Below are 57671 nucleotides of genomic sequence, written 5' to 3'. Positions count from 1 at the left end.
AGATCGCCGCAGCAGGTCCGTGACCGGGCATTCTCGTCAGCTTGGATCGGCGCCCGCCTATGCTGTGGAAGGGTCGTCAGCTCAAGCGGCCCCTCCGACAAGTTTCTGCGTCCGATGCAGGTACGTGTAGTCAGAGACACCCCTACTGATGTCCCGCCGCAACCGTGTCGTTGCGACGTTGACCGCTCCGCCGGAGAGAGCCATCAGAGGTACGTTCAGTATGTTCAGGTCTGGTTGCGCGGCGGCTCCGAAGCCGGCAGCAAGGGCGACAAAAGCCGCGACCGGACGGGCTACCCAACTCCACTTCGTGCTGCGTGCCGCAGCATCCAGTTCCGCTGTCGCTTCGGTCAGTTCTCGCTCCACCAAACGAAAGGCGTCCTGTGGGTGACGGTCAGCTTGCTTCAGCTGATGCAGGAGGTCGTCGATGGCAAGCATCAGTCTTTGTCGCTCGGCGTCGTATCTCGTCCTGAAGCGCACGAGATCACCGATCATCACATCATCTCGTGGTACCGGCAGGAGCGGACCCACATTGACCTGCCAGCACGCCGTCACGTCGTAGCCGGATGCCGTGTCTGTGCCAAGGAGGTGCGCCGCTTTTATGTCGGTGTGCGGGCGTAGCCCTTCAGGGCCGCTGCAGCCCGACTCAGCGTTGATGCCGGCAGCGATACGCCCCGCGATGAGGCTGACGACGACGTTGAGCAGCGCCGGCGCGGCGACCAGCCGCGAACGGCTGCCAGGATGCCGGTACACCAGCCTCCGCTGGAGCAACTCCTTCACGACACTCTTGTGCAGCTTGTCCACATGGAGAGTGCTGAACTCACCAGGCGGCGGTTCAGCTGGCGGAATCAGGGCATCCAGCGGCACTTGCTTCAGCGCATGATCGAGTTCCATCTCGATCTCGTACAGCTCGAAGGGCCCGAACGCCCGGTGAGCCTCGAGCGGCCGGTAGAGGCCAGCGTCCTGGACCTCCTTCATCCGCGCACTTAGCCGGTCCTCCCATCCTGGCGCTACGACCGTAGCGAGGTCGTCCCAATACAAGATCGCTTGCTGGAGAACGGGCGGCGGCGCGTTCGCGAACGGGTAGTAGAGCATCCCAGCCATGCCAACCTCCACCGGGGAGAACTCACGGCGATTGATGTCAAGAAATCTAGCGCCTACCGCGTAGGAATGGTTCAACGCATGTCGGCGTGTACAAGAGCATGACGGCCCGCAGCGGTCGCCGCTCATCGCTACCGCTGCCAGATCGTGGACCAGGTGCCACCAGCAACACCTACGGCACGCAGCTAACAGCGCCCCTCCAGACCTTCTGGACCGCATACATAGCGACCCAGAGCGCCGACGTGCATCCCCCAGCAGGTGAGATGGGCGGCCAGGAGGGCGAAGCAGAGGCCGAGGCTTGAACCCTAATCCGAGACGTGACGGAGAAGTCGGCCAAGACGGACGTACCGGTGCGCTTGCCTGGCCTCCATCCCTCGGCAACTCTCGACGTCTCACACGCGTTCTCGCTGTCGGCTGTGCCGAATCTGTGCCCGATGATCTTGACTCGGTGCCCGGCATCCGGATAGGGACCCACCCGCGCGTCGCCTAAGCACACTCGGTTTAGGAAGGCGGCAGCGGCAGTCTCACCACTGTGGCCGTTACCTGCGCGCCTGGGATGCCTTCCGGTTCTCCGCGTCAAGATCATTGCACGCACTTTGCACGAGGCGCTGCGGACGCCCGAGGACGGCCGGAGGCCGCCCGCAGGGCGAGCCGCAAGCGCGCCTGCCCTGCATTGCAAAGATCAAGACTTCTGTCGGCCAGCGTCGGTGATTGCCGCTGGCCTGCTCGCCGTGTCGTCGACCGTCGGCCCCGGACCGTGTCCGTCGGCCGGCTTGGCTGTACGGATGGCTGTACAAGCCAGCCCCTCGTTCGAGTACGGGTACGCAGTGTTATCGGTTGTCCTCAGGAGTTGCCTCGTGCTGCCGACCGTGGCTCCCTTGGTTGTTCCTACGGTGCTTGTCGGCCTTCGGTAGCGCTTTCGCTGCCTTCTTGCTGCTCCCCGCAGCGTCAGTAGCGTGCTGAAGGTTGGCTGCGATCGTCCGGGTCTGTGGATCGTCGTCGCAGAGGACCCGCCGACTGTCGGCCAGCACCTGCTCCAACAGGGTGATCGCCTCACCGACCCGCCCCACCGCCCGGTAGGCGTAGGCCAGGTTGTTGCCCGAGGCCAGGGTGCTCGGGTGGTCGTCGCCGAGGACCCGCCGGTAGTCGGCCAGCGCCTGCTCGAACAGGGTAATCGCCATACGACCCGCCCGCCCGACTGGGTGTCGGGTTTCGGTCTGATCGTCGCGCCGGAGGCACAGCTCTAACCCGCACCCCTCCCTCACCCCACCACCCCTCACACCACCCCAACCCCTTCCCCACCCCCGGACCTGAGCGACCGTGCGGAACCGTTCGGCAACTTCGCCCCGCCGTGGTTGGCCTGCCGGATCTCGTGCTGGTTCGGGATCGTCGGCACCGGGTGGAACGGCGTCCGCCTGGCCCTGATCGTCCTTCGAGACTCGTCACCGAGTCACTTCACCGACCCAGGTGTGACGCGCGGGCCGGGGCGTGGGGTTCGGGCCGGCTGATTTTTCCGCCCCGGCGCCCTTGCGCCGGGGCGGCGGCTCCGCAAGAGCCGTTTGCCGCGCCCCGGCCCGCGCCGCGCGGAACGCGCTTGATCTAGTACAGGCAAATTCGGCAAGAGGTCACGGTCACGTCTGGGTCGGCATGGCCGGCAGGGCACAGCACCGGCCCCGGCCGTCGCGTTCCTGATCCGCCCCCGGGAAGGGCTCTGGCTCGCCTACGTGGCTGACTTCGGCTGCCTGTCCGTTCCGCACGTCGCCGCCCTGTCGCCTGCTCTTGGTCGCTCCGCGGCTTCCTCGGTCACGTCCTGGTCCTCAATGGCAGAGGTCCGCGCGGACGTGCACACCACGGCGGCAGCTCCACGGCTCAGTCCCGCCATTCGCCGTCGTCTTTGCGCAGCTCCCACCGCCACTGTTACGCGGTCCCGACCAGTTAGCTTGTCCCTTCGCACCAGGTACCCTGCACCGGCTCCACCACCGTCGCCCGCTCATCGCCCTGGTCCTCAACAGCGACCCTGCGGGCTCGATCTTCGACGGCGGTCGACATGACCGGCTCATCTAGTCGCGGTAGCTGCGCCACTGCTCCCGCAGCTGGTCATGCCACGGCTCAGCCAGCACCCGCGATAGGGCCATCTCCGCCACCGGCGCTGACTTCAACAGCCCACGATGCCCCGGGCAGCAACGAGGCCGGCGCATACGATCGCCGCTAGCACGAGAAGCGCCCACGGCTACCGTCCGCCGGCCTACGCCGCTCACTGACTCGATGCGGCCGCCAACGGTATATCTTCTCTCCCGGGATCACGCTAGACAATACGCCGAAGACGCTCTGCGCTAGCAGATGGTACTGTGCTACCCGTGTGGAATCAGGCCCTAACGCTATCGCGCGAAACCTTCGGCGACCCTTTCGTGGCTTATGCGCTTAACGTAGAAGAAAAAGATCTGGCCGCCTTGGAAGTATCAGCCGAGAGGGCGGATGTAATTCGCATCTTGGAGCATCATGCAATGCGTCCGGTCAACCCGAGATCACACAACGATCCTAGTTCTTGGCTGTGGGAAAAAGTTCCGCCGATACTTCAATCTTTATCTAGCCTGCGGCACCAATGCGGCGGAACGCCTCCGCCTTTTGAATCTGAAGACGAGGTCGAGGCATTACTGCTTGAGGCCGTATATCATGTGTGGCCAGCCCTTCTACTCCCCCCACCAGAAAAGGATTCGTCTTCCCTGCGCGCAGGAATGCAATTCGCGATCCTGGGGATGCCAATAAATGCCGCCCTGGGTCTCGCAATAGTCCGCGACACTGATTTTCGTAAAATATTTACTGACGACGCTCGATTCGAAGCGCTGGACCTTTTAGAGGAAAGCAAGAAGCTCCGCGTCCACACCAATCTATGGTGGAGGTCGGGGCAAGGCGGGACAACCTGGGTGGAAGCCATCGCCAGCCATCTCGTCTTGCATGGAGTCACCATGGCTGGTATCCATGATCAAAGAACTTTCGCAGACGCCGCACGTTATGCTTCAGCCGGTTTGCAGATCGCGCGGAGGCTTGCAGGAGGAAGGCAAGCAACGGTGCCACTGATGGCGACAATCTCGAACATAGATTTGGGGGATGACGTTGATGAGATTGATACCGCCTGGGGTAAGCTGTTCCGTCCGACTCCGATGAGTCGGGCGCTGCTGCGAGAAGTCGGACTCTGGCACAATGGAAGCCCTCGCGAAACTACAGCAGTACTGGCGTCCGAGGCGTTCGATAAGTTGGTTTGCCTTCAGCACAGGTGGCCAGACGTAGAATTTGAAGATGACCACAAGTGGTGGAAGTCGTACTCGGACGAGACGAACAAGGCTTGGACAGAAGCCGAGTCCATGCTGGACAAACTACGTTTTTCCCTCCTCCTGTCGTCTAGCCCGGATAGCCTGATAGCCGCAGTGGCAGAATCAGCCAGCTATCTCAACCCTCTGGCCAGGTCGGATGCGAGGCACCTGAACTACTTTGTGCAGGTCTTCGCCGGCCGTACGGTCATCACCTCATCCATTGCTGAGACAGTCCAACAATGGTCGTATCGAGTCAAGGATGAGCACCCGAGGTCTCTCGAAACCGGCATGCGACGGCTACTTTCAGCTGCCACGTTTCGCCTAGATCCAATGGACGGGTTTATCGATGCCGTAATGTGCTGGGAAAACCTTTTTGGCGAGGCGCAAGAAACCTCTTTTAAAGTTTGCGGGGCGCTCGCGAAGCTACTTGAGCCAAACGATCGACTTCGCCGAGAGGCCCTGTATGGCGAGCTGAAAAAACTCTATGACACCAGAAGCAAGATTGTGCATGGCTCACCCAGGGAGCCAACCCGACAATCTGCGGCAGAGCATCGAGATAGAGCTGTTGTAATCGCCTTGACGGCCTTGCGCGCAGCATACGAATATCCCGGACTAATTAAGCTTGGCGACTCGTCCGAACGATACAAGCAAGTTCTACTAGAATTTCCGCATTAATGGGTACGAGCTTCAGTCGACATGATCGGCTCATCTCGTCGCGGTAGCTGCGCCACTGCTCCCGCAGCTGGTCATGCCACGGCTCAGCCAGCACCCGCGATAGGGCCATCTCCGCCACCGGCGCTGACTTCAACAGCCCACGATGCCCCGGGCAGCAACGAGGCCGGCGCATACGATCGCCGCTAGCACGAGAAGCGCCCACGGCTACCGTCCGCCGGCCTACGCCGCTCACTGACTCGATGCGGCCACCAACGTGCAATTCCTCCCGATGGTCACCTATGCACCATACAGAGTGGCGAGAGGAGATCAGGCCTCCTTAACCTGCACCAAGGCTTGAGCTACCTGCCGCATCGACGTGACGACCACGTCGGCGCCTGCCGCCTCGAATTCCGCTTCCTTCGCTGGCTTGTTTGCGTACCCGATCACGCGGACACCTGCGGCCTTCGCTCCCTCAACGTCGGACAACGAGTCACCGACCAGCACGCATAGCGCCGGGGCAGTCCTCAGCGACGCTGCTGCGTCCAGGATAGGCGCAGGGTTCGGCTTCATCCGCGAGGGCTCGGCGTATGCCCGGCCAACAACCCGGGCGACATGGGTGGTCAGCCGATGGTCTCTTAGTTAGCTCTCTACGGCCTGCGGGGAGTTGTTGCTGACGACCGCGATCGGCAAGTCGATCTGTCGTGCGGCCACGATGACCTCTCGACCGTACGCAGTCGGCTCCGCGGTCGATACCGCCTTCACTTCTGCCGCGATTAGAGCGTCTTCGGCCACCCGCACCAACTCGTGGCTCGCTGAGTGGCACGCGGTTTGCGGTTCCGTTCGAGGCGGTCTTCCCGCGCGGTGCGGTGTTCATGCCGGACTCGATCGCGGAGGCGCAGGACTTCGATGAGAAGACGCGGATGCGGACTCCGTCGAAGGACAGGCTGACGGGTCAGCGGGTGTGACAGTGCCGGGTGATGGACATGAACCCGGAGTTGGGTGCCCGATCGCGTGAGGTGTCGATCAAGATCCTCGCGGATCACCAGCCGGTGCCGCCGGTGGGTCCGTTCCAGGCGGTGGAGTTCGAAACCTGACGCTGACGCCGTAGCGGAGGTCACCACCGAGCGGGAAGCCATCGCCCACGTCGCAAAAATGGCGCCGGGCGGGCTGCGCTTCCACGACCTACGGCACTCATACGCCACAGAGCTGGTATCGCGCGGTGTCCCGGTCAACGACGTCCAGGCCGTGATGGGCCACGAGAAGCCGTCGACCACGTTGAACCTCTACACCCACCGATCAGACGGGAGGGATCAACGCATCCGGGAGGCGTTCGCTGACGATCCGCTGACGCCCAACGACGACTGACGATGGAATCAGTAAGAGCCACCCTCTCGCGAGGGTGGCTCTTACTGATTATTTCGATGGTGGGCGATGCTGGTATCGAACCAGCGACCTCTTCGGTGTGAACGTGGATGGGCCTCACCGTTGGGTGCCGTCGGACACCCTTCGATGGCGCTGACCGTGGCCGCTTTGCTGTCCCGTGTCGCCTGCTGCTGGCGGTTGCCGCTGCTTTCGCTGCCTCCTGGCTGCCTCACCTCTCCCCGGACTAGCCTGACCGGGCTCGTCCGATCCCGGTCCAACCCGACTAGCCGTTTCATGCACGTCTTCTTGCGGGACGTCGCCGCATGAAAGCATGAAACCGAGTAGTGCCAACAGAATGAAATAGCCGACGAGAAACGCGTTGGTGACCGTCGGCGACGGCAGAAATTCGGGGGACCTTACAGTTATATCCCCAGATACAATTGCCACGATCACGCTAACAACCAATACAGTGATTGGCGCCGCCACCTGGAACTGCGGGGAGTACTTCCGCCAGGCAGCTCTCTGAGCAATTGGAGTCAACGAGACCGCCAGGACGGCCGCCAGCGCAGCGGTAAGAATGAGGCCCATTCCAGACAATGACGGCTCACAAGGGCCGACCTTCGCTGCACGGGCCGCCACGACGTCCGATGTCCCGTTGACGACGTAGTTATAAGCAAGAGCAGGGACGGCGACCACTGTGACGAAACGCGCAGTCGCAACCACGGCTCGATCAACAGCCGAGCGCTGCATCAGCAGCGTTACACCTTGAAACAGCATGATTACGGCCAAGCCGAAAACGACCCCGTTCACAATCGATGCTGTTGCAGCCCTAGGCCTTGCGTCGATGTCGGTCTCACCGGCTAGTACCGAATAGATCAGCGTTGTGATCACAAGCGCAACGAAGGCAGCGAATAACGCAAGAAGTTCGCCGCCCGCTCTGCGCTTGCGGCCTTCGCGCCGGGTACGTTTAGCGGGCCTTAGAAGGAATACCATCGCCGTAAAAGCGAAGCCTGCCAGGACACCGCTCATTTGCGAATAGTAGCCCGATATGACAGCAATGTTGATCAGGGATGGGCAATCAACGCTGGGCATAGCGACACCTCGACTAGTTCATGGCACCGAGCCAGGTTGAGAGGAGGCTAGCGTTGATCGGCGCAAGCCGAAGCCGCTGACCCAAGCATCTGTCGGAAGTCGGACTCTCGTCGCCAGCGGCTTCATGCCGGGGCTGTCGAACGTACTTGCTCTCTGGCGGGTTGGCCCGGCAAGAGAGGGACGCGTCACTTGGCGTTGTACTGATCCCGCTGACCAGCAGAGGCAATCAAAGCGGGCATCACACCGCCGGGCCTGCTACGTCAAGCGGCCTTCACGCACGTTCGGACGCTGGCAGGTCGAGTGGTGGTCTGCCCGACTTGCCAGCGGGTCGCCGGCTGGCGGGATGGCCCGCGCAACCACCCCCGGAGGTGGGGCTGACCGCTTGTCTGTTCAGTAGTAGGTCTCGCTAGGCCGTCGTCAGGTGTATACGGTGCATCGGTGCATGACCCATCCGTGCTGGACGGTCTGGTGAAGATGACCGGCGTGCAGATGCTGTGGTTCGCCGACTACTACGACGGACCGTTGGATGGTCTCGCGCTGCTCGACGGCAGGGAGTACTGGTTCATCGCCGTTGCGGATGAGCACGGCTGTCCCGTTGACCAGCGACGGCGCTGCTACGTACTTCACGCGATCTCAGAGGAGCAGGCACGGGCGGAGTGGGCGGAGCACCGCGACTTTGTTGCGGTGGTTAGTGGGCCTGGGTGCGTACACACACCCGCTTGCCCCCGCGGCCTCGGTGATGCCGACGCGGCTGCTGCCTGGCACAGCGATCATCCTTGGGAGCTACGGCCCGACCATGCCAGTGGGCCAGCGGTCGGGTGGTTCCGCGGGTAGACCGTCGAGGCAGGCGAAGACTGTGCACTGGCGTTCTCCCGCTCATCGGTCGAGCCGTCGCGGTTTCATCAACCCTTACCGGCATGACTAGTCCGGGTAGGAGTCGTTGATGACCAACTCTCGGGTCTCGATGATGCCGGGCCAGTAAGGGGAGACCGGGTCGGTGCCCCGGCGCAGCCAGAGGGTCGTACCGTCGGTGGCCGTCGCGGTCTCGATGACGTGCTCGGCGTCCGCCTCGATGCGGCCGGTCTCGACTGGGCCCAAACTGAGCCTCTCCGCCTCGGTGCGCAGGTCGGCGCGGGCAGGGTAGAGCAGAGCGGCACGGCCCGGGTCCACGCTGACGGCGGCCGGCTCGACGCGGGCCAGCCACGGCCCCAGCGCAAGCACGCTCGCGGCGATCCCCGCCCCCGGAACGGTGACGAAGAGCCGGGCGACGACGTCAGCTTCGGCCGGCCCGATGTCCAGGGTGCGGTCGGGCGTGAGGCCGGAGCCGTTGGTCGCGCCCTCCCAGCCCAGGTCCTGGTCGGCCCGATCGATCACCAGGCGGGTGGCGGGCGGCCCGGACGGGGGTACGACGGTCTCGGCGTAGCGGACGTTGCGCGAGTAGCTGAAGTCCTGATCGCGCCAGCCGAAGCGGTGCAGCAGCGGCTGCGCCAGGGCGTGCATGGCGCGTTCCTCGTTCCCGGCGACCCGGTAGCCCGACAGCAGCAAATCCGCGCGGTCGACGTCGACGTCGATCCCGTCGGCACCGAGCTCGTCGGCGAGCGAAGCGTAACGGCGCAGGGTGTCGGTGGCGGTCGCGGTGCCGCGTTCCAGCCTGAGCATCGCCCTCATTCTGAACGGCGGCTTGTTCTTCGCCACTCGCCTCACCACCAATCCGCGGGACGCACCGTCACGCGGGGCACCGTAACCAGCGGCTACGAAGTGAACAACGGATTTGGGTCGGGTCGGCTGGGCACCTGCGCCGACGTCACGGTCGAGAATCGTGGGAGGTGTCGAGTCCACGTGCCCGCTCGCCGGACAGGTGGCGGCCGCCGGTCGGCGTCCGGCGGCCGCCCCACGCCCGGTCAGCTGGCGTACACCTCCAGTGCCGCCAGTTGCCCGGCCGGCCAGCCGGTGTTACCGGTCACGGTGATCCGCACGTAGCGGGCCTGCGCGGCGCTGAACGTCAACGACACCGAGTTGCCTGTCGAAGGATCGAAGGTGCGCGCGCTTGAACCGACCAGCGTGCCGAAGCTGCCCCCATCCGTGCTGCCCGTCACGGCGAGAGTCTGCATGCGGCTCCCCCACGCCGACGACGGCGGCAGCTTCAGCACCACCCGCCCGACCGTGCGCGTCGCGCCCAGGTCGACCTGGACCCACTGGGGGAACGCGTTGTTGGCGCTCTCCCAGTAGCTGTTCGCGTCGCCGTCGACCACGTTGCCCGAGCCGTAGCTCTGGACGTGGCTGCTCTCGCTGGTGGATCGCCCCCGGGCGAGGTCGGCGTTGGCCGGGGCGTCGGTGGTGACGGTGACCGCGTTCGAGGCCGCCGAGGTGTTGCCGGCGGCGTCGCGTGCGGTGACGGTGAAGGTGTACGAGGTGGATGCGGCAAGGCCGCTCACGGTCGCCGTGGTGCCCGTGACCGTGCTGACCACCGTGCCGCCCTGGCGCACCTGGTAGCCGGTCACGCCGTTGTCGTCGGTCGACGCCGTCCAGGCCAGGGACACGCTGCTCGCCGTCCGGCCGGTCACCGTGAGGCCGCTCGGGGCGGTCGGCGGGTTGTCCGTGGTGCCGCTGGCGGCGTACACCTCGACCTGGGAGAGCTGGCCCGCCGCCCAGCCGGTGTTGCCGGCGATGCTCAGCCGGACGTAGCGGGCCGTGGTGGTCGTCAGCGTGCGGGTGACGGCGTTGCCGGTCGCCGGGTCGAAGGTGAACGCGGAGGCCGCGGCGATGGTCGAGAAGGAGCTGCCGTCGACGCTGCCCAGCACCGTGATGGTCTGGGTACGCGCGCCCCAGCTGGCGGGCAGCCGCACCACGAGCCGGCTGACCTGCTGGCTGGCGCCGAGGTCGACCTGCCACCAGTGCGGGAACGCGCCGCCGCCGCTCTCCCAATAGCTGCCGGCGTCGGAGTCCACCGCGTTCGCGGCCACGAACGGGCCGTTCTGGCTGCTGGCCGAGGTGGACCGGCCGGCCGCGAGGTCGCCGCTGGTCGGGGGCGGGGTGCCGACCATGGGCGGGGTGGGGCGTGTCGCGGTGAGGGCGAGCTGCCCCTTGAGCATCCGGCCGCCGTCGGCGGTGATGCGCAGGTAGTAGTCGGAGGAGCAGGCGACGCCGTCCTCGTCCAGGGCGCGGATGTTCGCGCCGGCCGGGGTGGTGGCCTGGGTCTCGGACGTCTTGGCGATCTGGTTGCCCTCGTTGTACTCGTCGAACATGGACACGTAGAGGCCCTGGGAGCCGAGCCGGACCATGTTGTAGATGTGCCGCCAGTAGAAGTCGCCGTGCTTGCGGTGCCCGCCGGCGAGGTCGCCGGGCATGACGCAGGGCAGGTAGTCGATGCCGCGCGCCGCGCAGTCGGCCATGTCGCCGACGTTGACGTTGTTGTAGTACGAGTCGAGTTCCTCCACTGTCCTGGCCCGGTAGACCATCCACGGCGAGATCGCGTGGAACGCGTGGTAGACGTCGAGGAAGCCGGGGCGGGAGTCCTCGATGCCCTGCCGCCACCAGGTGGGTACGCCACCGATGACGTAGCAGCCCTGCGCCTTGAACCAGTTGACGACCTCCAGGCACGGCCCGGGGGCGAAGGGCCGGCTGGGCTCGCTGAAGCCGAAGCCCCAGATGCAGACGACCGGCTTGCCGTTCTGCCGGGCGTACGCGCTCGAGGCGGTGTGCGCGGACATCTTCGTCGTCCAGTCGGTCTTGATGTCCGTCTGCATGGTCAGCCAGTCGGTGACGTCGTACATGATGTAGAACTTGCGGCCGTAGCGCTCGGCCGCCGCGCGGACCTTCTGCGTCATGGCGTCGCGGGTCGGCCCCTCGTCGCCGGTCGGGTTGAACCGTTGCAGCGCGGCCGTGTCGCAGCCGTACTCCTGCATCCAGCGGACGTGGGTGTCCACGGTCTGCTGGTCGTAGGAGGAGAAGAGGGTGGCCGGCGAGCCGTTGCCGAGGTTGGGGTACGCGGTGGGATAGCTGCGCGTGTACTCGCGCATGTCCGGCCAGGACACGATTGTGGTGTTGGACGGCGACGGCGGCTGGAAGCGGTCGCGGCTCCAGTGCCACCAGCCGCCGATGGGCGCGGAGTCGCCGGGAGCGCTGAACCAGCCCTGGTAGCCGACCGTCACCTTGCCGACCACGTCGCCCGGAGGGCTCGCGGCGGCGGCCGGGGTCGCCAGTGTGGAGAGTAGTTCGGTGGTGGAGGTGGCGGCGAGGGCGGACCCGGCCAGCACGGACGTGACGAACCTGCGGCGGGAGACCGCCATGAGGACCACTCCTTCGGGACGGAAGGCATTGACGGTCATCGTGGCAGGAGCGGTCGCCGCACCGCAAGAGTGCGACTGAGCCGTGGAATTTTGGACCAGGAAGCCGAAAGTACGTCTGCGGGGCACTTTTGATTACACCAATTATCACAACAATGCCATTCACGCCCCTTATTGGACATAGCGTCGGTCTGGCCTTCTCGACCGTCGGGAAGGGTTACCGACCAAAGGCGACAATGTTGAGATTTTCCCAGCGACTTTCAGCTACTGGAGCAGTCGCGGCAGCGGCCGCGGGAGTGCTGGTCCTGTCCGGAGGCGCTCCGGCTTACGCGGCACCGGGTGATGCAAGCGCCCGGGGAGCCGTGGTGGACCTGTCTGCGTCAGTGTTCGGCAATCCGGTCATCAGCGCCGGAGCCGTCATCGGCACCGCGACGGCCCCGGCCGGCGGTGGCACGGACGACGACATCGGCCTGGTGTTCACCATCCCGGGCGCGCTGGGGATCACCACCGCCGGCAGCGTCGTGGTGGTCGGCGCCATTCGCGGCGACACAGCCTCCTCCGCCAGCGCCTCAACCTTCCAACTCGCACTCGGCGTGCTCGGCATCCCGGTGATCAACTCCGACGCGATCTTGGCGAGCGTGACCTGCCCGCAGGTCGGCGCCCAGACAGCGGACACCACGTTGGCCGGCTTGGAGTTGTTCGGCAAGCCGGTCAATCTGCTGCCGAACACTCCCGGCGTCACCGCCAGCCACGCCGTCACGGTCCCCGGCCTGACCGGCGCCAGACTGAACGTCACGCTCACCAACGTCGAGACGACAACGGCCGACGGAGCCACGGCCATCGCCGTCCAGGCAACCCTGCGGCTCACCGGCAGCATCGTGGGCGGCCCTCTGCTGGACATCCCCGTCGGGTCCGTCATCCTGGCCGAGGCCCGCTGCGAACGCCCGCTGCAGCCCACACCCACGCCGACCGCCACGCCGACACAGCCCACACCGTCACCGACCCAGCCGACCGCGGCCCCGACCGGTGACCCCACACAGCCCCCGCCAGCCCTCACGGCCAGCCCGACCCTGCCCGTCACCGGTGACAGCGCCGGCGACCTGTGGTGGCTCCTCGGCACCGGCCTCGTCCTGGTCATCGCCGGCACATCGGCACGGCTGATCTCCCGCCGGAACCGCGCGTCATTCGACGCTTGACACGCCATTTGAGCTGAACCCGCGTGGAGCGGGTCCGGGCGGTGAGCCCTGACCCGCTCCACACGGTGCACCGGTACCACGGCGGGGGCCGGAGCCGTAGGCCGGTTCCGGCCCCCGCCAATACGCCCGAGACCGCTACGGAGTCGGGTACTGCGCGATGTAGACCGGCACGCCGACCTTCGTCGTGTCGGCCGCGTCGCCGACGCCGTTGACGACGTGGTCGATCGTGCCAGCGCTGAGGTTGACGGTCATGATGTGGTGCAGCCGGACACCCGGCCGGTTCGGCGCCTCGAAGCCGTTCTCGGTGTGGATCGACGGGTTGTTCTGGTTGAACACGTACACCCCGCCGCCGTAGAGGTCGTGGTGGCGTACCCGGTCGCCGACCTTGTAGCCGGCATAGCCCTCGACCGGGCCGTTCATCCAGTCGGCCTGCGTCGGCGGGTCGTACGGCAGCTCGTTCTGGTAGAGGATCGTGGTGCCGTGCTCGCCGTTCCAGACGGTGTTGTAGCGCTGGAAGTGCTCGACGAACAGGCCGGTGGCCGTCACGTGGTCGCCGTTGATGACAGCGCCGTAGCGGCCGGTGTTGGTGCGCCAGCGGTCGGTGTCACCGTTGACGCCCTCGGTGAAGCCCTCGACGCCGTGGTCGCCGCGCCACACCCAGGTGTGGTCGATGAGCACGTTGTCGCTGTTGACCTCCAGGGCGGTGTTCGTGCGGCCGATGTGCGGGCCGCCGACCCGGAAGTAGACGTCGGACAGCGTGGTCGGGTTGGCCGGGCTGCTGGCGTCGTGCCCGTGCTGCCGGCCCACCCGCAGCAGGACCGGCGACTCGACGGTGCCGGCGTCGATCGTGACGCCCGCGACGATGACACCGGGGACGTTCGCCACGTCCAGCGGGACGGCGCCGTTCACCGCCGTGAGGGTGGCGTGGCCGATGCCGAGCACCACCGTGTTGGCGCGTCGGATCTCGATGCTCCGGGCGATGTCGTAGACGCCCGGGGTGAGCAGCAGGTGCTTGCCTCGCGCGAGCTGGCTGTTGATCACGCGAACCGGGTCGGACGGCTTCGCGATGAAGAAGTCGTCGATCCCGATGGTCCGCCCGGGGGTCATCCCGTTCGCCCACGAGACGCCCCGGCTGTCGCGCTGCGCCGCCGGCACCCGCACGTTGTAGCGGCCCTTGCCGTCGACGTACAGGTACGGCTTCTCCCGGCTCACCGGCGTGGTGTCGAGGGTGGTGTACGGCGGGTCCGGGAACGTGGCGTCGTCCGGTGCGCCCTCGACGCCCGCGAAGACCTGGTTCCACACGGCGTTGGACCACCCGGCGACCTCGCTGTTGCGGGTGAGCCACTGCTGTTGGGAGCCGTTGGTGGTGGCCGGCAGCCGTGAGTCGGCGATGAAGCCGCCGCTGGCGTACTGCGGGCCGGCCGTGCAGTAGTCCATCAGGGACAGCCCACCGCCGGTGATGTTCAGCCGGCGCATCGAGACCGCCTGGGACACCGCCCAGAAGTTCGCCGTCGACCGGCAGCCGTCCTGGCCGGCGGCGTTGACGGTGAGCGAGAGGTTGGACAGGGTGCGCCAGAAGTTCACAAGCGCGAGGCAGTTGCCGGTGCCGCCGTCGGCCAGGCAGCGGTTGTAGACCTCGATCTTGCCGTTGACGGCGACGTCGGTGGGCGACGCGCCCAGGCCGGCGACCTCCGTGTAGTAGCCGACCTTGGCCTGCAACGGCTGTTCGGCCGTGCCGTACGCGCCCGGCTTGAACAGGTAGGCGTGCCGCTCGGTGCCCATCTCGTTGTCGACCTGGCGGGCGTGCGCGGCGTCGAGGGTCTGCTGGATCTCGCTGACCGGCATGGTCGGGTCGAAGATCGTCACGTTCGGCCCGAAGTCGGGCGCGCTGTGCGTGGGGCGGCCGGCGCTGGCCGCGGTGCTGGTCATGGTGACGGCGGCGGTCACCAGCAGGGCAAGGATGAGGGTACGTCGGGACGGGCTCGTCATGTGGTTCGTCCTATCCGCTGACGGGACGGTGCTCCCGGTAGCTGGGTGGTGAGAGCGCTCTCTGAAACCCGTTTCTACCCGGTGAACGCCCCGTACGCCATGCCCCAACCGTGGACGATGTCCACGGTGGAGGCGAGAATGAGCCGTGACGCGGGGAGGCGCCCATGCGGATCGACTCGTTGCCCAGGGTGGACGAACACGCCATTGTGATCGCCGCCGAACCGCACGAGGTCTGGCCCCACCTCCTCCACGTGGTGCAGGAGACGTTCGACGGGACAGCCGTGAGCGCGTACGCCCGTCTGGTGCGCGCCGCCGACCCCGTCGCGTCCGGGCCACGGCCCCTCGCCGAGGGCTCGACCCTCCCCGGCTTCCACGTGACCACCGCGCACCCCGCCCGGGAGCTGACGCTGAGGGGCAGCCACCGGTTCTCGACGTACGCGCTGAGTTTCCGCCTCGAACCGGTCGAGCCGGGACGGACCCGCCTGCGAGCGGAGACGCGAGCGGCCTTCCCCGGCCTGGCCGGCGGCCTCTACCGGCAGCTGCTACTCCGGTCCGGCGGCCACGTGCTCGGCGTACGCCGAATGCTGGCAAGAGTCCGCCGCCCTCTAGACGAGTAAGTCCTCACTCACGACGGGGCTGGGGCTGCGGCGAGGGGCGCCGGTCATCCGCTGTGGCCGACTGTCGTGTCGATGTGCTGTTGAGCGGTATTCCTCAGAGGTATGAATATGACTCTGAGGAATACCGCTCACCACCGCATCCGCCCTCACGGAGGTGACCGAGGGTCACCGCCGGCCGCCGGCTGCGCCCACCGCCGCGTCGCGTACCCCCAGGGGGTGCGGCGCGTCGGCCACTCTCACCCGCCGGCGGTTCCGACCGCTCGCTGGTACTCGATCGTCGCGGCGACCCGGTCCGCGGTGGCAGCATCCATCTCGCGTTCCGTGATCCACAGGCCCAGATCCAGCCCGGCGGAGAGCGCGCCTGCGGTGATGCGGTCGCCGTCGTCGACCACCCGCTGATCGAGGACGGTGACGCCGTACGCCCGTAACTCCTCGTACGCGTTGCGGTTGGTGGTCGCGCGCCGGCCGGTCAACAGTCCGGCGGCGGCGAGCAGGAGGCTGCCGGTGCACACCGATGCCATCCAGCGCGTCGAGGGGGCCAGCGCGGCCAGCCGGGCAGGCAGCACCCCGTGCTGCGCCTGCGCCCAGGACCCCGCAGCGGCCCGGTTCAGCCATCCACCGCCCGGTACGACGATGCCGTCGGCCTGCCCGAGCACCGTTGGCACGTGCAGGTTCACGCCCCGCATGCTGCGTACCGGTCCCGGCTGCTCGACGGCGACCAGCTCGACGGAGAAGCCCGCCATCGCCAGCACCTCGAAGGGTCCGAACACGTCCAGCTCGTCGAAGCCGTCGAAAACCACGATCTCTATTCGCACCAGGCCAGGATCTCGTCCGGTCGTCCGCCTGACGAGTGGCATTCTTGCCCCTGTGCACAAGCAATCCGCCACGCACCGGGTCGCCGTGCTCGCCCTACCGCCCGTCGTCGCTTTCGACCTGACCATCGCGACGCACGTCTTCGGTCACGAGGGCCAGGGCCGGTACGCGACTGTCGTGTGCTCCCCGGACGGCGGCGCCGTGCCGACCACGACGGCGGGACTCGGCATGACCGTCGACGCTGACCTTGACGCCGTGCGCACCGCGGACACCGTCATCGTGCCCGGTTTCCGGCGCGGACCCGCGCCGGCCCGAGCGCTCGACGCCCTGGTCGCCGCCTACGAACGGGGTGCTCGTGTCGCGTCGATCTGCACCGGCGCGTTCGCGCTCGCCCAAGCCGGGCTGCTCGACGGCCGGCGGGCCACCACCCACTGGGCCCACGCCGAGGCGCTGGCCCGCGAACACCCCGCGGTCACCGTCGACGCGAACGCGCTGTACGTCGACGAGGGACAGGTGTTGACCAGCGCCGGGCTGGCCGCCGGCCTCGACCTGTGCCTCTACCTGGTCGGCCGGGACCACGGCCAGACGGCGGCCATCGAGCGCGCCCGGGTCATGGTCACTCCCCTGCACCGGGCCGGCGGTCAGGCGCAGTTCATTCCCCTCCAACCCACCGATGCCGCTGACCTGACCGTGGTCACCGAATGGGCGACCGCCCACCTGCACCTGCCACTGACGGTCGGGGACCTGGCCCGGCGCGGCCACCAGTCGACCCGTACGCTGCACCGCAACTTCCGGCGGCGCTTCGGCATGAGCCCGCAGGCATGGCTGACGCAGCAACGACTTCGTGCGGCGTGTGGCCTGCTCGAAGACGGCACGGTCACCATCGACGAGGTGGCCCGACGGACCGGGCTGGGCACCGCCACCAATCTGCGCGCCCACTTCCGCCGGGCCTTCGCCGCCACCCCCACCGCCTACCGTCAGGCCTTCCACCCCTGAACCCCGCGCCTCCCGCGATCTTGCACTTTGTGCAGCTGTCACGCGGCTTTCGCGCCTTATATCACCGCAGAAAGTGCAAGATCGCCGTGGGAGGCGCATCGAAGGGCTTGGGCGTGTTGCTGCTATACAAAGCAACCATGACGCGTGATCGGATCATCGCAGGACTGTTGCTGGTAGTCGCACTGCTCAGCCTGGCCGCTTCGAAGGCCGCGCCGTTCCTGGACGACGCCCCGCTGGCGGCACGAACGGCGGTCGTGGTTCTCGGCGTGGCGTGCGGCCTTGGTGGCGTCTGGCTGTGGCTCCGACGCTCCCCCGAACAGCAGTAACCCACCCGCTCATCTGGGTCACCGGGCTGGCACCGGCTCGGCCAGGAACTCGTCGATCATCGGGGCCAGCCAGTCGGCGCGCTGCGGGATCGTGGTGTGGGTGGTGCCCGGCAGGATGGCCAGCCGGCAGGCCGGCAGACCGGTCAGGTCGCCGGGCACCCCGCCGCCGAGCAGCCGGAACATCCGTACCGCGTGCTCGGGCTGGACGATGTCCGAGTCGGCCAGCACGATCATGGCGGGCGCGGCCAGGGCCCGGATCTGCTCGGGCGTCCACCGGGGCAGCTTCGCGTCCAGGACCTTCATCTTGGTGACCAGGGTGGCCCAGCCCGCCGGGTCGGGCGCGGTTCGCAGGTACTCCTCGTGGAACTCCGAGCCGTGCAGATGCTCCGGTTGCAGGTCCTGGATCCCGTCGAGCAGCCCGGGGTGCAGGCCGTCCTCGTCGAAGCTCACCGAGGCGAGGACGAGCCGCCCGACCCGCTCGGCGTGGTCGGTGCCCAGGCGCAGCGCCACCGCCGAGCCCATGCTCCAGCCGAAGACGTCCGCCCGCTCGACACCCAACCGGTCGAGCAGTTCGACCACGTCGGCGGCGAAGTGCTCCACGGTCAGCGGACGGTCGACGTCCGGGGTGTGGCCGTGCGCCTGCAACTCCACGGCGATCACCCGCCGCGACTTCGCCAGGAACGGCAGGATCGTGCCGAACGAGGTGCCGATGCCGGAGAGCGCGCCGTGGATGAGCACCAGCGGCCGGCCCCCGTCACTGCCATGTGTCTCGTGATAGATCTCCATGCCCACACGGTGCGCCGGCGCGCTTACGGTCTGCTTCAGGTCGTCTTACCGGCGCTAAGATGTCCGCCGTGCAGTTCGGGGTGCTCGGGCCGCTCGCCGTCACGACGGACGCCGGCGAGCCGGTGGTGGTGCCCGGCACCAAGGTGCGCGCCCTCCTGGCGGACCTGCTGACCAACCGCAACCAGGTGGTCTCGGCGGACCGCCTGATCGACGACCTGTGGGGGGACGACTCCCCTGCCAACCCGGCCGGCGCGCTCCAGGTGCGGGTGTCGCAGCTGCGCAAGGCGCTCAACGACGCCGAGCCGGGCGCCCGCGACCTGGTCGAGTCCCGGGCTCCCGGCTACCTGCTGCGGGCCGACACGGTCGACGCCGACCGGTTCGCCGAGCTGGCCCGGCACACCGACGTCGATCGGTTGACCGAGGCCCTCGGGCTGTGGCGGGGCGAGGCGTACGCCGACGTGGCCGACGCCGAGTTTGTCCGCGCCGAGGCGACCCGACTCGCCGAGCAGCGCCTCGCCGTGCACGAGCGGCTCGCCGAGGCGCGGGTGGCCCGGGGTGAACACGACCTGGTCGCGGCCGACCTGGTCGAGCTGGTGGCCCGACACCCGCTGCGCGAGGGCCTGCGGGCGGTGCAGCTGCGCGCGCTGTACGCGGCCGGTCGCCAGTCCGAGGCCCTGGACAGCTACGCCGACCTGCGGGACCGGCTCGCCGACGAGCTGGGCCTCGACCCCGGCCCCGAACTGGTCGCCCTGCACCGCAGGATCCTCGAACAGGACGCCGGCCTGAGCGCGCCGCCGAAGGCCGCGATCATCCGCAACAGCCTGCCGGCCCAGCTCGACGAGCTGGTCGGCCGGGCCGAGGCGCTGACCGAGCTGCGGGCCCTGCTGCCCGCGCAGCGCCTGGTCACGCTGATCGGGCCGGGTGGCGTCGGCAAGACCCGGCTGGCCACCGAGACCGCCCGCGGCCAGTCCTTTCCGAACGGCGTTCTGCTGGTCGAGCTGGCGCCGCTGCCGGCCGGCGACCCGGGCGTCGCCGAGCAGGTGCTCGGCGCGCTGGACGCCCGCGAGGCCGCCGGCACCAGCCTGTCGGCCACCGATCGACTCGTCGCGGCGCTGCGGGCGCGACACCTGCTGCTCGTGCTGGACAACTGCGAACACGTCATCGAGCCGGTCGCCGCGCTGGTGGCCCGGCTGCTGCGCGACGCGCCCGGGGTGCACGTGCTGGCCACCAGCCGGGAGTCGCTCGGCCTGACCGGGGAGCTGCTCTGGGAGGTACCCCCGCTGTCGCTGCCCTCGGACAGCGACCCGGACGCGGTGCGGCGCTCGGCGGCGGCCCGGCTGTTCGCCGCCCGTGCCGCCGCCCAGCACCGCGGTTTCCGTCTCGACGAACGCACCGCGCCGGCGGTCGCCCAGCTCTGCCGTCGCCTGGACGGCCTGCCGCTCGCGTTGGAGCTGGCCGCGACCCGCGTCCGCGCGCTGGGTCTGCGGGGTGTGGTGGACCGGCTCGACGACCGGTTCCGGCTGCTCACCACGCAGCAGCGCGACGTGCCGCCGCGACAGCGGACGCTGACCGCGGTGATCGGCTGGAGCTGGGACCTGCTCGACGACGCCGACCGCGCGGTGCTGGCCCGGCTCGCGGTGTTCGGCGACGGCTGCACCCCGGAGGCGGCCGAGTTCGTCTGCCGGACCGACCTCGACACACTGGCTCGCCTGGTGGACCGGTCGCTGGTGGTGCTGGACGACTCCGGCACCAGCCCCCGTTACCGGCTGCTCGAGTCGGTCGCCGCGTTCTGCCTGGACCACCTGCTCGACGCCGACGCCACCCGGGCGCGGCACGCCGCGTACTACTCCGACCTGGCCGAACAGGCCGACCCGCAGCTGCGCGGCCCCGACCAGCAGCGGTGGCTGGCGCTGCTCGACGCGGAGACGGTGAACCTGCGCGCGGCGCTGGTGCACGGCGGCGGGTTGCGGCTGGCCGTCGCGCTGAGCTGGTACTGGTACCTGCGGGGCCGGCTCAGCGAGGCGCGGCGAGCCCTCGCGACGCCTGGCGATCCGACGCAGGAGAGCCGCGCCGCAGCCTGGCGGATCGGTTTCGCGCTGTTGCAGGGCGAGCAGATCCCGGCGGCCGAGGTGCGCGCCGCCCTGGCCGGTGTCACCGACGCCCGAGCCGTCTGGTTCGCGGCGAACGCGGTACTCGAGAGCAGTGACCTGCCGCTGGCGTCGGAGCTGCTGCCCACCGCCGCCACCGATCCGTGGACCGAGGCCGCGGTGCTCAGCTCCCGGGCCATGATCGCGCACGCCGCCGGTGACCTGGCCGCGTTGGAGAGCGCAGCGACGCGCAGCACCGCGCTGTTCGCCGAGGTGGATGACCGGTGGGGCCGCCTCCAGGCGAGCGACTGGGTGGGTGGGCTGGCCGAGATTCGCGGTGAGTACGAGCGCGCGGCGGCCCTGCACCGGGAGGGGCTGCGCTGGGCCGAGGAGCTGGGGCTGTGGCCGCACGTGGCCGGCAAGCTGTCCTGGCTGGCCTGGCTCGCGGTGCAGACCCGCGACTACGCGCAGGCCCGGGAGCTGGCCGAGCGCGCGTACCAGCTGGCGGTGGAGCAGGGCTCGCCGAGCGCGATCGTCTTTGCCGAGCTCGGCCTCGGCTTCGCCGCCCGCCGCGACGGCAAGCTCGACCTGGCCACCACCCACCTCACCCGCCTCGCCGAGCAGGGGCGCAACGAGGCCCAGCCGGCGCTCTACCTGCCGATGGTCCTCGTGGAGCTGGGTTACGCGGTCGAGCAGAGCGGCGAACCCGCCGCCGCGCTGGCCCTGCACGTCGAGGCCTTCGACGTCGCCGAGGCGATGGCCACCGCGCGCGATGTGCTCGGCCCGCTGGAGGGGATGGCGTCGGCGGTGCCTTCGCCCGAGGTCGCGGCCCGGCTGCTCGGCGCCGCGGCCGCCGCCCGGCAGGCCGGCGGCATTCCGGCCGCGCCGGCGGAGCGCGACGACACCGACCGGGTGACCGAGCGGGTGCTCGCCGTGCTCGGCCGGGAACGGTTCGACGCGCTGGTCGCCGAGGGCGCGAAGCTGAGCCCGGGCGAGGCCCGGGCCCAGCTCTGACCGCCGCTCAGCCGCTCAGCTCGCCGCTCAGCTCGCCGACTTCGGCCGGTACGAGGCGACGATCACGCCGCTCTTGTGCACCCGGGTGTCGATCAGCTCGAACGTCGCCTTCACGTCGGTGAGCGGCGTGCTCAGGCTGGCGCCGCCCTCCAGCACCGGGTGGATCCAGAACCGGACCTCGTCGATCAGGCCCGCCTTGACCAGCTGGGCGGTGACCGAGCCGTAGCCGTACTGGATGATGTCCTTGCCGTCCTGGGCCTTGAGCTTCGCGACCGCCTCGACCAGGTCCCCCTGGAGCACCTCCGTGTTGTTCCAGGTGGGGTTGGTGAGGGTGGTCGAGGCGACGTACTTCTTGACGTTGTTGAAGAACGCGGCGCCGGTGCTCGGGTCGCTCTCGTCCATCGTCGGCCAGGCCTGGGAGAAGCCGTCGTAGGTGGCCCGGCCCATCAACAGCGCGTCGGCGTCCTCGGTCTGCGAGCCGGCGAAGGCGGCGGCCTCCTCGTCGAAGTAGGGCGCGGTCCACATCGGGTTCTCGATGACGCCGTCGAGGGTGAGGTAGGTCGAGTTGATGAGCTTGCGCATCGGAATCTCCTGGGTGTCTGTCGTGTTCTGCTGACACCCGGAACACTGCCGGCCTCCGCTTACGATTCGCTTCAGGTGCCCTTGCGAGGGTCCGAAAGCGGGTCGGTCAGCGGGATCGGCAGCGCCTGCGGGGCCGCCGTGCCGCCGCCGGGCGAGTGCGCCGGCGCGGGCCGGTCGCCGGTGCGGCTGTGCAGGCGTCCGCGCCCGGCCGGCCCGGCGCGGCGGGTCACCTCGACGGTCACCATCCGCACCGGCGGTGGCGGCGCGGTGAAGCGGCCGACGCCCCAGCGCACCCAGATCGGGATCCGGCCGGCGTCCGCCTCGGCGGTCAGCTTCTGCACCGTACGCGCCCGGTCGGTGTGGTCGACCTCGATCACCACCGGCGGGCCGTCCGGTCGGGCGCACGCCACGTCGAGGACGGAGTGCCGCTGCTGCATCGGCGGCGGCAGCGGTACGACGCTGGGCGCGCGCCGGTAGACCCGCCAGCGGTGCTCCTGCCCCCACCGCACCACCGCGTCGATGATCCGCGCGGTCACGTCGTCGGTGTCCAGGTCAACGAAGGTCACGTCGGTCAGCCACCGGCTCAGGTCGGCGGCCAGCCGCTCACCCTGCTCCGTGACGTCCACCGGCGCAGGATAACGCCTCAGCCGAGGGTGGCCGGCGTCACGGCGAGGTGCCGGGTGAGCCAGGCGGTGGTGGCCGTACGCGCCGTCTCGGCGTTGTCGCGGGCGAGGAAGTCGTGCCCCTCGCCGGTGAGCACGAGGTGCCCGTGCGGGACGTCCCGCGCGGCGAGGGCCTGCGCCACCTGGGCCGACTCGCCGGCCGGCACGTTGGTGTCGTTGGCGCCGTGGATGAGCAGCACCGGCACGTCGAGCTTGTCGATGTGGGTCATCGGCGACAGGTCCCGCAGCAGGTCGGCGTCGCGTACCGGGTCGCCGTACTTGCTGACGGCGGCGGCGGCGATCCACGGCTCGGTGCCGGCGTAGAACGTACGGAAGTCGGAGATGCCGCACTCGGCCACGCCCGCGGCGAACAACCCCGGGAAGTTCACCAGCACCGCGAGGACCAGGTAGCCGCCGTAGGAGCGGCCCAGGCAGCCGAGCCGGCCCGGGATCGCGACACCGCTGTCGAGCAGGTGGTCGGCGCACGCCGCCACGTCGGCGATGGCCCCGTAGCGGCCGGCGAGGTTGTCGGCGGCGACGAAGGTGCGGCCGAAGCCCGACGAGCCGCGCACGTTGGGCGCGAACACCGCGACGCCCTGCGCGACGAGGGCCTGGAACAGCGGGTTGTAGCCGGGACGCTCCTGCGCCTCGGGGCCACCGTGCAGGCTGATCGCGGTCGGCCAGGGGCCCGGACCGGGCGGGCGGTAGAGCCAGCCGGACAGCGGCAACCCATCGCGCGCGCGCAGGTCGACAAGCTGCGGGGCGACACCGCTGTGGCCCGTACGCGCGGCACCGGTGTCCGGCCGCAGCGGGCGGGGCGTGCCGGTCGCCGGATCGACAAGCCAGACCTCCCGGGGCTGCACCGGCCCCTGCGCGGTGACGCAGAGCAGGTTGCCGTCGGCGGCGAAGACGGCGCCGTCGAGCACTTCGCCCGGGGCGGCGACGGCCCGCTGCACGCCGCTGGCGAGATCCAGCAGGCTCAGCTCGCTGCGCCCGCCGTAGGTGTTCCAGAGCAGCGCGGCACGTCGCCGGTCGGCGCTGAGCGCGACGTGTTCCAACTCGGCGTCCGGACGTTCCGCGAGCCGCGTCGGGGCCAGCGCCGGTCGCGCGAGGTCGACGCGCACCAGCGCGGCCAGCTCCGAGTACGCGTCGGTACGCGCCAGCACGCTCGTCCCGTCGGGGCCGAACCAGCCCTGGTCGGTGCTGCCCCGGCCGGTGTCCGGCATCAGCCGCACCTGGTCGCCGGTGGCCACGTCCAGCAGCTCCAGCCAACGGGCGTTACGCGGACCGCGACGCAGCAGGGCCGAGCCGCCGTCCGGGCTGACGTCCAGGAGGGTGAGCAGGTCGCCCTCGGCGAGCACCCGCCGGTGCCCGGTGCCCGCGTCGACCAGCACGGCGGCACCGCGGTCGGCGGTCTCGGTGACCGCCAGCAGCGCGCCGTCGGGCAGCCAACCGGCCAGGGCGGCGCTGCGGCGGCCGAACCCGGCGACCTGGCGGCGCTGCGTGCCGTCCGGGCGCAGCACCCACAGCTCGGTGCGGGGGGCGCCGCCGGGCGCGACGACGCAGGCCAGCCACTGCCCGTCCGGGGACCAGCTCACCGAAAGGACCGGTGCGTCGCCGCTGGGCAGCGCGACGGCCTCGGCGGCGTCGACGTCGCGGACCCAGACGGTCGGGGTTCCGGCCCGGTCGGACAGGTACGCCACCCGTCGGCCGTCCGGCGACGGCGCGGGCGCGAAGTCCTCGCCGGGGGGCGGGGTCACCGCCGGCCGGTGGCGCACGGGTCGGACCCGGCGCGGCACCTCGATCCGTACGCTCATCTAAACCCCGATCCGCTGCAACCAGAGCTCCAGCAGCCCGAGCTGCCAGAGCGCGTTGGAGCCCAGCGTGGTCCGCCGGGCGTTCGGCGCGTCCAGCAACTCCTCCAGGTAGTCCTTGCGGAACAGGCCGCGCTCGCGCGCCGGCCGCGCGGTCAGCGCGTCACGGACGTCGTCGAGCAGCGGGCCGGACAGGTGCCGGATGGCGGGCACCGGGAAGTATCCCTTCGGCCGGTCGATCACCTCGTCGGGCACGATGCCCCGGCTCGCGGCCTTCAGCACGCCCTTGCCGCCCTGGGCCAGCTTGAGCGCCGGTGGGCAGGCGGCGGCCAGCTCGACGACCTCGTGGTCGAGGAACGGCACCCGGGCCTCCAGCCCCCACGCCATCGTCATGTTGTCGACCCGCTTGACCGGGTCGTCGACAAGCATCACCAGGCTGTCCTGGCGCAGCGCCGCGTCGAGCGCGGTGTCCGCCCCCGGCGCGCCGAAGTGGGCGGTGACGAACTCCAGGCTCGCGTCGTGGTCGAGCATCCACTCGGGCGCCAGGTGACCGGCGAGCGCGTCGTGGCGACGGTCGAAGAACACCCGGGCGTACGCCTCGACGGCGTCCGCGCGGGCCACGTTGGCCATCGGCGGGTACCAGTCGTAGCCGGCGAAGATCTCGTCGGCGCCCTGCCCGGACTGCACCACCGTGATCCGCTGCGCGACCTCCTCGGAGAGCAGGTGGAACGCCACGCAGTCGTGGCTGACCATCGGCTCGCTCATGGCCGCGATGGCCTCGTGCACGGCGGGCACGAACCGGGCCGCGCCGATGCGGATCTGGTGGTGGTCGGTGGCGTACTCGCGGGCCACCAGGTCGGAGTAGTGGAACTCGTCGCCGCTCTCCCCCGCCGCCGCCTCGAAGCCGATGCTGAAGGTGGCGAGCCCGGTCTGGCCCTGCTCGGCGAGCAGGGCGACGATCAGGCTGGAGTCCAGGCCGCCGGAGAGCAGCACCCCTACCGGCACGTCGGCGACCATCCGGCGGCGTACGGCGGTGCGCAGCGCCGCCATGATCCGTTCCTGCCACTCGTCGGGGGACATGGCCGGCGCGGCAACGCGGGTGAACTCCGGTCGCCAGTAGACGGTGTCGGTGCTGCGGCCGTCGCCGGTGATCACCCGCACCGTGGCCGGGGGCAGCTTGCGGACGCCGGCCAGGATGGTGCGCGGTGGCGGCACCACCGAGTGAAAGCTCATGTAGTGGTGCAGCGCCACCGGGTCGAGGTCGGTGTCCACGTCACCGGCGGCGAGCAGCGCCGGCAGGGTCGACGCGAAGCGGATCCGGCCCGGCGTCTCGGCCAGGTAGAGGGGCTTGATGCCGAGCCGGTCGCGCGCCAGCACCAGGGTGTTGGTGGCCAGCTCCACCAGGGCGAACGCGAACATCCCGTAGAACCGCTCGACGCAGGCCGTCCCCCACCTGTGGTACGCCTTGAGGATCACCTCCGTGTCCGAGGTGGACCGGAAGGAGTAGCCGGCGGCGGTCAGCTCGTCGCGCAGCTCGCGGTAGTTGTAGATGCAGCCATTGAAGACCATGGCGAGGCCCAGCTCGGGATCGACCATCGGCTGGGCGCCCGCGTCGGACAGGTCGATGATGCGCAGCCGGCGGTGCACCAACGCCGCCGGGCCGTGCTGCCACCGCCCCTCGCCGTCCGGGCCCCGGGAGGACAGGCCCGGGAGCATCCGTTCCAGCGCCGCCAGATCCGGTGGCGCCCCGTCGAGGCGGAACTCGCCTCCGATACCGCACATGGCACACACCTCTCATCGGCTCGGTCCGCTCGGGCCGCTGACCGGTCCAGGCTTGGCGGACCGGGTTGCGTCCCGATGACATCTTCATCAAGCGTGAGTTACGCCGAGGGCTGCTCGACTCCGCCGAGCAGCCAGGTGTCCTTCGACCCACCGCCCCGCGACGAGTTGACGATCATGCTGCCGGCCGGCGCGACCCGGGTCAGCGCCACCGGGGCCACCTCGGCCGTCTCGCCGAGGAACACGAAGGCCCGCAGGTCGACGTGGCGCGGCGCGAGCGCCGTACCGTCGAAGACCGGGTGGGTGGTGAGCGCCACCACCTCCTGGGCGATCCACCGGTGCGGCGCGGCGAGGATCTGCTCCCGGACGGCGTCCAGCTCCTCGGCCTCGGCACGCGGGCCGATCACCACGCGGTCCCCGCCGTACCCGTCGACCGGCTTGAGCACCAGCTCGTCGAGCCGGCCCAGCACCTCGGCGCGCTGCTCGGGCAGCCCGCACAGGTACGTCGGCACGTCGCCGAGCAGCGCCTTCTCCCCCAGGTAGTACTCGATGAGCCGAGGCACGTACGCGTACAACGCCTTGTCGTCGCCGACGCCGTTGCCCAGCGCGTTGGCCAGCGTGAGCCGCCCGGCGTGCACCGCGGCCAGCAGCGGCCAGCCCAGCGGCACGCCGTCGGCGCCCGGGGCGTGCAGCAACGCGTCCTCGTCCATCCGCAGGTAGAGCACGTCGACCTGGCTGCGGCGGCCCTCCCGGACCAGGTGGACGCGGCCGTCGGACACCAGCAGGTCGCTGCTCTCGGTCAGCGGCACGCCCATCTCGTCGGCGAGCAGCCGGTGCTCGAACCAGGCCGGGTCGCCCGGGCCGCTGCTGAGCACCACCACGGCGGGGTCGTCGGCGGCGGCGGGGGCGGCGGCGAGCAGCGCCCGGTGCAGCATCGCGGGTGTCTCGTCGGCGGGCAGCAGGTCATCGGGCACCGGAAGCTCGGGCAGCACCGCCCGGGTGAGCCGGCGGTTCTGCACGGCGTAGCCGATGCCCGAGGGAACCCGGAGGTTGTCCTCCAGTACGTACCAGCCGCCGGCTGGGTCGCGGACGAGATCGGTTCCGGACACCTGGGCCCGCGCGCCGCGCCGGCTCATCAGCGCACCGGTCGGGCGCAGCCCCGGCGAGGACTCCACCACCCAGGCCGGGACGACCCCGTCGGCGACCACCGCCCGGTCGGCGTACACGTCGCGCAGGAACGCGTCCAGCGCGCGGGCGCGCTGCACCAGGCCGGCGCGCAGCGCCCGCCAGTCGTCGGCGGGCACGACCCGGGGCACCAGGTCGACCGGGAAGAGCCGGGTGCTGGCCTCACCGGCCACGCTGAACGTCACGCCCCGGGCGCGCTGCTCCTCGTCCCGGTCGTGCTCGCGTTGGCGCAGGCCAGCGGCGCCGAGGGTGCGCAGGGCGGCGAGCAGCGGACGGAACGTCGGCGCCGGCCCGTCCGGGCCGAAGACCTCGTCGCCGGCGTCGGCGTACGCGGACAGCGCGGGCGGTGGCGGCACACCGGGCAGGGGCGTACGCACCCGGCCCCGCGTCTCGTCGAGCAGCAGGTCGACCACGTCGGCCAACCGGCCCCGCCGCTCGTACGCCCGCCGCTGCCGCGCCGCGGAGCTGCCGCGCTCCAGCGCGTACCGGGTCAGCTCGCGGACCTGCTCGGCGTCACCGGTCGCCTCCAACTGCGGGCGCAGGTCGGTCACCAGGCGGTTGACCGCCTCGGCCGCCGGCACCGGCCGGGCCGAGCGGGGCAGGTCGAGCAGGTCGCCTTCCAGCCCGGAGCGGGCGGCCCGCCACACGGCGGCGCGCAGCACCGGCGGCCGCACGGCGGTGCGCTCGACGCCGGCGCGCAGGGCGGCGACCTCCCGACGCACCAGCGCCCGGAACAGCCCGGTGAGCAGGACGATGGTCTCCACGTCGGCGTTGGCGTCGGTGATGCGCAGCTCCACGGTGGGCACGTGCGCCGACGGCCGAACATCGAAGTAGATCATGGCGGGGTCGGTGATGGTCTCCGAGGAGATCAGCTCGGCGACCAGGGCCTCGTGGTCGGCCGCGCTGGTCACCTCGCCCGGGTCACCGGCCGTGGGCCAGCGCTGCCAGACCAGCGAGCGGACGCTGGCGTAGCCGCTGTCCTGACCCATCCAGTACGGCGAACTGGTGGACAGGGCGAGCAGCACCGGCAGCCACGGCTGTACCCGCCGGGTGACGGCCACCGCCAGGTCCCGGTCCAAGACCCCGACGTGCACCTGCGCGCCGCAGATCAACTGCTCCCGGGCGAGCATCTGGTACTCGTCGAGCATCCGTCGATAGCGCGAGGTGGGGGTGACGCTCGGGTCGCCGTCGGCGCGCAGCGGCACCGTGCCGGCCGCCACGATGCCCAGTCCGGCCCGGTCGGCGACCTGGACCGCCGACTGGCGCAGTCGGGTCAGCTCGGCGCGGATCTCGTCCAGGGTGCGACAGACCGCGGTGTTGGTCTCCACCACGCTGCGGTGCAGCTCGGCGGTGAACGACGTGGCCGGCAGCCGGTCGAGCAGTTCCCCGGCCCGGGGCACCAGCTCCCGGGTGTGCAGGTCGACGACGTGGAACTCCTCCTCCACGCCGATGGTGGCAAGGTCGGCCGGGTCGTCGTGCACCGCCGCCGGGGCGGGGCGGGACGTGGGCACGGCCCGGCCGTTGCCGGACCGGCCCACCGGCCCGTCGAAGGTCGCCGCGTTCGTGGTGTTGTCGACCATGGTCACCCCGGTTCGCGTGTCGGTGCTCTCGACTGTCCGACGAGCGTTCCCACGCTTGGTACCGGGGGCGTTTCCGGCGCGTTAAGGTGACGCACCGTTCTGGCCGGGTTGGCTCAGCGTCGACGACGGCGGCACCGGGCGTACCGCTGATCCTCTTCGGACAGCGGGGTCTCTCCGGGCTCGGTCGCGGCCACCAACCTGCGCGCTCACTTTCCAGCGGGCCTTCGCCACCACTGCTACCGCGTACCGGCGTGCCTGCACACCCTGAACTGACGGTCGGGGATCGGATCTGGTCGAGAGCGATATACCTCAGAGGTATGAATATGACTGACAGGTATATCGCTTGCCGAAGCGACCGCCCCGGCGAGGGCAGCCCCGTGAGTGATCGACACGGGATCGGCGATGTCGGGGCATCCCACTGGCCCGGATACCCCGACATCGGCGATCTGGAGGTGATCAGGCGGTCAGGTCACCTCATGTTGGCCACCACGAACGGCGCGTGGCCGTGCAGGTAGTTGTTCCACCCGCCGGTCACCGGCGCGCCCGGGCTGAGCAGGTTGGTGGTGTCGGTGCCGACGTCGAGCTTCCAGGCGGTCCAGGAGATGTTGTTCGCCTTCATCCAGTCGATCCAGGACTGCGCCTCCGGCAGGCAGGCCCGGCCGTCGAGGCCACCGTCGGCGTTGCTGGCGCCCCACTCGGTGACGAACAGCGCCAGGCCGGCCCGAATGGCCGTGTCGCCCTTGGCGCGCAGTGACGCGCCGTGCGTGCACGAGTAGAAGTGCAGCGTGTACATGAGGTTGGTGCCGGAGACGGGGCTGGCCGCCGCGACGTCCACGTCCTGCGACCACGTCGGCGTTCCGAGCACGACGATGTTGTCCGGGTCGGCGGCGCGGATCGCGGACACGACCGCCTGGTGGTACGGCTTGATGACGCCGGTCCAGCTGAACTGCAACGGCTCGTTCCACGTCTCCCAGATGACGTTGGGCAGGTGACCGTAGCGGCGTGCCAGGTCGCCGAAGAACGCCACCGCCTGGGACTGGTTGTTCTGCGCCTCGTGCGCGTGCCAGTCGACGATCACGTACACCCCGGCGGTGACCGCGTTGTTGATGATCGTCTCCACCTGCGCCCGCGCCTTGCCCGGATCGCTGAGGTACGCCCCGGCGGGCTCCACGCCCATCGCCGCGCGGATCACCTGGAGGTTCCAGTTGTCCCGCATCCAGGTCAGCGCGGAGAGGTTCTCGGCGTAGGGAGCGGTCTCCCAGTTGAGCCACATGCTGCTGACGCCGCGCAGCTGCACCCGCGCGCCGTTCTTGTCGCACATCGTGGTGCCGCAGACCCGCAGCTGCCCGTACCGCTGCACGGGTGTGCCGGTCGTCGGCGGCGGAGTGCTGGGCGGCGGGGTGGTCGGTGGCGCAGTGGTGGGCGGCCGGGTCGTGGGCGGTGTGCCGCCGGTGCAGGACACGCTGTTGCCGTTGACGGTGCAGTTCACCGGAGTGCCGGAGCCGTTGACGAGGAAGCCGAACGACGTCGAGGCGCCGGCCCCGAGGGTGCCATTCCACGACACGTTGCTGAAGGTGTAGTGGTTGCCCGAGGTCACCTGCTGGGCGTTCCACGACTGGCTGATGCTCGTGCCGGCCGGCAGGTCGAACTCGACCCGCCAACTGCTGATCGGCGCGGAGGTGTCGTTGGTGACGGTGACCTGGCCCTGATAGCCACTGCCCCAGTTGTTGGTCACGGAGAACACAACAGTCGCCGCGCTGGCCGGCGTGGCGATCATCGCCACCGCGCCGGCGAGCAGGCCGGCGACGGCCAGCGACGTGACAAGTCTCAGTGTGCGCATGCGGAACCCGCTTCTCTTCGACGGTGCTGGTCTGAGGCGGGGCGGCGCCTTCACGCACAGTATCGATCAACGACGATGTCCTGCAAGACGGGGCGCGCCGATGCCCGCCGCTCGGCAGGTCAACCCCGCCGCCAGCCCCAACGCCGCGAACCGGTCGCGTCCCGCGACCCACCCTTCTCCCGGGCCAGCATCTCGGCCGCGACCCGCAGCTTCTGGGCGGGCTCCGCGGCGGCCGGGCCCAGCGTCTCCACGAAGCGGTTGCCCATCGACAGCACCATGGCCGCCCGGTCGAGGTCGCCGATCAGGACCAGGCACTGGGCGTACACCCCGTAGGTGTTGGCCATCTCCCAGAAGGTCAGCGGACGCGCCAGGTCGAGCAGCCCCTGCCGCAGCTCGCAAGCCCGCGACGCGGCCAGCGCCGCCTCCTGGGCACCGTCGCCCGACGACGGCCGCGTGAGGTGCCGGTGCAGCAGCGCCGTCGCCTGGTTGTGGTAGGCCGTGCCCATCGCCTCCCGGGTGCGAGGCCCGGCGGACGGCGGAGATCCGGCAGAGGTCAGACCCACCGTCACGGCCCGTTCCAGCAGGTCCCGGCGCGTGGCGGGCTGACCGGCGGCGAACGAGACCTCGGCCAGGTCCACCAGTGCGGTGATCAGCTCGGCGAGGGCGTCGTCCCGGGGCGCCGCCGCCACGTTCCCGCCCTCGGCCGCCACGGCGTCGTACACCCGCTCGAAGACGACCACCGCCTCCCCGCCGGGCGCCATCCCGTCGGCGGCCCTGCCGCGCGCCGAGAGCAGCATGCTGTGCCGCCACAGCGCCCGGGCCAACTGCTGCTGGTCCTCCCGGACCGCCCCCGGACCGCGCACCGCCTCCCGGTACGCCTCGATCACCCGGACCCACAACCGGTCCGCCTCCGCCCAGGTGTCCTTTCGCGCCGAACGCTCCCGCGCCTGCTCGAACAACCGTCGCCGCTCGTCCGGTCCCATCGTCCGCACCGCCCTTCGTGGTCGCCCCCAGCCCACACCGCCAAAAGCAGTGAGACACGTCGATTCTAGGTCGCCCCGATGGTCACCACCCGCGCCCACTCCGGCGGTGTGTTCGGTGCGCGGTCCTCCTCCTCGCTCCACGACGCCCGGCCCCGAGGGAACAGGCCGACCACCGTCCGCGACGTCGGGCGGGCGGACGGCCAGGGCGTCTGCCCGTCGGTCAACGCCACGATGACGTCCGGTCGAGGGCGCGCCCGCAGCGCCCGCGCGAAGCCGCTGCGCAGGTCCGTGCCGCCGCCACCGATGAGCGGGATCTCCTCCGCTCGGCACAGCGGGTGCACGACCCGCGCCGCCGCGTCGCACGGCAACACGCTCACCAGGTCGCGCCGGCCGCCCAGGGCCCGGCCGATCGCCGCCACCTCGAGCAGCGCGCTGCCCAGCTCGGCGTCGCTGACCGACCCGGACGTGTCGACGATGACGCAGACCGTCGGAGGTCGACGGCGCAGGCTGGGCAGGATCACACCCGGCAGGCTGGCGGACCGTCGGGACGGCCGCCCGTAGGTGTGGTCCGCGCCGACCCCGGCGGCCACCGCCGCGGAGCGGATCGCCGCGCCCAGCAGGTCCCGCCACGGCTGCGGCGGGTGAAACGCCTGCTCCGCCCACCGCCGCCACCCCCCGGGAATGGAACCGGGGTGCCCGGTGATGCCCTCCGCCACCCGGTACCGCACCGCGTCCCGCTCCTGCTCGCTGAGGCCGTGCGCGCCGTCCGGCCCCAGATCCCACCGCCGCGCCAGCCCGTCCGCACCGCTGCCGCAGTCCAGCCAGACCAGATCCTGGGTACGCGGTCCCAGCCCGAACTGGCGCAGGTAGTCCTCCATCAGCTCCCCTGGGTTGAGCCCGAGCGACGCCGGCTGGACGGCGCCCTCGGGCATCGTCAACCCGTCACCGAACACGTCATCGTTGATCTCGCAGTCCGCGGCGATGTTCATCCGCAGCCGCTCCCCCGGGCCGGTCAGCCCTCGGGCCCGGGCGACCCGGTCACCCCGGCCGTGGTGGTCGCGCAGCAGGTGCGACACCTCGTGCACCCACACCCCGGCCAACTCCTCCAGGGGAGTGCGGTCCACGAACGCGGGCGAGACGTAGCAGCGCCAGTGCCGGTCCACCGCCATCGTCGGCACCTGCGGGGACGCCACCGGGTGCAGGGCGAACAGCGCCGTCGCCAGGTAGGGCCGTACGCGGGCGGCGTGCAGCCGGGCCGCGTACAGCTTGTCGACGTCCAGCCGCCTCGTGCTCGGGGCGCTCACGGTCGCACCCCGGCGGCCCCCGCGACGCGGGCTGCCGCCTGGTCGGCTCGCCGGGACAGCGACACCGCCCCGCCGAGGCGCTCGATCGTGTCGGGGACGTCCCAGTCCTCGCGGCGCAGGGTGGCGAGGGTGGTCGCGGGAACCACGACCAGATCCGGCGCACCGGTCTCCACAGCCCGGGCCAGCAGGGCCCACGCGGCGTCCCACCGTGACCGTTCCGGGCGGTTGCGGACCGCCGCGACGACGGCGTCCAGCACCGCCTGGCGCAGGTCACCCCGTTCGGGCAGGACGGCCGCCGCTGGGTCGGCCAACAGGTCCTCCGGATCAGGAAGGTCCATCCGGTCCATGCTGGCCAGCAGCTCCAGCCCCGGACCGTCGCCGACCGTGCCCCGCACCAGCGTGGACAGCACCTCGCGGGACACGCCGGCGGCGCTCGCGAAGGCGGTCAGCCGCAGCGCCATCTCCCAGCTGCGCGGCGACGGCCACGGCCCGCCCCGGGCGACGTCGGTGGTGGGCAGCCGGTGCACGAGATCCGGGCGCACCGCCAGCAGTCCGCACACCGCGCGGCGGGCGAAGGCGACGGCCTCCGGCAGCAGCGCCGGGTCGAGCCGGGGCAGCTCCGCGCGGGGCCACGTGCCGCCGAGTCCGCGGACGACGACCTCGTGGTCGTGCGTCCACTGCAGGTGGACGAAGCGGTTGGCCAGCGGCGGGCTCAGTTCCCATCCGTCGGCAGCCGACGAGCGTGGATTGGCGGCGGCGACGATCCGTACGCCGGGTGGCAGCCGCAGGGCACCGACGCGGCGTTCCAGCACGAGGCGCAACAGGGCGGCCTGGACGGCCGGCGGAGCGGTGGACAGTTCGTCGAGGAACAGGAGCCCTCGACCGGCCCGCACCAGGCGCACGGCCCAGTCCGGTGGGGCCATCGGGACGCCCTGGGTTGCCGGGTCGGCGCCGATGATCGGCAGTCCCGAGAAGTCGGACGGCTCGTGGACGCTCGCGACGACTGTGGTCAGGGGCAGGTCCAGGGTGGTGGCCAGGTGGGTCAGAGCCGCCGTCTTGCCGATGCCGGGCTCACCCCACAGGAGTACGGGCAGGTCGGCGGCCACGGTCAGGGTCAGGGCCGCCAACTGGTCGTCGGAACGGGGTTCGGTGGTGGTCGCGCCGAGCAGGGCGAGCAGGTCTCCGGCGACGTCGAGCTGAGGACTTGTTGCAGACATGGTCATCACCTTTGAGTTCGTGGTGGGTGAAGTGGGGGCGTACCGCGGTCAGCGATATGTCGCGTGCCGCGAGCGGCGGGGTCGCGCGACCGCGCGGCGGGGTTCCGCGGCGGTGGGGCCCGACTCGGCCCCGATCAGGCCGGCCCGGAACAGGCCGTGGGTGATCCGCCGCTGCGCGGCGGTCTCGAGTTCGTCGCGCAGGGCCCCGGCACGCAACAGCGCCCGAGGGCCGAGCAGCGCCTCCACGGTGGCCAGCGCCCCGGCGGTGTCCCCGTGGTCGAGGCGAGCCCGCACGTCGGGCAGGCACTCCGGCTGTCGATGTGCCTCGTCGATCGCCCGCAGGCAGGGCAGCGGCGCCCCGGTGAGCGCGGCCAGCAGCTCCTCCCGGCGGATCTCTGCCGCGTCGTGATCCAGCGCGGTGAGCACGCCGTCGACCAGACCGATGCGATGGTGGGCGCCCCGGCACAGCACCACGCGCGGCAGCTCGGCCCGATCCGGCGTGGCCGGGGCGGTCGCCACCGGCTGCTCGGGCACCAGCGCCGACGCGACCAACGGATGCAGCCGGTCGGCCTCGATCAGCCCGGCACGCAGCAGCGCCAGGTCGGGCAGCACCCAGGTCGCCGCGTCGGGCAGCACCGGCAGCCCCGCCCCGCCCGAGCTGGAGACCCGTGCCGAAGGCGGCCCGTCGTGCCCGCCCGGTGTCACCTCAAGGACCAGCCGACGCCCGCCGCCGAGCCGCACCGTGACAGCCCCGCCGGTACGCCCCTCGGCGCGCAGCAGAAGCGCGGCCTCAGCCGCCCATCGGTCGGTCGCGTGCCCGGACGTCTGCGCCGCCTCTCCCCTCTCGGGGACGACGGAGGGTGGGGTGTCCCACGGCAGCAGGTCGGCACCGGATCGAGCCCGCAACTCACCCGCCCGACGCGCGTCCCACAGGTGGCGGTGCAGGTCGAGCCGGAATCGCCGGTCGGGGTGGGGGTGTGCGCCGGACCCGTCGCGCGTCCCGTCCCACAACCCGAGGCTGATCCGCTGCCCGGCGTCGGCCCACGCCGGTGGCGTCCGGGCCACGAGGTGCACCGCGCCGCCGTCGGGCCGCTCCTGGCCGTACCGGGACAGCGAGACGATCAGGCTCGGGCGCAGCAGACCGTCGGGAGCGACCCTCGGCAGGTGCCAGCGCAGCAGATCCGGGGCCAGCTGGCGAAGGTCGGCCCGGACTCGGGCCGCCAGCTCCCGTCCGTGGCGGCCGGCGACCGCACGCAGGCTGATGTCGGGGTCGACGCGGGCGGCGGCACATGCTCCGGCCCAGTCACCGACCAGACGCCGAGCGGTCGCACGCTCGATCATGGGCGGCGGCACGGCGAACTCGCGCACGCACCGCCAGAAGGACAGTCGAGAATCCGCATCCGCGGCCCGGGAGTGCATCAGCACTCACCGTTCGCGGATCGGACCCCCAATCTGAAGAGAGAGGAAGTGATCATCACGCCGGAGCATACCTGCGGGACGCCGGCTCCGCCATGGCCGCACCGAGCCCGCTGGTCTCAGCCGACCGGTCCGGTCGTCGCATGCGGCCGTACCGCCGGTTCCAACAGCGACAACGTCCGCTGCCCCGCGTCGAGGGCGGCGCGGACGCCGACCGGCATCGGCAGGTTGGGGCCGGCGTGTCCGAACTCGACGTTGCCCAGCACCGGGATCTCACGGTCGCCGAGGACGTCTTGCACCAGCTCGGGCAGCGTCGGTGACGCATCGGGCGTGTCGAGTCCGTCGATCGCGTGCGGAACGCCCACGACCATGCCGGCGATCCGGTCGAGGATGCCGGCGTGCCGCAGCACGTGCAGATAGCTCCACACGTACGACGCCTGGCCGCCCATCTCCTCCCAGAACAGCACCGCGCCGTCGAACCAGTCCAGCGGCAGCGCGTACCGCGTCGCCTGCACCAGCGCGATGCGATTGATCACCCCGCCGATGAGTCGACCTTCGACGCGACCGGGGCGCCAGCACTCCCAGGACGGGCCGGTCGGGAGCGCGCCGAGCGGCTCCGTGCCGGTCAGCAGGGCCGAGTAGAGCTTCTCCAACTCTGCCCTGCGCGCCACTGGGGCACGCTGCCACGCGCCACCGAGGCCGGGCGTGGCCAGGTCGGCATGGAACCCGACCAGACCCGTACGCGCGTACAGCACCAGATGCAGCAGCGAGATGTCGCTGAAGCCCAGGATCGGCTTGGGGTCGGCGACGATCGCCTCGACATCGATCAGGTCGAGGTAGCCGAGCGCCGTCTGACCGCCGTCGTGCGCGATGATGGCGCGCACCTCGGGATCCCGCAGGAGCCCGTTGAATTCGCCGGCGATCTCCGCGGGGGTGGCCGCGCTCCACCAACGCTGCCGCCCCGCGTCGAGCAGTGGCGCCCGCCGCACTCGGAACCCCATCCGCTCGAGCACGACCACCGCCTGCGCGAGGTCGGGCTCGTAGGCCGCGTGCAGCGGCCCGGACAGCGCGGCGACAACGACCAGATCGCCGGGCCGCAGCGCAGGTGGTCGAAGCAGTCGAGGCGATGCGGAACTGGTCACCGGGGCAGTGTCCCGACACGCGCACCAGCGCGCCACACCAATTCCGATCAAGCACGCTGGCGTACGGGTGCGAGGGGCCGGCCCGGGCGGGCCGGCCCCGAGGCGGTCAGGCCGCCGGGCGTACGCGGTAGGCCAGGTGCGTGACGCCGTCGCCCTCGACGACACGGAAGGGGCCGTCGAGTTGCAGCGGCGCGATCGTCAGGCCGGCGAAAAGCGGTATGCCGGCGCCGAGCACGACCGGGACGAGGTCGACGTGCACCTCGTCGAGCAGGCCGGCCTCGACGACCTGGGCCGCGATGGTGCCACCGTTGACGCCGACCTCCTTGTCACCGGCGAGCGCCTTCGCGCGGTCGATGGCGCTGGCGATGCCGTCGGTGACGAAGACGAAGGAATCGTTCTCCGGCTCCCAGCCCTCCGGCACGGTGTGCGTGACGACCACGACGGGTACGTCCATCGGGTGCCGGCCGCCCCACCCGCCGGTCATGTCGAACAGCCGCCGGCCGACGACCAACGCGCCGGTACGTTCGGTGAGGTCCCGCAGGTGGCGGGCGCTCGCGGCGGACGTCCGGAACGTCATCTCCGGGTTGGCCGTCGGGGTCTCGACGTCGCCGCTGCCGTACCACTGGAAGAGGTGCTCGAAGCCGCCGTGGGAGGCGTTCGCGATGTAGCCGTCCAACGACATCGTCGCCCCGGTCGTCACCTTCGTCATCGGTCCACTCCTTGGTCTGTGCGGTGTCAGCCTGCCGGTGAGGCCGGTCGTGCCCGGCCCTCACCCCGTGGTCGAAGCAGGCGCTGCCGTCCTCGACACGGCCGCCGAACTCTTTCTGACCGGGTTGGACCGCCGCTGGATGCCGCCGGGCGGCAGGCGGACGGCGGTCGTAGCGTGGTGCCCATGAGAACCACCACGCTGGGCAGTGCAGGGCCCGAGGTCGGCGTCATCGGTCTCGGGTGCATGGGCATGAGCCACGGATACGACATCACCGGCCCCCGCGACGACGACACCTCGATCTCGGTGATCCGGCAGGCGCTGGACCTGGGCGCCACGCTGATCGACACGTCCGACGTGTACGGGCCGTACACCAACGAGGAACTGGTCGGCCGGGCGCTGGCCGACGGCCACCGGGAGCGGGCCGTCCTGGCGACCAAGGTCGGGCTGGTGGCCACGTCCCTGACCGGAGGCCCCGGCAACTCGCCGAAGATCGGCAACAACGGCCGTCCGGAGCACATCCGCACCGCGATCGACGACAGCCTGCGCCGCCTCAACACCGACCATGTCGACCTCTACCAGCTGCACCGCGTCGACCCCGAGGTGCCCATCGAGGAGTCCTGGGGCGCGATGGCCGAGGTCGTCGCGGCGGGCAAGGCCCGCCAGATCGGCCTGTCCGAGGTGACGGTGGACCAGATCGCGCGGGCCCAGGCCGTGCACCCGGTGGCGTCGGTGCAGTCCGAGCTGTCACTGTGGACCCGGGACCCGCTGGCCGAGGTGCTGCCGTACTGCGTCGCGCACGGCATCGCCTTCCTGCCGTTCTCCCCGCTGGGCCGGGGCTTCTTGACCGGCCGGTTCTCGTCGTTCGACGACCTGCCGGCCGACGACTTCCGACGCGGCCTGCCGCGCTTCCAGCAGGACGCGCTGCGGGCCAACCTGGCCATCGTCGCCCGGGTCCGGGAGATCGCCGACCGGGCCGGCGTCACTCCCGCGCAGGTCGCGCTCGCGTGGGTGATCGCCCAGGGCGACCGGGTCATCCCGATCCCCGGCACCAAGACGCCGAAGTACCTGGTGGACAACTGCGCGGCCGGCGACGTGCAGCTCGGCGCCGAGGAACTGGCCGACCTGGACGGGCTGCCCGCCCCCGAGGGCGGTCGCTACTGAGCATCCGGCGGCCCGGCGCTCAGCCGGGCCGCCGGAGCGTCACCGGCGGGCCGAACCGCACCCCGACACCGGGCGAGTAGAGCACGCTGACCGGCGGTCCAACCGGCGCCGGCAGCCCGGCGGCGGCGACCAGCCCGTCGTCCAGGTGTAGGAGCTCGGCCCGGTACAGCGGCCAGCGGGGATGCCAGTTCGGCAGGTGCAGCGTGCGACCGTACGCCCGGGTGTGCAGCCCCCACCGGGCGGTGACGAAATGGTCCAGCGGGGTGGGGTCGGCGATCGGCTCCCCCACCCGGACCGCCATCCGGCTCGTCGTACCCGCGGGGCCGGGCCAGCGACGCCGGCACCGGTAGGTGAGTCGGTCGCCGCCGCGGTCCAACCGCATCGACGACCAGAGGTACGGCAGACGCAGCGTCGCCCGTGCCACCAGCACCGGCACGAGTCGGGACGCGTCGAGCGAGCGGAACACGACGGCCCGTCGACCGGTGTCGTCGACCGAGTAGAGCCGGACGTTCGTCTCGGCGAAGGTGCCGAAGTACGGCAGCCCCGGCCCGCGACCGAAGCCCAGCCCGACCATCCGGAAGCCGATCAGCCCCACGAAGCTCACGCCGTCCAGCGTGTCCGGACGAGTGCCGGCGGGCAGCAGCGGCGCGACGAGTTCCGGGTCGACGGCCCAGTGCAGGAAGGTGAGGTCCTCCCAGCGCTGCCGCAGGATCGTCTGGACGAACGCCTGTCGGGGCGCGTGGTCGACCGGTTCGATGTCCACGCCCCTCATCCTGACTGAGTCGCGCGAACCGACACGCGCCGTCCCGACGATCATGGGGACGAACCCGTCCCCGGCCGGGGCGACGCCGGCCCGCCGTAGGCTTGAGTGAGCAGAAGCGTTCAGAACAGGCCGTTCGGGGAGGAACTGGACGTGACGCAGGGTGACGCGGAGCTGGTCGCGCTCGCGCAGGCGGGAGACGCGGCGGCGCTCGGTGCGCTGCTGACCCGTCACGAGGCCGGCATGCGGGCCGTGGCGCTGGGCGTCCTGGGCTACGGACCGGACGCCGAGGACGCGGTGCAGGACGCGATGGTGACGGCCCTGCGGCGCATCGGTGAGGTCCGCGACCCGGGCGCCGTCGGCCCGTGGCTGCGCACGATCGTCCGCAACAACGCCCGGATGACCCTGCGCGGGCCACGCCCCGTCCCGGTGGCCGAGCCGGAGTGGTTCGCCCAGCCCGCCACCAGCCCCACCCCCGAGGAGGCTCTGGACTCCGGCGCGCTGCGCGACTGGGTGTGGCACGCCATCGGGGAGTTGTCCGAGCCGGACCGGCTGGTCACCCTGCTGCGGTACTTCAGCGACGCCTCCTCGTACGAGCAGATCGCGGCCGTGTGCGGCGTGCCGGTCGGCACCGTCCGCAGCCGCCTCAGCCATGCCCGTCGGGCCCTCGCCGGCGGTCTGCGGACGGCGGCGACCACGGCGCACGCCGACGTCAGCGCGGCCGGCGACGCCCGCTGGCGCGAGGGTCGCGACATGATCGCCACGGCCATGCGGGGCGACTTCGACCGGGTCGTACACGAGATCTGGTGGCCGGACGCCGAGATGGTCATGCCGGGTGGGCCACGCGGCGGCCGTGACCTGGCGATCTGCGGCATGACCACCGATCTGGAAGCCGGGGTACGCCAGCGGCTGCGCAACGTGGTCGCCAGCGGCGACGTGCTGATCTGGGAGACCGACCTGATCAGCCCGCCGGACGACCCGGAGCACTGCCCACCCGGCGCGCTGTGGTTGCAGCAGCTGCACGAGGGGCGGGTCCGCCGGCTCACCCTCTTCCACCCCGTCCCGGCGCTGGTCTGAGAAACGTCGCAGACCGAGCGAACTTTCCCCTCCACCCGTGCATCTGGTCCGTGTCAGTCACCAGCCGCGCGGCGGACACACGCCGCGCGGGTCACGGATCGGGAGATGGTTCATGGGTTCCACCAGCCACGACGTCGACGCCCTCGCACCGGGTGCGCACACCTTCACCGTTGATGGCGTCCGGCAGGTCTACCACGTCGCCGGCACCGGCCCGGTCTGCGTGGCGCACTCCGGCGGCCCCGGGATCGAGTGGGCCTACCTGCGCGCGCCCGGCCTCGAAGAGCACTTCACGATGGTGTACGTCGAGCCGGTCGGCACGGGCGCGTCGGGGCGCCTCGACACCAACGACTATCACCTCGTCACGTATGTCCGGTTCCTCGACGCCGTCATCGCGCACCTCGGCGCGCCCCGGGTGTACCTCCTCGGCCACTCGCACGGCGGATTCGTCATCCAGCGGTACGCCCTGGACCACCCGGACCGGGTCGCCGGCCTCGCCCTGTACGACACCTCACCCGTCACCGGCGCCGACTTCTGGGGTGAGGCGATGGCCAACCTCGCCGCGTACCCGCAGCGGCACCCGGACCGGCCGGAGGCGGCGGAGATCCCGGCCGCGTTCGCGCAGATCGGCGCCGCCACCGACGACGAGTCCCTGGGCGACGCCCTGCGCGCCGCCCTTCCGGTGTACTTCGCGGACTTCTGGGGTCGGCAGGCCGAGTTCGCCCCGCTCCAGGCGGCCGTGCGGATCTCGGCGGCGCCGGCCGGCGCGCAGGACCCGACGCCCTTCGACGTGCGCGACCGCCTCGCGGAGATCACCGCGCCGGCCGTGGTGATCGTCGGGGCATACGACTTCATCTGCGGCCCCCGCTATGCCGAGGAGCTGCACTCGGGCCTCAAGGACTCGCGCCTGGTGGTGCTGGAGCGCAGCGGGCACTTCGCGCACGTCGAGCAGCCGGCGGAGTTCACCGAGGCGGTGGTGGAGTTGCTGAAGCGCTGACCCGCGCGCCGCGCCCCGAGGTCCGTTCGTCACAGCGGGCAGGGCCCGGGGGGCGGCGGCGTTTGACGGTCATAGGCTTGGCACTTCGCTGCGCCGTGACGAAGGAGAGACCGCCATGAGCCAGACGGATTCCGTCGACGAGTGGAACGTGGCCGAGGACGACGGCGTGCTGGACGCCTCCGACACCCTCGACGACGACCGCGTCGGCGACCCCCTCGACACCGGCATCGTCGCCGCGGACCACTGGACGGCGGCGAACCGGTTCGGCACCACCCCCGCCGAGGAGCGGGCGGGCGAGTCGTTGGAGCAGTACCTCGCCCAGGAGGAGCCGGACGTCGACCCGTACGCCGAGGGCGGCGACGACGAGGACGAGCTGACCCGCCGAGGGTACGAGACCGAGGCGCGCGCCGGCCGCCTCGTCGAGTACGACGAGGGCGTCCGCGAGGACGACGAGGCCGAGTCGGTGGCGTGGGACGCCGGGATCGACGCGGGTGGCGCCAGCGCCGAGGAGGCCGCGGTGCACGTGGTCGACGACCCCGACGGCCCGGGCGACGGTCCGCTGCGCTGACCAGGCACACCGCCGCGCTCGACACCGCAAGGGCGTCGAGCGCGGCGGGCGCGTCGGTCAGTGGATGACGACGGGCGTCTTCGGCAGGTCGGTCTGCTCGTCGCCGAGCGGCTGCGCGGGCGTACGGCGGCGCGGCAGTAGGGCGGCCGGGATGAACGTGGCCAGCACCAGCGCGAACGCCACCCAGAACGTGTGGGCGAACGACCTCGCGGCGAAGTCGAGACCACGCTCGATGATCGACGGATCCACCGGCATCTGCTGGAGCAGCTCCGGCCGTTGCTGGGCGGCGATGGCCAGCCCGGCCTCGGTGATCGGCTTGCCGCTCGGGTCCACCGCGCCGGGGATCGGCCGGGAGCCGTTCAGCTCGTTGGTGAGGATCACCGACATCACGGCGGCGCCAACCGAGCCGCCGATCTGCTGCAGGATGTTGACAAGCGTCGAGCCGCGCGCGACCTCCTGTGCCTGCAACGTCCGCAGCGCCGACGTCATGACCGGCATCATCGTGCCGCCCATGCCCAGGCCCATCACGAACAGCGACCCGCCGAGCAGCCAGTACGAGGTCTGCGGGTCGACCTGGGTGAAGCCGAAGAACCCGGCGACGATCAGCGCCAGCGCGAACGGGACGGTACGGCCGATGGGCACCCGGTCGGCGAGCGTGCCGGCGATCGGCATGGTGATCATCGCGCCGAGGCCCTGGGGCGCCATCAGCAGCCCGGCGGCCAGCGTCGACTCGCCGCGCACCTGCAGGAAGTAGCTCGGGAACAGCAGGCCGGCGCCCATGAACGCGATGATGAACACGAACAGCGTGACCGAGGCGATGGTGAGGTTGCGGTTGCGGAACAGCCGCAGGTCGAGCAGCGGGTGCCGAGGCTTGAACGAGTAGAGCACGAACGCCACCACAAGCGCGCCGCCGACAAGCATCGGGGCCCACACCTTGGTCGCGGAGAAGGTGCCCGCCTCCGGCAGCGACGAGACGCCGTAGAGGAAGAGCGCGAGACCTGGGGAGAGCATCAGCATGCCGAGGAAGTCGAAGGACTCCGACGGCTCGGGGGCGTCCTTCGGGAGCGCCATCTGCGCGTAGATGAGGGCGACGACACCGATCGGCAGGTTGATCAGGAAGATCCAGTGCCAGCTCGCCGTGTCGATCAGCCAGCCGCCGAGGATCGGGCCGCCGATCGGGCCGAGCAGCATCGGGATGCCGAGGACGGCCATCAGCCGGCCGATCCGGTGCGGCCCCGCCGCGCGGGTCATGATCGTCATGCCCAGCGGCATGAGCATGCCGCCACCGAGGCCCTGAAGGACGCGGTAGCCGATCAGTTCGCCGATCGAATCCGCGGTGGCGCAGAGGCCGGACCCGATCGTGAACAGGGCGAGCGCCACCATGTAGAGGCGCTTGGTGCCGAATCGGTCGGCCGCCCATCCGCTGAGGGGGATCACCGTGGCCAGGGCCAGCGTGTAGCCCGTCATCGTCCAGGCCACGCGGGCGTAGGACGCGTCGAACTCGCTCTGGAACTTGGGCAGCGCGACGCTCACCACCGTCACGTCGAGAATCGACATGATCGCGCCAAGGACGACGACACCCGCCACCTTGAGCACCGCGGCGTCGAGCTTGTCCGATGTCGCGACGGATTGCTGTGTCACTGACTCTCCTGAGGTCGGTTGATCCGGCGAATGGTGGGCGGTGGCAACGGATGCCGCGCCGACCAGGCGCGGGACGCGACGTGCCGGGGCGACGACGCGCGGAGGCAGACTATCCGGGGACTGTGACGGATTGCCGCCGGATTTCGTGACGACCACGTGGCGGAACCGATCGGCCGCCCGATTGGAACCGGTCGTTGAGGTGTCGATCAGCCGGCGGACCGACCCGGCACGAGAGCACCCCGGCGGAACAGCGCGGCCGACCCTGGCTGTTGCACCCGACGCCGCGCCGAGGTCGCGAGCGACGAGAAGCTGCGTCTGCTGTCCGTCATCGGCGGTCAGCTCGTCCGATCGCCGGCGGCTCGCCAGGAACGCGCGCGGGAGCCGCATAGCGGGACGGGCTGACGCCCAGGTGCCGCCGGAAGTGGCGGGTCAGGTGCGCCTGGTCGAAGAACCCGGCGGCGGCGGCGACCTCGGCCGGGCGCTGCCCCGCGAGGAGCAGACGGCGTGCCAGCTCGACCCGACGACCGGTCAGGTACGAGTGCGGCGGCAGCCCGTGCGTGTGGGTGAACGTCCGGACCAGGTGGGTCGGGTGGGCGTGCAGCAGCTCGGCGGCCTGGCGCAGCGTGAGGCCCTCGACGGTCCGGGCGTCCAGCAGCTCGCGTAGTCGGACGGCGAGGCCGCGCGCGGCCGGCGGAACGCTGGCCGGGGAGCGCTGGCGCAGCCGCTGGCGCAGCCGGTCCAGGATGAGCGCGAGCCGGCTGTCGGCCTCGAACTCGTCCCCCGGCGCGGCGAGCACCCGGTGCAGGTGGTGGATCCGGTCCCGGAGGCGCGGATCGGCCAGGTCCGGCCGGTCGACCGCCGGACCGACCAGCTCGGCGTCGAGCGCCGTGGTGTCGAGGTACAGGACCCGCTTGCGGAAGCCGTTCGGTGTGGCGGACCGGCCGTCGTGCGGCACGTACGGCGGCAGCAGCGTGACCGACGTCCGTAGCGCGCCGTGGCGGTGCCGGTCCAGGTCGAAGCGGACCGCGCCGTCGTCGACGATCAGCAGCGTCCACACGTCGTGGGTGTGCAGCGGGTACGCGTGATCCAGGAAGTGGGCGTGGAAGACCTCGGCGACCCCGGCGACTGCGGGTCGCCACGCGCTGACCTGTGCGCCCGTCGGTCGGGTGACCACGCTAAGAACGTACAAGAACGGCCGGGTGCCGGACGGGCAGGCTCGACGGCATGACCGAACCGATCCGTTTCCCCACCAAGATCGCCGTGCTGCTCCGTAACGACCTGGCGGGCTGGCAGCGGCTGAACGTCACCGCCTTTCTGGTCAGTGGCATCGCGCAGGCCGAGCCGGAGCTGCTGGGCGAGGAGTACCGCGACGCGGACGGCACCTCGTACCTGCCGATGTTCGGCCAGCCGGTGCTGGTCTTCGCCGGTGACCGGGCCACCCTCACCGCCGCGCACTCGCGGGCGCTCACCCGCGGGCTGCGCCTGGCGATCTTCACGTCGGAGTTGTTCGCCACCGGCAACGACCGGGACAACCGGGCGGCGGTGCAGGCGGTCGGCCGGGAGAAGCTCGACCTGGTGGGGCTGGCCCTGCACGCGCCGCGCACCGTGGTCGACAAGGTCCTCAAGGGCGCGGCCATGCACCCGTGAGCGCATCCGGCGCGGTGAAGACATTGATATCAATGGGTACGGCTGTAATGATTAACACACTTTACAGTTGTTTCGTCGCCCGGAAGGACCCCGACATGGCGCGCCGATTGGCCGGGCCCCCGCCCCGCCGCCCCCGTACCAGGTTCGCCGCCGCGCTCGCCGCGGCACTGCTCGCCGTGCCGACCGGCGTGTTCGTCGGCGCCTCCGCCGCGACGGCCGCCGCCACGGGCGCCATCACGGGGTACGGCGGCAAGTGCGTCGACGTGGCCGCCGCGAACCCGGCCAACGCCACAGCGGTGCAGCTCTACACCTGCAACGGCTCCACCGCCCAGCAGTGGACGGTGGCCGACGACGGCACGATCAGGGCCCTGGGCAAGTGCCTCGACATCGCCGCCGCCAGCGCCACCAACGGCGCCCGGGTGCAGATCTACGACTGCAACGGCACCGGCGCGCAGCAGTGGTCGTCCAGCGCCGGTCAGGTGGTCAACCCGACCTCGGGCAAGTGCCTCGACGCGACCGGCCCCAGCTCGGCCGACGGCACGCCGTTGCAGATCTGGAGCTGCACCGGCAGCGCCAACCAGCTCTGGAGCCTGCCCAGCGGTGGCACCACTCCCCCGCCGTCGAGCGGCTTCACCCACCCCGGGGTGCTGGTCAGCCGCGGCCAGCTCGACTTCGTCCGGGGGCGGGTGCAGGCGGGTGCGCAGCCGTGGGCGGCGGCGTACAACCAGATGATGGGCAGCCGGTACGCCTCGCTCTCGCGCACCCCGGCGCCCCGCGCCGTCGTCGAGTGCGGCTCCTACTCCAACCCCAACAACGGTTGCACGGACGAGCGCGAGGACGCGATCGCGGCGTACACCGACGCGCTCGCCTGGTACCTCACCGGTGACTCCCGGTACGCGCAGAAGGCGATCCAGATCATGGACGCCTGGTCGGCGACGATCACCTCGCACACCGGCAGCAACGGGCCCCTGCAGACCGGCTGGGCGGCCTCGACGTGGCCTCGGGCCGCGGAGATCATCAAGTACACCTACGGGAGCTGGCCCAACGCCAACCGGTTCGCCACCATGCTGCGCAACGTCTACCTGCCGGTGGTCCGCAACGGCTCGAACAGCAACGGCAACTGGGAACTGACCATGATGGAGGCCGCCGTCGGCATCGCCGTCTTCCTGGAGGACCGCACCGCCTACGACGCGGCGGTCACCCGCTTCCTCAACCGCACCCGCGCCTTCATCTACCTGCCCAGCGACGGCGCGCTGCCGTACACCGTGCCCGCCAGCGGCCTGGACACCAGCTCGGAGATCATCGGCTACTGGCAGGGCCAGTCCACCTTCGTCGCCGGCCTCGCACAGGAGACCTGCCGGGACTTCGTCCACACCGGCTACGGGATCTCCGCCATCTCGCACGTCGCGGAGACCTCCCGCATCCAGGGCCGCGACCTGTACCCGCAGGTCGGCGAGCGGCTGCGGCAGGCGCTCGGCTTCCACTCGCGCTACCAACTCGGCGAGGCGGCACCCTCCTGGCTCTGCGGCGGCACCCTCACCCGGGGCCTCGGCCCCGTCACCGAGGTCGGCTTCAACGCGCTGAGCAACCGGCTGGGCAACGTCATGACCAACACGCAGACCCTCACGCTGCAACAGCGACCCGCCGGCACCAACAACCTCTTCGTCGCCTGGGAGACGCTGACCCACGCGAGCAACCCCAACTGACCGCGCCGCGGCGGGCCGGCGCCGAACCCTCTCGACGCCGGCCCGCCCCCGCACCTCGGCGCGCTCAGCCCTCGACGCCCAGCGCCACCACCGGGCTGACCCGCGACGCCCGCCGCGCCGGCAGCACGCCGGCCAGCGCGGTCAGCCCGACCAGCGCCGCGAAGAGCCCGACCAGCGACAGCACCGGCAGCGACAGCGGCGCGTTGAGCCCGAGCGCCCGCACCGCCAACCAGGCGTACGGGACGCCGAGCAGCAGACCGAAAGTCGCGCCGATCACCCCGTACAGGCCGGACTCGACGGTCAGCATCGTGCGCAGCCCCGCCCGGGACAGGCCGACGGCGCGCAGCAGCCCGGACTCGCGGACCCGCTCGACGACCGACAGCGCGGTCGTGGAGCCCACCCCGACCACCGCGATCAGCACGGTCAGGCTGACCAGGCCGGCAGTGATCCAGACCAGGGCGCTCAGCACCGCGTCGTTGCGATCCCGCTCGTCGGCGAGCACCGCGATGCCCAGCCCGGCGCCGTTCCCGATCGCCTGCCGCAGCGCCCGCACCCCGGCGGTGCGGCCGTCCTCGCCCGCCTGCGCCGCGTCGGCCAGCAGACCGGTGTACGCCGTCGGCCCGCCGATCCGGTCCAGGTCGGCACGGTCGGCGAGGATGCCCGCGTACAGGGGGCCACGGTCGGGCAGGACCGCCGCCACCCGTACGTCGACAGTCCGCCCTTCGCGGGCCAGTGTCACGGTGTCACCGGCCCGCAGCCCGGCGTTGCGGGCGACCCAGTCACCGAGCACGATCCGGCCGGGTCCACGGTCGGCGAGGGTGCCCTGTGCCACGTCCAGGTCCGCGGTGGTCGGCAGCGCCGACATGTCGAGGTCGGTGGTCGAGTACCCGGACTCGGTGTCGCCGAGCCGTTCGGCGCCCCGCATCAGCGCGACGTCGTGGACCATCCGGTACGGCACCACCCGGGTCAGCGCGCCGCTCGCCGCCCGCGCCCTCGTCACCACGGCGACCGGCAGGCTCGTGCCGTCACCGGAGGACACCTCGAAGTCGGCCGGCGCGGAGAGCGCCATGTCGCGATCGGCGACGACCCGCATCGACGCGCCGCCGATGACCACCCCGGAGATCAGCGTCACGCCGAGCGCGACCACGACGGAGACGGCGGCGGCCCGCCGCGGCGTCCCACCGATCCCGCCGACCGCCAGCCGTCCCAACGGTCCCACCTGCCGCAACGGCCAACCCGCCACGGCCAGCACCGGGCGCACCAGCAGCGGCCCGAGGGCGACCAGGGCGAAGAACGCCAGCGCTCCCGAGGTGACCACCAGCAGCAGCGCCCCGCTCGGGTCGTACGACTCCTGGTCCGGCGCCGGCAACCGCCGCACCGCCGCGACGGCGGCCAGCAACGCGCCGAGGACCAGCAGCGCGCCGGACACCAGACGCGGCGCGCCGATGCCGCGCCGCCCGGCGGTCACGCTCGCCGCCCGCAGCGCCTCCAGGGGCGAGACCCGGGCGGCGGAGAACGCCGGAGCCAGCACCGCCACCACGGTGAGGACTACCGCGCCGAGCACCACCGCGACCGCCGCTCCCAACGACAGGCCCGGCGACGAGACCGCCATGCCCGAGGCGCGCAGGACCATGGGGAGGACCTGCCCGGCGGCGAGGGCACCGACGACTCCCACGACACCCGCGACCAGCCCGGTCAGGGCACCCTCGGCGGTCAGCGCGACCACCAGCCCGCTCCGACCCGCGCCCACCGCCCGCAGCAGCGCGAGTTGCTGCATCCGCTGGGCGAAGACGATGCGGAACGTCGAGGTGACCACCAGCGCCGCGGCGACCACCGCGACCGCGACGAACATGCCGACCAGCGCGAACAGCCTGCCCACCTGCTCGGCCGCCGCGTCGGCCTCGGCGTCGCGCACCTCGGCGCCGGAGCGGATCGGCTGATCGGCCGGGACCACGGCGGTCACCCGGTCCCGAACCGTCTCCGCCGCGCCGGCAGCCGTCCGCACGTCGATCCGCTCGACAGTGCCGACGTGACCCCACGCGGCCACCGCGTCGTCCGGGGCGTACGCGTCAGAGCCCCCGTCGTCGGGGCTGTCGACCACGCCGGTGACGGTCAGCGGCGCCCCGGTGGGGAGTTCGCCGCCCGTCCCGGTGGTGACGGTGCCGATCGTCAACCCCAGCCGCTCGACCGTACGCCGGCTCACCGCGATCTCGCCGGGCTGGTCCGGGTAGCTCCCCTGGACCAGGCGGACCGTCGCCAGCGGGCCGGCGCCCGGGTCGGTCCGCAGGTTGAGGTAGCCCTCCGCGAGGGAGACACCGAGCGTCGTGCGGCCTACCGCCTCGGTGACACCCGCCACGGCGCGGACGGCACGCAGCGCCGCCACGGTGGGCGGCGGCTGCTGGGGGTCACCGATGACCAGGTCGGTGGCGGCCGGCGTGCCGCTGAGGTTGTCCCGCGCGGTCCGTTCGGTGATCTCCTGCGCCAGTACGGTGCCGAAGACGACGAACGACGCGACGAGGATCGCCAGGCCGGTCAGGATCAGTCGACCCGGGCGTCGGGCCGCGGCGCTCACCTGGGTACGCAGCACCGTCGCCCTCACGCGGGGACCGCCAGCTCGCGCAGCGCGTCGGTGACCGAGCCCTGGTCCGGCTCGGCGATCTCGCCGGCGACCCGGCCGTCGGCGAGCAGCACCACCCGGTCGGCGTACGCGGCCGCGATCGGATCGTGGGTGACCATGACGACCGTCTGGCCCAGGTCGCGTACCGAGTCGCGCAGGATGGTGAGCACCTCGGCCCCGGAGCGGGAGTCGAGGTTGCCGGTCGGCTCGTCGGCGAACACGACCTCGGGCCGCGACACCAGGGCCCGGGCCAGCGCCACCCGCTGTTGCTGGCCACCGGAGAGTTCGCTGGGCCGGTGCCCGAGCCGCTGCCCGAGGCCCAGTACGTCGACGAGGCGCGCGAGCAGGTCACGGTCGGGTTCCCGGCCGGCGAGATCCAGCGGCAGAGTGATGTTCTGCGCGGCGGTGAGCTGCGGCAGCAGGTTGAACGACTGGAAGACGAAGCCGATCCGGTCGCGGCGTGCGCGGGTCAGCGTGCGGTCGGACTGACCGGTCAGCTCCGTGCCGCCGAGCAGGACCCGGCCGGAGGTGGCCGTGTCCAGGCCGGCCAGGCAGTGCATCAGCGTCGACTTGCCGGAGCCGGACGAGCCCATGATCGCGGTGAACTCGGCCCGACCGAAGCCGACCGAGACGCCGTCCAGGGCACGGACCGCGGTGTCGCCGCTGCCGTACACCTTCACCAGGTCGACCGCGGCGACGGCGGCCTGCCCGATCGGCGGCGGGGCGTGGGTTGTCATGGGTTCCTCCAGTGGCTGCGATGTGACCGCCGGAAGCCTCGCCCGCGTCGGGCGGGAGCCGCATCGGCCCGCGGTCGGGGAACGCCCGTGCCGGGTCTGTCTTTCGGCCGATCTGCCCGCGCCGTCCGCCTGGCTACGCTGGGTCACGATGAACGCGCTGGGATTCTCGACATGGTGGGTACGCCTGGGTCAGCTCGCCGGTCTGGCGGCGCTGGCCCTGCTCGGTGCCTTCGACCTGCGGTACGGCCTCTACACCGGGGTGAGCGTGGCCGAAGCCCTGCGCGCCCTCGTGCAGGTGGGGTTGGCGTTGATGACCGCGGTGGTCTGGCTGCCCGTGCACCGGCAGGGGTCCCGATCCCTGCCGCTCGCGGCGCTCGTGCTCGGCACCATCTCACTCACTGTCACGTTCGGCTTCCTGGTGCTCAGCCGGAGCGGCAGTTATCTGCTGGGCGGCAGCTGGGGGCTGGCCGAGTCCGCCGGGATGATCGCGGTGGTGTTCGTGGTGACCCGGTGGGCCGCCGCACGGCTCGCTCCGTGGGCGGCGGTGCTCGCCGTGCTCGCTGCCGCCGCGCTGCCGCTGCGCGCCGGGGCGGACTACGTCTACGTGATCTTCGGGCTCCTCCAGGCGCTCGCCGCGATCGGCGCCGCCGCCGTCGGGATCTACCTGCGCGTCGTCGCCACCGGGCGGGAGCGGGCCATCGCGCTGGTACGGGCCGAGCAGCGCGCCGAGTTCGCCCGCGACCTGCACGACTTCATCGCCCACCACGTGACCGGCATCGTGGTGCAGGCGCAGGGCGCCCGGTTCGTCGCCGAGCAGGACCCGCAACGGGTGATCGTCGCGCTGGAGCAGATCGAGCGCGCCGGCGCCGAGACGATGGCCTCGATGCGGCGGATGGTCGGCGTGCTGCGCAATCCGGACGCCCCGCCGGACGCCCCGCTGGCCCCGCTGGCCGGCGTGGCCGACCTCGCACCGCTGTTGGAGGGCCACAACGACACCACGAACGCGCCGGCCCGGCTGTACGTCGACGGTCCGCTCGACGAGCTGCCGGTGGAGGTGTCGACCTCGGCGTACCGGGTGGTGATGGAGGGGTTGACCAACGCCCGCCAGCACGCCCCGGACGCCCGGTCGGTGGCCGTGTCCGTGCGTCGTACGCCGGACTGGCTCCTGGTCCGGGTCGCCGACGACGGCACGACCCCGCGTACCGCTCCCGCCCGGGGGCACGGCTTCGGCCTGCTCGGCCTCACCGAGCGGGTACGCGCCCTCGGCGGCACGATCACCGCCGGGCCGGGCATCTCCGGCGGCTGGGTGCTCGACGCCGCGTTCCCGCTGCGGTCGGCGGTGGCCCGATGATCCGGGTGCTGATCGCGGATGACCAGGCGATGGTCCGGACCGGCTTCAGCATGATCATTGGAGCGCAGCCGGACATGGCGGTGATCGGCGAGGCCGCCGACGGGGTCGCCGCCGTCGAGATGGTCCGGCGGCTACGCCCGGACGTGGTGCTGCTGGACATCCGGATGCCCCGCCTCGACGGCCTGGAGGCGTTGCGCCTGCTCGCCGGGCCGGGCGTCGCCGACCCGGTGCGGGTGGTCGTGGTGACGACCTTCGACCTCGACGAGTACGTGCACACCGCGCTGTCCAACGGCGCCTGCGGCTTCCTTTTGAAGGACTCCGGCCCGGCGCTGCTCGTCGAGGCGGTCCGCGCGGCCGTCTCCGGCGACGCGCTGATCAGTCCGTCCATCACCGTACGACTGCTGGAGCACCTCAGCCCGCCCAGCGCGCCGCGGGACGACGCCGGCCTGTCCCCGCGGGAACTCGACGTCGTGCGGCTCGTCGCCCGGGGCCTGACCAACGCGGAGATCGCCGGTCAGCTCTTCATCGCCGTCGGCACCGTGAAGACCCACCTCGCCAGCGTGCAGGCGAAGCTCCCGGCCCGCAATCGCGTCGAGATCGCCGCCTGGGCCTGGGAACGCCGCCTCGTCGGCTGAACGACGACCTGACCGGCCGAACAACAGCTACCTGCGGGTGCGCAACACCGGCCACAACGCGGTGATCAGGCCCGGTGGCACCGTGTCGCTGGGCGTCGTCGCCACCGGTACGCAACTGGCGGAGGAGGTCACGCTGAACGGCGGCACCTGCGTGGTGGCAGACAAGTAACGCTCGCGTCCGGGGTCTGGCGTCGACGGCGACATCTTGCGACGCTAACGATCGTGTATGACTACGACCTGTTGGTGCTGGGCTCCGGACCCAGCGGTCAGAAGGCCGCGATCGCCGCCGCCAAGCTCGGCAGGCGGGTCGGCATCGTGGACCGCCGCGACATGATCGGTGGGGTGTGCATCAACACCGGCACCGTCCCGTCCAAGACGCTGCGGGAGGCCGTGCTCTATCTGACCGGCCTGAGCCAGCGCGACCTGTACGGCAGCAGCTACCGGGTCAAGGAGGAGATCACGGTCAGCGACCTGGCCGCCCGCACCCAGCACGTGATCACCCGACAGACCGACGTCATCCGCAACCAGCTCGCGCGCAACCGGGTCGCGATGATCACCGGGACCGGGCGCTTCGCGGACGCGCACTCCATCTGGGTCGACGCTGGCTCCGGGCGCGAGTCGAAGGTGACGTTCGACAAGGCCATCATCGCCGCCGGCACGCGCCCGGCCCGCCCGGACAGCGTCGACTTCGACGACCGGACCATCGTGGACTCCGACGGCGTCATCAACCTCCAGGCCGTCCCGCGCAGCATGGTCGTGGTCGGCGCCGGCGTGATCGGCATGGAGTACGCGTCGATGTTCGCCGCCCTCGGCACCAAGGTGACCGTCGTGGAGCGCCGCGATCGGATGCTCGAGTTCTGCGACGACGAGGTCGTCGAGTCGCTGAAGTACCACCTGCGTGACCTGTCGGTGGCGTTCCGCTTCGGCGAGGAGGTCGCCGCGGTGGAGAAGCACCAGACGGCGGCGCTGTGCATTCTCAAGAGCGGCAAGAAGATCGTCGCGGACACCGTCATGTACTCGGCCGGCCGGCAGGGCCAGACCGACGACCTGGCGTTGGAGGCGGCCGGGTTGCAGGCCGACCGGCGCGGCCGGATCGCGGTCGACGCCAACTACCGCACCCCGGTCGACAACATCTACGCCGTCGGCGACGTGATCGGCTTCCCGGCGTTGGCGTCCACCTCGATGGAGCAGGGCCGGCTGGCCGCGCAGCACGCCTGCGGCGAGCCGATCCGGGAGATGCACGGCCTGCAACCCATCGGCATCTACACCATCCCGGAGATCAGTTTCGTCGGCCAGACCGAGGCCGAACTGACCGAATCGTCGACGCCGTTCGAGGTGGGCATCGCGCGCTACCGCGAGCTGGCTCGTGGCCAGATCGTGGGCGACTCGTACGGGATGCTGAAGCTGCTCGTCTCCCCCGAGGACGGCCGACTCCTCGGGGTGCACGTGTTCGGCACCGCGGCGACCGAGATCGTCCACATCGGGCAGGCGGTGATCGGCTGCGGCGGCACGATCGACTACCTGGTCGACGCCGTGTTCAACTACCCGACCCTGGCCGAGGCGTACAAGGTGGCCGCGTTGGACGCGTCCAACAAGATCCGCAACATCACCCGCATCGACGGCTGACCCCGGACCCCCACCCCTCCCCCGGCCCCGGCCCCGGTGATCAAGAGGTTTGCGTCACGACACGCCGGGACGGGTGACGCAAACCTCTTGATCACGAGGGTGGAGCGGGGGTGGGACCGGGTGGGGTTGGGTTGGGTGGGGTGGGTGGGTTTTAGCGGGGGGCGCAGGTGGGGGTCAGGGTGCCGGCGGTGCCGGTGCCTTGGAAGCCGAACTCCGTGGACTGTCCGGCCCCGACCTGGCCGTTGTAGGACACGTTCGTCCAGTTCGTCGTGCCGCTGTTACCGCTGCGGTCGGCGCTCCAGGCGTTGGTGACGGTCGCGCCGGACGGCAGGGTGAGCGTCACGGTCCACCCGTTGAGGGCCGACGAGCCGGCGGTCACCCGTACGTTCGCCACGAAGCCGCCGTTCCACTGGTTCACCGTCACCGACGCCGAGCAGCCGGTCTGCCCCGGCGGCGGGGTCGTGGGCGGAGGCGTCGTGGGCGGCGGGGTGGTGGGCGGAGGCGTCGTCGGCGGCGGGGTCGTCGGCGGCGGAGTGGTGGGCGGCGGGGTCGTCGGGTTGGTACCGCTGTTCAGCGCCGCGAGCACGGCGTCGTACGCGGCCTTCTTCTGCCCGCTGCTGTTGAACAGCAGCGGCGTCTGCGAGGACCGCCACGAGTCGCTGTCGCGGATGCCCCACACGGTGATGCCGTTGCAGCGCGGCACCGCCAGGCAGTCCTCGACCACGGCGCGGTACGTGTTCGCCGGAGCGCCCTGGATGTCCAGCTCGGTGATCTGCACGTCCACGCCCAGCGCCGCGAAGCTCGACAGCGTGGTGCGGTAGTTGCTGGCGTACGGGGAGTCGTTGTTGAAGTGCGACTGGAATCCGACGCAGTCGATCGGCACGCCACGGGCCTTGAAGTCGCGGACCATGTTGTAGACGCCCTGGGTCTTGGCCCAGGTCCAGTTGTCGGTGTTGTAGTCGTTGTAGCAGAGCTTCGCGCCCGGGTCCGCGGCCCGGGCGGCCCGGAACGCGGCCTCGATCCAGTCGTCGCCGGTGCGCTGGAGGTTCGAGTCGCGACGGCCGCCGGAGTTGCCGTCGGCGAACGCCTCGTTCACCACGTCCCAGGAGTAGATCTGCCCGCGGAAGTGCGTGGCCACCTGCGTCACGTGGTTGAGCATCGCCTGGCGCAGGGCGCTGCCGCTCATGCCCTGCATCCAGCTGGGCTGCTGTGAGTGCCACGCGAGGGTGTGCCCGCGTACCTGCATGCCACGGCTGCGGGCGTGGTTGACGATCTGCTCGGCCGAGCCGTAGCTGAACTGGCCCTGCTGCGGCTCGGTGGCGTCGATCTTCATTTCGTTCTCGGCCGTCACCATGTTGAACTCACGGTTCAGGATCGTGGTGTACGCGCTGTCCGAGAGCTTGTACGCGGCCACCGCCGTACCGAAGTAGCGGCCCTTCTCCGCCGCGGACGCGCCCAGGGTGGTTCCGGCGGACGCGGGCGTCACCAGGACCATTGCCATGCCGGCGGCGAGAGCGCCCGCGCCGGTCAGCGCGATCGCGGCTCTCGATGCCGCCTTCCATCTCGTTCTGCTCATCGTGCGTCTCCGTCTCTCAGATGGTGGCGTCGGTCAGGAGACCGCGCAGGTGGCCCCGTTGAGGGCGAACGACGAGGGCTTGCCGGTGCCGCCGGTGTGGGTGGCCTGGAACCCGATCTCGACCGACGCGTTCGGGGCGATGGTGCCGTTGTAGGAGACGTTGCGGGCGGTGACCGCTCCGCTCGTCGGGGAGTAGGTGGCGTTCCAGCCGTTGGTGATGGTCTGGCCGCTGGGCAACGTGAAGGTCAGCGCCCACCCGTTGACGGCGGCGGTACCGGTGTTGGTGATGGTCACGCTCGCGGTGAGACCCGAGTTCCAGGCGTTGACCGTGTACCCGACGCGGCACGCACCCGCACTCGGCGGCGGCGTGGTGGGTGGCGGCGTGGTCGGCGGGGGTGTGGTCGGGGGCGGCGTGGTGGGTGGCGGCGTCGTCGGCGGCGGCGTGGTGGGCGGAGGCGTCGTCGGCGGCGGCGTCGTCGGGGGCGTCGTGCCGTCCAGCCCGAAGAAACGGATCACCTGGGCGGCGTCGACCGGGATGTTGTGCGTGACGCCCTGCATGCTGATCGCCTCGACCGGTGCCATCGGGCCGCTGCTGCCGTACCGGGTGCGGGTGTACCCGGACTGCGGGGAGTCGGTGTACGTCGGGGTCTGGCTCAGACCGTGCACGTTCGTCCACTGCTTGATCTGCTCGCCGAAGTTCGGGTAGCGCAGCGTCTCGTCGCTGGTGCCGTGCCAGATCTGCATCCGCGGTCGCCGGCCGGTGTAGCCGGGGTACGCCCCGCGGACCAGGTCACCCCACTGCTGCGCGGTCTTGATGGACTGCCCGTTCGCGCACTCGCTGTTCCACTCCGAGGTGCCCCCGGTGGCGAAGCAGGCGAACGGCACCCCGGCGAACGACGCGCCCGCCGCGAACACGTCCGGGTAGTCGCCGAGCATGACGTTGGTCATCATCGCGCCCGACGAGGTGCCGGTGGCGAAGACGCGGTCCGGGTCGGCTGAGTACCGCTGCTTCACGTAATCGATCATCGACACGAGCCCGACCGGGTCGCTGCCACCACCTCGGCGCAGCGCCTGCGGCGAGGCCACGTCCCAGCACTTGCTGCTGCGCGTCGCCGACGGGTAGATGACAATGAATCCATACCGGTCGGCGAGGGACGCGTACTGCGTGCCGGAGTAGAAGGCGGGGCCCGTTCCGGTGCAGTAGTGCAGGGCGAGCAGGATTCCTGGCCGGGATGCGACCCGGTCCGGGACGTACAGATGCATCTGGAGGTTGGTGGGGTTGTTGCCGAAGCCGGTCACCTGGGTGAGCGTCGCGGCCGATGCGGGGGTGGCGAACGCCAGCGCGGCGGCGGCGACTGTCGCGACCGCCGTGAGGACGCCGAGCAGCCTTGTCTTCAGTGTCATGGTTCGCGATTCCTCGGGAGAATGGCGCATGGAAGGGGGTTAGTCGAGGACTGCCCTTCGCCCGACCGTGACCGCGGCTCGCGTGACCGATGTCAGCTTCGATCGAGCACACTCGATTGTCAAGGCTTCCGGAAACCTTTCGGGACAAAGGATTGGGCCTTCACCTGCGCACGGGTGCGGGCCCGCCGAACCGTTCGGCGCCGGCCGCCGGCGGGATATTATCGGCACGTTCCCGGTAAGCAGAACGTCCTCGTGTGCACCCCCTACGACCCCCGTAGGCACGAAGGAGATCGCGTGAAGATCGTCGACGCCCGGGTCATCGTGACCTCTC

General features: G+C 71.0%; 47 protein-coding genes and 1 pseudogene (1 of these 48 cut by a window edge). 20 read left to right on the top strand and 28 right to left on the bottom strand.

What is annotated here, in order from left to right:
- Nucleotides 1-81: 81 nt before the first annotated feature.
- Complete coding sequence (locus tag ACGGAQ_RS22980) at nt 82-1101, bottom strand: DUF6236 family protein (protein ID WP_393052349.1); 1020 nt, start codon at nt 1099-1101, stop codon at nt 82-84.
- Between the two features lie 827 nt (nt 1102-1928).
- A complete protein-coding gene (locus ACGGAQ_RS22975; protein ID WP_393052347.1) occupies nt 1929-2279 on the bottom strand; it encodes a tetratricopeptide repeat protein in 351 nt (116 codons plus the stop codon).
- A gap of 1176 nt (nt 2280-3455) precedes the next feature.
- Here ACGGAQ_RS22975 and ACGGAQ_RS22970 point away from each other — a divergent pair.
- Complete coding sequence (locus ACGGAQ_RS22970) at nt 3456-5084, top strand: hypothetical protein (protein ID WP_393052345.1); 1629 nt, start codon at nt 3456-3458, stop codon at nt 5082-5084.
- Nucleotides 5085-5390: 306 nt separating this feature from the next.
- On the opposite strand, the gene ACGGAQ_RS22965 is transcribed toward ACGGAQ_RS22970, so the two are convergent.
- Nucleotides 5391-5687: an HAD family hydrolase gene (locus ACGGAQ_RS22965; protein WP_393052405.1), complete on the bottom strand. Its 297-nt coding sequence runs from the start codon at nt 5685-5687 to the stop codon at nt 5391-5393.
- A gap of 248 nt (nt 5688-5935) precedes the next feature.
- On the opposite strand from ACGGAQ_RS22965, the pseudogene ACGGAQ_RS22960 reads away from it, so the two are divergent.
- Both ACGGAQ_RS22960 and ACGGAQ_RS22955 read left to right on the top strand, forming a co-directional pair.
- Nucleotides 5936-6151, top strand: a pseudogene (locus ACGGAQ_RS22960) (transcriptional regulator); the annotation flags it as partial.
- A 64-nt stretch (nt 6152-6215) separates the two neighbouring features.
- On the top strand, nt 6216-6428 hold the full coding sequence (locus ACGGAQ_RS22955) for a tyrosine-type recombinase/integrase (protein ID WP_393052343.1): 213 nt from the start codon (nt 6216-6218) through the stop codon (nt 6426-6428).
- A 114-nt stretch (nt 6429-6542) separates the two neighbouring features.
- On the opposite strand, the gene ACGGAQ_RS22950 is transcribed toward ACGGAQ_RS22955, so the two are convergent.
- Nucleotides 6543-7517, bottom strand: coding sequence for a hypothetical protein (locus ACGGAQ_RS22950; RefSeq protein WP_393052341.1), 975 nt, complete (start codon nt 7515-7517; stop codon nt 6543-6545).
- Nucleotides 7518-7955: 438 nt separating this feature from the next.
- Between ACGGAQ_RS22950 and ACGGAQ_RS22945 the strand changes: the two genes are divergently transcribed.
- Nucleotides 7956-8351: a hypothetical protein gene (locus ACGGAQ_RS22945; RefSeq protein ID WP_393052340.1), complete on the top strand. Its 396-nt coding sequence runs from the start codon at nt 7956-7958 to the stop codon at nt 8349-8351.
- Nucleotides 8352-8438: 87 nt separating this feature from the next.
- Here the strand turns inward: ACGGAQ_RS22945 and ACGGAQ_RS22940 are convergent, their stop codons facing one another.
- Both ACGGAQ_RS22940 and ACGGAQ_RS22935 read right to left on the bottom strand, forming a co-directional pair.
- Nucleotides 8439-9212: a hypothetical protein gene (locus ACGGAQ_RS22940; RefSeq protein ID WP_393052338.1), complete on the bottom strand. Its 774-nt coding sequence runs from the start codon at nt 9210-9212 to the stop codon at nt 8439-8441.
- 206 nt (nt 9213-9418) lie between these two features.
- Nucleotides 9419-11806, bottom strand: coding sequence for a discoidin domain-containing protein (locus ACGGAQ_RS22935; RefSeq protein WP_393052336.1), 2388 nt, complete (start codon nt 11804-11806; stop codon nt 9419-9421).
- A 362-nt stretch (nt 11807-12168) separates the two neighbouring features.
- On the opposite strand from ACGGAQ_RS22935, the gene ACGGAQ_RS22930 reads away from it, so the two are divergent.
- Entirely contained in the window at nt 12169-12999 is an 831-nt protein-coding gene (locus ACGGAQ_RS22930) for a hypothetical protein (protein WP_393052335.1), read from the top strand.
- Between the two features lie 135 nt (nt 13000-13134).
- On the opposite strand, the gene ACGGAQ_RS22925 is transcribed toward ACGGAQ_RS22930, so the two are convergent.
- Complete coding sequence (locus tag ACGGAQ_RS22925; protein ID WP_393052333.1) at nt 13135-14988, bottom strand: adenylyl cyclase; 1854 nt, start codon at nt 14986-14988, stop codon at nt 13135-13137.
- A 164-nt stretch (nt 14989-15152) separates the two neighbouring features.
- On the opposite strand from ACGGAQ_RS22925, the gene ACGGAQ_RS22920 reads away from it, so the two are divergent.
- Nucleotides 15153-15605 (top strand): hypothetical protein, encoded by a 453-nt coding sequence (locus ACGGAQ_RS22920; protein WP_393052331.1) that lies wholly within the window; start codon nt 15153-15155, stop codon nt 15603-15605.
- Nucleotides 15606-15841: 236 nt separating this feature from the next.
- Here the strand turns inward: ACGGAQ_RS22920 and ACGGAQ_RS22915 are convergent, their stop codons facing one another.
- Entirely contained in the window at nt 15842-16420 is a 579-nt protein-coding gene (locus ACGGAQ_RS22915) for a DJ-1/PfpI family protein (RefSeq protein WP_393052329.1), read from the bottom strand.
- A gap of 52 nt (nt 16421-16472) precedes the next feature.
- Here ACGGAQ_RS22915 and ACGGAQ_RS22910 point away from each other — a divergent pair, with 52 nt between their 5' ends.
- A complete protein-coding gene (locus tag ACGGAQ_RS22910; protein WP_393052328.1) occupies nt 16473-17414 on the top strand; it encodes a GlxA family transcriptional regulator in 942 nt (313 codons plus the stop codon).
- Nucleotides 17415-17551: 137 nt separating this feature from the next.
- Nucleotides 17552-17740: a hypothetical protein gene (locus ACGGAQ_RS22905; protein WP_393052326.1), complete on the top strand. Its 189-nt coding sequence runs from the start codon at nt 17552-17554 to the stop codon at nt 17738-17740.
- A gap of 18 nt (nt 17741-17758) precedes the next feature.
- On the opposite strand, the gene ACGGAQ_RS22900 is transcribed toward ACGGAQ_RS22905, so the two are convergent.
- Nucleotides 17759-18526, bottom strand: a complete 768-nt coding sequence (locus ACGGAQ_RS22900) for an alpha/beta fold hydrolase (protein WP_393052324.1) — start codon at nt 18524-18526, stop codon at nt 17759-17761.
- Between the two features lie 59 nt (nt 18527-18585).
- On the opposite strand from ACGGAQ_RS22900, the gene ACGGAQ_RS22895 reads away from it, so the two are divergent.
- Nucleotides 18586-21627: a BTAD domain-containing putative transcriptional regulator gene (locus ACGGAQ_RS22895; protein WP_393052322.1), complete on the top strand. Its 3042-nt coding sequence runs from the start codon at nt 18586-18588 to the stop codon at nt 21625-21627.
- Between the two features lie 27 nt (nt 21628-21654).
- Here the strand turns inward: ACGGAQ_RS22895 and ACGGAQ_RS22890 are convergent, their stop codons facing one another.
- The 12 genes from ACGGAQ_RS22890 to ACGGAQ_RS22835 all read right to left on the bottom strand — a co-directional run bounded on the left by ACGGAQ_RS22890 (nt 21655) and on the right by ACGGAQ_RS22835 (nt 37840).
- Nucleotides 21655-22209, bottom strand: a complete 555-nt coding sequence (locus tag ACGGAQ_RS22890) for a dihydrofolate reductase family protein (RefSeq protein ID WP_393052320.1) — start codon at nt 22207-22209, stop codon at nt 21655-21657.
- Between the two features lie 71 nt (nt 22210-22280).
- On the bottom strand, nt 22281-22835 hold the full coding sequence (locus ACGGAQ_RS22885; RefSeq protein WP_393052318.1) for a hypothetical protein: 555 nt from the start codon (nt 22833-22835) through the stop codon (nt 22281-22283).
- A 17-nt stretch (nt 22836-22852) separates the two neighbouring features.
- Nucleotides 22853-24688 carry a prolyl oligopeptidase family serine peptidase gene (locus ACGGAQ_RS22880; RefSeq protein WP_393052316.1) on the bottom strand — a complete coding sequence of 612 codons (1836 nt, stop codon included), beginning with the start codon at nt 24686-24688 and terminating at the stop codon, nt 22853-22855.
- Complete coding sequence (locus ACGGAQ_RS22875) at nt 24689-26467, bottom strand: N-acetylglutaminylglutamine amidotransferase (protein ID WP_393052314.1); 1779 nt, start codon at nt 26465-26467, stop codon at nt 24689-24691.
- 98 nt (nt 26468-26565) lie between these two features.
- Nucleotides 26566-29229 carry a glutamate--cysteine ligase gene (locus tag ACGGAQ_RS22870; RefSeq protein WP_393052312.1) on the bottom strand — a complete coding sequence of 888 codons (2664 nt, stop codon included), beginning with the start codon at nt 29227-29229 and terminating at the stop codon, nt 26566-26568.
- Nucleotides 29230-29698: 469 nt separating this feature from the next.
- Nucleotides 29699-31069 (bottom strand): cellulase family glycosylhydrolase, encoded by a 1371-nt coding sequence (locus tag ACGGAQ_RS22865; RefSeq protein ID WP_393052311.1) that lies wholly within the window; start codon nt 31067-31069, stop codon nt 29699-29701.
- 119 nt (nt 31070-31188) lie between these two features.
- Nucleotides 31189-32052 (bottom strand): hypothetical protein, encoded by an 864-nt coding sequence (locus ACGGAQ_RS22860; protein WP_393052309.1) that lies wholly within the window; start codon nt 32050-32052, stop codon nt 31189-31191.
- 65 nt (nt 32053-32117) lie between these two features.
- The gene (locus ACGGAQ_RS22855; RefSeq protein ID WP_393052307.1) at nt 32118-33356 is read right to left on the bottom strand and encodes a VWA-like domain-containing protein; all 1239 of its coding nucleotides are present in this window, start codon (nt 33354-33356) and stop codon (nt 32118-32120) included.
- Complete coding sequence (locus ACGGAQ_RS22850) at nt 33353-34579, bottom strand: AAA family ATPase (RefSeq protein ID WP_393052305.1); 1227 nt, start codon at nt 34577-34579, stop codon at nt 33353-33355. Before ACGGAQ_RS22850 ends, ACGGAQ_RS22855 begins: the two co-directional genes overlap by 4 nt.
- A gap of 42 nt (nt 34580-34621) precedes the next feature.
- On the bottom strand, nt 34622-35992 hold the full coding sequence (locus tag ACGGAQ_RS22845) for a hypothetical protein (protein WP_393052303.1): 1371 nt from the start codon (nt 35990-35992) through the stop codon (nt 34622-34624).
- A gap of 116 nt (nt 35993-36108) precedes the next feature.
- Nucleotides 36109-37131 carry an LD-carboxypeptidase gene (locus ACGGAQ_RS22840; protein ID WP_393052301.1) on the bottom strand — a complete coding sequence of 341 codons (1023 nt, stop codon included), beginning with the start codon at nt 37129-37131 and terminating at the stop codon, nt 36109-36111.
- A 106-nt stretch (nt 37132-37237) separates the two neighbouring features.
- On the bottom strand, nt 37238-37840 hold the full coding sequence (locus ACGGAQ_RS22835) for a dihydrofolate reductase family protein (RefSeq protein ID WP_393052299.1): 603 nt from the start codon (nt 37838-37840) through the stop codon (nt 37238-37240).
- Between the two features lie 183 nt (nt 37841-38023).
- Between ACGGAQ_RS22835 and ACGGAQ_RS22830 the strand changes: the two genes are divergently transcribed.
- A complete protein-coding gene (locus ACGGAQ_RS22830; RefSeq protein ID WP_393052298.1) occupies nt 38024-39001 on the top strand; it encodes an aldo/keto reductase in 978 nt (325 codons plus the stop codon).
- A gap of 19 nt (nt 39002-39020) precedes the next feature.
- Here the strand turns inward: ACGGAQ_RS22830 and ACGGAQ_RS22825 are convergent, their stop codons facing one another.
- On the bottom strand, nt 39021-39764 hold the full coding sequence (locus ACGGAQ_RS22825; protein ID WP_393052296.1) for a YqjF family protein: 744 nt from the start codon (nt 39762-39764) through the stop codon (nt 39021-39023).
- A 105-nt stretch (nt 39765-39869) separates the two neighbouring features.
- On the opposite strand from ACGGAQ_RS22825, the gene ACGGAQ_RS22820 reads away from it, so the two are divergent.
- The 3 genes from ACGGAQ_RS22820 (at nt 39870) to ACGGAQ_RS22810 (ending at nt 42400) form a co-directional block, all read left to right on the top strand.
- The gene (locus tag ACGGAQ_RS22820; RefSeq protein ID WP_393052294.1) at nt 39870-40838 is read left to right on the top strand and encodes an RNA polymerase sigma factor; all 969 of its coding nucleotides are present in this window, start codon (nt 39870-39872) and stop codon (nt 40836-40838) included.
- Nucleotides 40839-40950: 112 nt separating this feature from the next.
- The gene (locus ACGGAQ_RS22815) at nt 40951-41832 is read left to right on the top strand and encodes an alpha/beta fold hydrolase (protein WP_393052292.1); all 882 of its coding nucleotides are present in this window, start codon (nt 40951-40953) and stop codon (nt 41830-41832) included.
- Nucleotides 41833-41947: 115 nt separating this feature from the next.
- Nucleotides 41948-42400: a DUF5709 domain-containing protein gene (locus ACGGAQ_RS22810; RefSeq protein WP_393052290.1), complete on the top strand. Its 453-nt coding sequence runs from the start codon at nt 41948-41950 to the stop codon at nt 42398-42400.
- A gap of 57 nt (nt 42401-42457) precedes the next feature.
- Here the strand turns inward: ACGGAQ_RS22810 and ACGGAQ_RS22805 are convergent, their stop codons facing one another.
- Nucleotides 42458-44041: a DHA2 family efflux MFS transporter permease subunit gene (locus ACGGAQ_RS22805; protein WP_393052403.1), complete on the bottom strand. Its 1584-nt coding sequence runs from the start codon at nt 44039-44041 to the stop codon at nt 42458-42460.
- Between the two features lie 325 nt (nt 44042-44366).
- Nucleotides 44367-45215: an AraC family transcriptional regulator gene (locus tag ACGGAQ_RS22800; RefSeq protein WP_393052288.1), complete on the bottom strand. Its 849-nt coding sequence runs from the start codon at nt 45213-45215 to the stop codon at nt 44367-44369.
- Between the two features lie 50 nt (nt 45216-45265).
- Here ACGGAQ_RS22800 and ACGGAQ_RS22795 point away from each other — a divergent pair, with 50 nt between their 5' ends.
- Together ACGGAQ_RS22795 and ACGGAQ_RS22790 are read left to right on the top strand one after the other, a co-directional pair.
- The gene (locus ACGGAQ_RS22795; protein ID WP_393052286.1) at nt 45266-45688 is read left to right on the top strand and encodes a DUF2000 family protein; all 423 of its coding nucleotides are present in this window, start codon (nt 45266-45268) and stop codon (nt 45686-45688) included.
- A gap of 95 nt (nt 45689-45783) precedes the next feature.
- A complete protein-coding gene (locus ACGGAQ_RS22790; protein ID WP_393052284.1) occupies nt 45784-47394 on the top strand; it encodes a ricin-type beta-trefoil lectin domain protein in 1611 nt (536 codons plus the stop codon).
- 64 nt (nt 47395-47458) lie between these two features.
- On the opposite strand, the gene ACGGAQ_RS22785 is transcribed toward ACGGAQ_RS22790, so the two are convergent.
- On the bottom strand, nt 47459-49993 hold the full coding sequence (locus ACGGAQ_RS22785) for an FtsX-like permease family protein (RefSeq protein ID WP_393052282.1): 2535 nt from the start codon (nt 49991-49993) through the stop codon (nt 47459-47461).
- Entirely contained in the window at nt 49990-50748 is a 759-nt protein-coding gene (locus ACGGAQ_RS22780) for an ABC transporter ATP-binding protein (protein ID WP_393052280.1), read from the bottom strand. Before ACGGAQ_RS22780 ends, ACGGAQ_RS22785 begins: the two co-directional genes overlap by 4 nt.
- Before the next feature lie 148 nt (nt 50749-50896).
- Here ACGGAQ_RS22780 and ACGGAQ_RS22775 point away from each other — a divergent pair, with 148 nt between their 5' ends.
- From ACGGAQ_RS22775 to sthA, 4 genes are read left to right on the top strand one after another with little or no spacing between them, the layout of a single operon-like run.
- Nucleotides 50897-52099 carry a sensor histidine kinase gene (locus tag ACGGAQ_RS22775; RefSeq protein WP_393052278.1) on the top strand — a complete coding sequence of 401 codons (1203 nt, stop codon included), beginning with the start codon at nt 50897-50899 and terminating at the stop codon, nt 52097-52099.
- Nucleotides 52096-52734: a response regulator gene (locus tag ACGGAQ_RS22770; RefSeq protein ID WP_393052276.1), complete on the top strand. Its 639-nt coding sequence runs from the start codon at nt 52096-52098 to the stop codon at nt 52732-52734. Before ACGGAQ_RS22775 ends, ACGGAQ_RS22770 begins: the two co-directional genes overlap by 4 nt.
- 37 nt (nt 52735-52771) lie before the next feature.
- Complete coding sequence (locus ACGGAQ_RS22765) at nt 52772-52903, top strand: hypothetical protein (RefSeq protein WP_393052274.1); 132 nt, start codon at nt 52772-52774, stop codon at nt 52901-52903.
- A 53-nt stretch (nt 52904-52956) separates the two neighbouring features.
- Entirely contained in the window at nt 52957-54360 is a 1404-nt protein-coding gene (sthA, locus tag ACGGAQ_RS22760; RefSeq protein ID WP_393052272.1) for a Si-specific NAD(P)(+) transhydrogenase, read from the top strand.
- Between the two features lie 151 nt (nt 54361-54511).
- On the opposite strand, the gene ACGGAQ_RS22755 is transcribed toward sthA, so the two are convergent.
- Together ACGGAQ_RS22755 and ACGGAQ_RS22750 are read right to left on the bottom strand one after the other, a co-directional pair.
- Nucleotides 54512-55936 carry an endo-1,4-beta-xylanase gene (locus ACGGAQ_RS22755; RefSeq protein ID WP_393052270.1) on the bottom strand — a complete coding sequence of 475 codons (1425 nt, stop codon included), beginning with the start codon at nt 55934-55936 and terminating at the stop codon, nt 54512-54514.
- Between the two features lie 33 nt (nt 55937-55969).
- A complete protein-coding gene (locus tag ACGGAQ_RS22750) occupies nt 55970-57340 on the bottom strand; it encodes a PHB depolymerase family esterase (RefSeq protein ID WP_393052268.1) in 1371 nt (456 codons plus the stop codon).
- Nucleotides 57341-57634: 294 nt separating this feature from the next.
- On the opposite strand from ACGGAQ_RS22750, the gene manD reads away from it, so the two are divergent.
- Nucleotides 57635-57671, top strand: partial view of a D-mannonate dehydratase ManD gene (manD, locus tag ACGGAQ_RS22745; protein WP_393052267.1) — the 5' end (the start) only. It continues 1172 nt past the right edge of the window; 37 of the gene's 1209 nt are visible here — the first part of the coding sequence; the start codon lies at nt 57635-57637; the stop codon falls past the right edge of the window.

The organism is Micromonospora sp. NPDC047557 (assembly GCF_043205095.1).
Lineage (GTDB): Bacteria > Actinomycetota > Actinomycetes > Mycobacteriales > Micromonosporaceae > Micromonospora.
Note: the sequence above shows the minus strand (reverse complement) of the source record. Positions and strands in the feature narration are given on the sequence as shown.

Excerpts from the sequence above, each read along its gene's own strand:
- ACGGAQ_RS22980 (WP_393052349.1), bottom strand. The coding sequence starts at position 1,101 with ATGGCTGGGATGCTCTACTACCCGTTCGCGAACGCGCCGCCGCCCGTT.
- ACGGAQ_RS22975 (WP_393052347.1), bottom strand. The coding sequence starts at position 2,279 with ATGGCGATTACCCTGTTCGAGCAGGCGCTGGCCGACTACCGGCGGGTC.
- ACGGAQ_RS22955 (WP_393052343.1), top strand. The coding sequence starts at position 6,216 with ATGGCGCCGGGCGGGCTGCGCTTCCACGACCTACGGCACTCATACGCC.
- ACGGAQ_RS22950 (WP_393052341.1), bottom strand. The coding sequence starts at position 7,517 with ATGCCCAGCGTTGATTGCCCATCCCTGATCAACATTGCTGTCATATCG.
- ACGGAQ_RS22935 (WP_393052336.1), bottom strand. The coding sequence starts at position 11,806 with ATGGCGGTCTCCCGCCGCAGGTTCGTCACGTCCGTGCTGGCCGGGTCC.
- ACGGAQ_RS22925 (WP_393052333.1), bottom strand. The coding sequence starts at position 14,988 with ATGACGAGCCCGTCCCGACGTACCCTCATCCTTGCCCTGCTGGTGACC.
- ACGGAQ_RS22920 (WP_393052331.1), top strand. The coding sequence starts at position 15,153 with ATGCGGATCGACTCGTTGCCCAGGGTGGACGAACACGCCATTGTGATC.
- ACGGAQ_RS22905 (WP_393052326.1), top strand. The coding sequence starts at position 17,552 with ATGACGCGTGATCGGATCATCGCAGGACTGTTGCTGGTAGTCGCACTG.
- ACGGAQ_RS22900 (WP_393052324.1), bottom strand. The coding sequence starts at position 18,526 with ATGGAGATCTATCACGAGACACATGGCAGTGACGGGGGCCGGCCGCTG.
- ACGGAQ_RS22895 (WP_393052322.1), top strand. The coding sequence starts at position 18,586 with ATGTCCGCCGTGCAGTTCGGGGTGCTCGGGCCGCTCGCCGTCACGACG.
- ACGGAQ_RS22890 (WP_393052320.1), bottom strand. The coding sequence starts at position 22,209 with ATGCGCAAGCTCATCAACTCGACCTACCTCACCCTCGACGGCGTCATC.
- ACGGAQ_RS22880 (WP_393052316.1), bottom strand. The coding sequence starts at position 24,688 with ATGAGCGTACGGATCGAGGTGCCGCGCCGGGTCCGACCCGTGCGCCAC.
- ACGGAQ_RS22875 (WP_393052314.1), bottom strand. The coding sequence starts at position 26,467 with ATGTGCGGTATCGGAGGCGAGTTCCGCCTCGACGGGGCGCCACCGGAT.
- ACGGAQ_RS22870 (WP_393052312.1), bottom strand. The coding sequence starts at position 29,229 with ATGGTCGACAACACCACGAACGCGGCGACCTTCGACGGGCCGGTGGGC.
- ACGGAQ_RS22865 (WP_393052311.1), bottom strand. The coding sequence starts at position 31,069 with ATGCGCACACTGAGACTTGTCACGTCGCTGGCCGTCGCCGGCCTGCTC.
- ACGGAQ_RS22860 (WP_393052309.1), bottom strand. The coding sequence starts at position 32,052 with ATGGGACCGGACGAGCGGCGACGGTTGTTCGAGCAGGCGCGGGAGCGT.
- ACGGAQ_RS22850 (WP_393052305.1), bottom strand. The coding sequence starts at position 34,579 with ATGACCATGTCTGCAACAAGTCCTCAGCTCGACGTCGCCGGAGACCTG.
- ACGGAQ_RS22845 (WP_393052303.1), bottom strand. The coding sequence starts at position 35,992 with ATGCACTCCCGGGCCGCGGATGCGGATTCTCGACTGTCCTTCTGGCGG.
- ACGGAQ_RS22835 (WP_393052299.1), bottom strand. The coding sequence starts at position 37,840 with ATGACGAAGGTGACGACCGGGGCGACGATGTCGTTGGACGGCTACATC.
- ACGGAQ_RS22830 (WP_393052298.1), top strand. The coding sequence starts at position 38,024 with ATGAGAACCACCACGCTGGGCAGTGCAGGGCCCGAGGTCGGCGTCATC.
- ACGGAQ_RS22815 (WP_393052292.1), top strand. The coding sequence starts at position 40,951 with ATGGGTTCCACCAGCCACGACGTCGACGCCCTCGCACCGGGTGCGCAC.
- ACGGAQ_RS22810 (WP_393052290.1), top strand. The coding sequence starts at position 41,948 with ATGAGCCAGACGGATTCCGTCGACGAGTGGAACGTGGCCGAGGACGAC.
- ACGGAQ_RS22795 (WP_393052286.1), top strand. The coding sequence starts at position 45,266 with ATGACCGAACCGATCCGTTTCCCCACCAAGATCGCCGTGCTGCTCCGT.
- ACGGAQ_RS22790 (WP_393052284.1), top strand. The coding sequence starts at position 45,784 with ATGGCGCGCCGATTGGCCGGGCCCCCGCCCCGCCGCCCCCGTACCAGG.
- ACGGAQ_RS22780 (WP_393052280.1), bottom strand. The coding sequence starts at position 50,748 with ATGACAACCCACGCCCCGCCGCCGATCGGGCAGGCCGCCGTCGCCGCG.
- ACGGAQ_RS22775 (WP_393052278.1), top strand. The coding sequence starts at position 50,897 with ATGAACGCGCTGGGATTCTCGACATGGTGGGTACGCCTGGGTCAGCTC.
- ACGGAQ_RS22770 (WP_393052276.1), top strand. The coding sequence starts at position 52,096 with ATGATCCGGGTGCTGATCGCGGATGACCAGGCGATGGTCCGGACCGGC.
- ACGGAQ_RS22755 (WP_393052270.1), bottom strand. The coding sequence starts at position 55,936 with ATGAGCAGAACGAGATGGAAGGCGGCATCGAGAGCCGCGATCGCGCTG.
- ACGGAQ_RS22750 (WP_393052268.1), bottom strand. The coding sequence starts at position 57,340 with ATGACACTGAAGACAAGGCTGCTCGGCGTCCTCACGGCGGTCGCGACA.